The organism is Pseudomonas sp. GW456-12-10-14-LB2 (assembly GCF_002884345.1).
In the GTDB taxonomy this organism is placed as follows: domain Bacteria; phylum Pseudomonadota; class Gammaproteobacteria; order Pseudomonadales; family Pseudomonadaceae; genus Aquipseudomonas; species Aquipseudomonas paraglycinae.
The window spans coordinates 1-52414 of the sequence record NZ_POHV01000015.1; the positions used below are offsets into that span (position 1 = coordinate 1).

The 52414-nt window shown below is 60.0% G+C and carries 63 protein-coding genes and 2 pseudogenes (1 of these 65 cut by a window edge); 33 read left to right on the forward strand and 32 right to left on the reverse strand.

Annotated features, from left to right (window positions below; genetic code table 11):
• Positions 1–190, reverse strand: a pseudogene (locus C1X29_RS12420) (hypothetical protein); the annotation flags it as partial.
• A gap of 183 nt (positions 191–373) precedes the next feature.
• Positions 374–940: a MarR family winged helix-turn-helix transcriptional regulator gene (locus C1X29_RS12425; protein ID WP_102717553.1), complete on the reverse strand. Its 567-nt coding sequence runs from the start codon at positions 938–940 to the stop codon at positions 374–376.
• 116 nt (positions 941–1056) lie between these two features.
• Here C1X29_RS12425 and C1X29_RS12430 point away from each other — a divergent pair, with 116 nt between their 5' ends.
• From C1X29_RS12430 to C1X29_RS12440, 3 genes are read left to right on the forward strand one after another with little or no spacing between them, the layout of a single operon-like run.
• Positions 1057–1797 carry a hypothetical protein gene (locus C1X29_RS12430; protein ID WP_102717554.1) on the forward strand — a complete coding sequence of 247 codons (741 nt, stop codon included), beginning with the start codon at positions 1057–1059 and terminating at the stop codon, positions 1795–1797.
• The gene (locus C1X29_RS12435; protein ID WP_007950496.1) at positions 1797–2054 is read left to right on the forward strand and encodes a DUF2024 family protein; all 258 of its coding nucleotides are present in this window, start codon (positions 1797–1799) and stop codon (positions 2052–2054) included. The genes C1X29_RS12430 and C1X29_RS12435 overlap by 1 nt, the downstream gene beginning before the upstream one ends.
• A gap of 4 nt (positions 2055–2058) precedes the next feature.
• Entirely contained in the window at positions 2059–2337 is a 279-nt protein-coding gene (locus tag C1X29_RS12440; protein WP_102717555.1) for a Rho-binding antiterminator, read from the forward strand.
• Positions 2338–2392: 55 nt separating this feature from the next.
• Here C1X29_RS12440 and C1X29_RS12445 read toward each other — a convergent pair whose 3' ends face one another.
• Positions 2393–3598: an NAD(P)/FAD-dependent oxidoreductase gene (locus tag C1X29_RS12445; RefSeq protein ID WP_102717556.1), complete on the reverse strand. Its 1206-nt coding sequence runs from the start codon at positions 3596–3598 to the stop codon at positions 2393–2395.
• A gap of 337 nt (positions 3599–3935) precedes the next feature.
• On the opposite strand from C1X29_RS12445, the gene C1X29_RS12450 reads away from it, so the two are divergent.
• The gene (locus C1X29_RS12450) at positions 3936–4484 is read left to right on the forward strand and encodes an Rrf2 family transcriptional regulator (protein ID WP_102717557.1); all 549 of its coding nucleotides are present in this window, start codon (positions 3936–3938) and stop codon (positions 4482–4484) included.
• A 63-nt stretch (positions 4485–4547) separates the two neighbouring features.
• Here the strand turns inward: C1X29_RS12450 and C1X29_RS12455 are convergent, their stop codons facing one another.
• The gene (locus C1X29_RS12455) at positions 4548–4883 is read right to left on the reverse strand and encodes a hypothetical protein (RefSeq protein ID WP_041475321.1); all 336 of its coding nucleotides are present in this window, start codon (positions 4881–4883) and stop codon (positions 4548–4550) included.
• A gap of 176 nt (positions 4884–5059) precedes the next feature.
• Between C1X29_RS12455 and C1X29_RS12460 the strand changes: the two genes are divergently transcribed.
• Complete coding sequence (locus C1X29_RS12460; protein WP_007950501.1) at positions 5060–5299, forward strand: hypothetical protein; 240 nt, start codon at positions 5060–5062, stop codon at positions 5297–5299.
• Between the two features lie 59 nt (positions 5300–5358).
• On the opposite strand, the gene C1X29_RS12465 is transcribed toward C1X29_RS12460, so the two are convergent.
• On the reverse strand, positions 5359–5547 hold the full coding sequence (locus tag C1X29_RS12465; RefSeq protein WP_085602946.1) for a DUF2188 domain-containing protein: 189 nt from the start codon (positions 5545–5547) through the stop codon (positions 5359–5361).
• 197 nt (positions 5548–5744) lie between these two features.
• Between C1X29_RS12465 and C1X29_RS12470 the strand changes: the two genes are divergently transcribed.
• The gene (locus C1X29_RS12470; protein ID WP_085602944.1) at positions 5745–6107 is read left to right on the forward strand and encodes an NUDIX hydrolase; all 363 of its coding nucleotides are present in this window, start codon (positions 5745–5747) and stop codon (positions 6105–6107) included.
• Positions 6108–6110: 3 nt separating this feature from the next.
• Here C1X29_RS12470 and C1X29_RS12475 read toward each other — a convergent pair whose 3' ends face one another.
• From C1X29_RS12475 to C1X29_RS12485, 3 genes are all read right to left on the reverse strand, one after another.
• Positions 6111–6353, reverse strand: a complete 243-nt coding sequence (locus C1X29_RS12475; protein WP_011334667.1) for a DUF1652 domain-containing protein — start codon at positions 6351–6353, stop codon at positions 6111–6113.
• 123 nt (positions 6354–6476) lie between these two features.
• Entirely contained in the window at positions 6477–7376 is a 900-nt protein-coding gene (locus C1X29_RS12480; protein ID WP_102717558.1) for a polysaccharide deacetylase family protein, read from the reverse strand.
• 135 nt (positions 7377–7511) lie between these two features.
• The gene (locus C1X29_RS12485) at positions 7512–8459 is read right to left on the reverse strand and encodes an ABC transporter substrate-binding protein (RefSeq protein ID WP_011334669.1); all 948 of its coding nucleotides are present in this window, start codon (positions 8457–8459) and stop codon (positions 7512–7514) included.
• Positions 8460–8751: 292 nt separating this feature from the next.
• On the opposite strand from C1X29_RS12485, the gene C1X29_RS12490 reads away from it, so the two are divergent.
• From C1X29_RS12490 to C1X29_RS12505, 4 genes are all read left to right on the forward strand, one after another.
• Entirely contained in the window at positions 8752–9738 is a 987-nt protein-coding gene (locus tag C1X29_RS12490; RefSeq protein WP_102717559.1) for an aliphatic sulfonate ABC transporter substrate-binding protein, read from the forward strand.
• 61 nt (positions 9739–9799) lie between these two features.
• Positions 9800–10639 carry an ABC transporter permease gene (locus C1X29_RS12495; protein ID WP_011334671.1) on the forward strand — a complete coding sequence of 280 codons (840 nt, stop codon included), beginning with the start codon at positions 9800–9802 and terminating at the stop codon, positions 10637–10639.
• Positions 10640–10692: 53 nt separating this feature from the next.
• Positions 10693–11373: an SOS response-associated peptidase gene (locus C1X29_RS12500; protein WP_102687080.1), complete on the forward strand. Its 681-nt coding sequence runs from the start codon at positions 10693–10695 to the stop codon at positions 11371–11373.
• Positions 11374–11641: 268 nt separating this feature from the next.
• Positions 11642–11914, forward strand: coding sequence for a hypothetical protein (locus C1X29_RS12505; protein WP_085605099.1), 273 nt, complete (start codon positions 11642–11644; stop codon positions 11912–11914).
• A gap of 46 nt (positions 11915–11960) precedes the next feature.
• On the opposite strand, the gene C1X29_RS29415 is transcribed toward C1X29_RS12505, so the two are convergent.
• Genes C1X29_RS29415 through C1X29_RS12515 form a run of 3 tightly spaced genes read right to left on the reverse strand, consistent with a single transcriptional unit; the run spans position 11961 to position 13157 of the window.
• On the reverse strand, positions 11961–12107 hold the full coding sequence (locus C1X29_RS29415) for a hypothetical protein (protein ID WP_165369550.1): 147 nt from the start codon (positions 12105–12107) through the stop codon (positions 11961–11963).
• 40 nt (positions 12108–12147) lie between these two features.
• Positions 12148–12459, reverse strand: coding sequence for an AzlD domain-containing protein (locus C1X29_RS12510; protein ID WP_164872179.1), 312 nt, complete (start codon positions 12457–12459; stop codon positions 12148–12150).
• Positions 12459–13157, reverse strand: a complete 699-nt coding sequence (locus C1X29_RS12515; protein ID WP_102717560.1) for an AzlC family ABC transporter permease — start codon at positions 13155–13157, stop codon at positions 12459–12461. Before C1X29_RS12515 ends, C1X29_RS12510 begins: the two co-directional genes overlap by 1 nt.
• 155 nt (positions 13158–13312) lie before the next feature.
• On the opposite strand from C1X29_RS12515, the gene C1X29_RS12520 reads away from it, so the two are divergent.
• Entirely contained in the window at positions 13313–13699 is a 387-nt protein-coding gene (locus C1X29_RS12520) for a DUF2784 domain-containing protein (protein ID WP_102717561.1), read from the forward strand.
• Here the strand turns inward: C1X29_RS12520 and C1X29_RS12525 are convergent.
• Positions 13696–14217 (reverse strand): DUF3087 domain-containing protein, encoded by a 522-nt coding sequence (locus tag C1X29_RS12525; RefSeq protein ID WP_102717562.1) that lies wholly within the window; start codon positions 14215–14217, stop codon positions 13696–13698. The two genes, C1X29_RS12520 and C1X29_RS12525, sit on opposite strands and share 4 nt — an antisense overlap.
• Positions 14218–14427: 210 nt before the next feature.
• On the opposite strand from C1X29_RS12525, the gene ppnN reads away from it, so the two are divergent.
• The 5 genes from ppnN (at position 14428) to C1X29_RS12550 (ending at position 18471) form a co-directional block, all read left to right on the forward strand.
• Positions 14428–15801: a nucleotide 5'-monophosphate nucleosidase PpnN gene (ppnN, locus tag C1X29_RS12530; protein ID WP_039766997.1), complete on the forward strand. Its 1374-nt coding sequence runs from the start codon at positions 14428–14430 to the stop codon at positions 15799–15801.
• A gap of 61 nt (positions 15802–15862) precedes the next feature.
• Complete coding sequence (locus C1X29_RS12535) at positions 15863–16600, forward strand: response regulator (protein WP_039766999.1); 738 nt, start codon at positions 15863–15865, stop codon at positions 16598–16600.
• Positions 16601–16751: 151 nt separating this feature from the next.
• Positions 16752–17219, forward strand: a complete 468-nt coding sequence (locus C1X29_RS12540; RefSeq protein WP_102717563.1) for a hypothetical protein — start codon at positions 16752–16754, stop codon at positions 17217–17219.
• Positions 17220–17379: 160 nt separating this feature from the next.
• The gene (locus tag C1X29_RS12545; protein WP_085746179.1) at positions 17380–18114 is read left to right on the forward strand and encodes an ABC transporter substrate-binding protein; all 735 of its coding nucleotides are present in this window, start codon (positions 17380–17382) and stop codon (positions 18112–18114) included.
• 108 nt (positions 18115–18222) lie between these two features.
• Positions 18223–18471: a hypothetical protein gene (locus C1X29_RS12550; RefSeq protein ID WP_039767006.1), complete on the forward strand. Its 249-nt coding sequence runs from the start codon at positions 18223–18225 to the stop codon at positions 18469–18471.
• 64 nt (positions 18472–18535) lie between these two features.
• On the opposite strand, the gene C1X29_RS12555 is transcribed toward C1X29_RS12550, so the two are convergent.
• From C1X29_RS12555 to C1X29_RS12565, 3 genes are all read right to left on the reverse strand, one after another.
• Positions 18536–19951, reverse strand: a complete 1416-nt coding sequence (locus tag C1X29_RS12555) for an FAD/NAD(P)-binding protein (RefSeq protein ID WP_102717564.1) — start codon at positions 19949–19951, stop codon at positions 18536–18538.
• 59 nt (positions 19952–20010) lie between these two features.
• Positions 20011–21414, reverse strand: a complete 1404-nt coding sequence (locus tag C1X29_RS12560; protein WP_102717565.1) for an LLM class flavin-dependent oxidoreductase — start codon at positions 21412–21414, stop codon at positions 20011–20013.
• 216 nt (positions 21415–21630) lie between these two features.
• Entirely contained in the window at positions 21631–22194 is a 564-nt protein-coding gene (locus tag C1X29_RS12565; RefSeq protein ID WP_007950529.1) for a helix-turn-helix domain-containing protein, read from the reverse strand.
• A gap of 85 nt (positions 22195–22279) precedes the next feature.
• Here C1X29_RS12565 and C1X29_RS12570 point away from each other — a divergent pair, with 85 nt between their 5' ends.
• The 7 genes from C1X29_RS12570 (at position 22280) to C1X29_RS12600 (ending at position 29363) form a co-directional block, all read left to right on the forward strand.
• Positions 22280–23218: a DMT family transporter gene (locus tag C1X29_RS12570; RefSeq protein ID WP_102717566.1), complete on the forward strand. Its 939-nt coding sequence runs from the start codon at positions 22280–22282 to the stop codon at positions 23216–23218.
• Between the two features lie 105 nt (positions 23219–23323).
• A complete protein-coding gene (locus C1X29_RS12575; RefSeq protein ID WP_102687075.1) occupies positions 23324–26224 on the forward strand; it encodes a monovalent cation/H+ antiporter subunit A in 2901 nt (966 codons plus the stop codon).
• On the forward strand, positions 26224–26568 hold the full coding sequence (locus C1X29_RS12580) for a Na+/H+ antiporter subunit C (RefSeq protein WP_003192163.1): 345 nt from the start codon (positions 26224–26226) through the stop codon (positions 26566–26568). Before C1X29_RS12575 ends, C1X29_RS12580 begins: the two co-directional genes overlap by 1 nt.
• Positions 26565–28244 (forward strand): monovalent cation/H+ antiporter subunit D, encoded by a 1680-nt coding sequence (locus tag C1X29_RS12585; protein ID WP_085602918.1) that lies wholly within the window; start codon positions 26565–26567, stop codon positions 28242–28244. Before C1X29_RS12580 ends, C1X29_RS12585 begins: the two co-directional genes overlap by 4 nt.
• Positions 28241–28729 carry a Na+/H+ antiporter subunit E gene (locus tag C1X29_RS12590; protein WP_102687073.1) on the forward strand — a complete coding sequence of 163 codons (489 nt, stop codon included), beginning with the start codon at positions 28241–28243 and terminating at the stop codon, positions 28727–28729. Before C1X29_RS12585 ends, C1X29_RS12590 begins: the two co-directional genes overlap by 4 nt.
• Positions 28726–29004, forward strand: coding sequence for a K+/H+ antiporter subunit F (locus C1X29_RS12595; protein ID WP_011334688.1), 279 nt, complete (start codon positions 28726–28728; stop codon positions 29002–29004). Before C1X29_RS12590 ends, C1X29_RS12595 begins: the two co-directional genes overlap by 4 nt.
• Positions 29001–29363: a Na+/H+ antiporter subunit G gene (locus C1X29_RS12600; RefSeq protein ID WP_007950534.1), complete on the forward strand. Its 363-nt coding sequence runs from the start codon at positions 29001–29003 to the stop codon at positions 29361–29363. Before C1X29_RS12595 ends, C1X29_RS12600 begins: the two co-directional genes overlap by 4 nt.
• On the opposite strand, the gene C1X29_RS12605 is transcribed toward C1X29_RS12600, so the two are convergent.
• Positions 29360–29800: a DUF3995 domain-containing protein gene (locus C1X29_RS12605; RefSeq protein WP_102717567.1), complete on the reverse strand. Its 441-nt coding sequence runs from the start codon at positions 29798–29800 to the stop codon at positions 29360–29362. The two genes, C1X29_RS12600 and C1X29_RS12605, sit on opposite strands and share 4 nt — an antisense overlap.
• Before the next feature lie 94 nt (positions 29801–29894).
• Here C1X29_RS12605 and C1X29_RS12610 point away from each other — a divergent pair, with 94 nt between their 5' ends.
• Both C1X29_RS12610 and C1X29_RS12615 read left to right on the forward strand, forming a co-directional pair.
• Positions 29895–30281: a DUF2946 domain-containing protein gene (locus C1X29_RS12610; RefSeq protein ID WP_085602912.1), complete on the forward strand. Its 387-nt coding sequence runs from the start codon at positions 29895–29897 to the stop codon at positions 30279–30281.
• Positions 30282–30374: 93 nt separating this feature from the next.
• The gene (locus C1X29_RS12615) at positions 30375–32507 is read left to right on the forward strand and encodes a TonB-dependent siderophore receptor (RefSeq protein WP_102717568.1); all 2133 of its coding nucleotides are present in this window, start codon (positions 30375–30377) and stop codon (positions 32505–32507) included.
• Positions 32508–32621: 114 nt separating this feature from the next.
• Here C1X29_RS12615 and C1X29_RS12620 read toward each other — a convergent pair whose 3' ends face one another.
• The 3 genes from C1X29_RS12620 to C1X29_RS12630 all read right to left on the reverse strand — a co-directional run bounded on the left by C1X29_RS12620 (position 32622) and on the right by C1X29_RS12630 (position 34431).
• Entirely contained in the window at positions 32622–33638 is a 1017-nt protein-coding gene (locus C1X29_RS12620; protein WP_102717569.1) for an ABC transporter substrate-binding protein, read from the reverse strand.
• Positions 33639–33766: 128 nt separating this feature from the next.
• Positions 33767–33964: a hypothetical protein gene (locus C1X29_RS12625; protein WP_102717570.1), complete on the reverse strand. Its 198-nt coding sequence runs from the start codon at positions 33962–33964 to the stop codon at positions 33767–33769.
• On the reverse strand, positions 33961–34431 hold the full coding sequence (locus C1X29_RS12630) for a hypothetical protein (RefSeq protein WP_007950541.1): 471 nt from the start codon (positions 34429–34431) through the stop codon (positions 33961–33963). Before C1X29_RS12630 ends, C1X29_RS12625 begins: the two co-directional genes overlap by 4 nt.
• 408 nt (positions 34432–34839) lie before the next feature.
• Between C1X29_RS12630 and C1X29_RS12635 the strand changes: the two genes are divergently transcribed.
• Positions 34840–35103: a hypothetical protein gene (locus tag C1X29_RS12635; RefSeq protein WP_085746168.1), complete on the forward strand. Its 264-nt coding sequence runs from the start codon at positions 34840–34842 to the stop codon at positions 35101–35103.
• A gap of 39 nt (positions 35104–35142) precedes the next feature.
• Positions 35143–35379, forward strand: a complete 237-nt coding sequence (locus C1X29_RS12640) for a DUF2789 family protein (RefSeq protein ID WP_039767041.1) — start codon at positions 35143–35145, stop codon at positions 35377–35379.
• A 6-nt stretch (positions 35380–35385) separates the two neighbouring features.
• On the opposite strand, the gene C1X29_RS12645 is transcribed toward C1X29_RS12640, so the two are convergent.
• From C1X29_RS12645 to C1X29_RS12655, 3 genes are all read right to left on the reverse strand, one after another.
• On the reverse strand, positions 35386–35589 hold the full coding sequence (locus C1X29_RS12645; RefSeq protein WP_039767042.1) for a hypothetical protein: 204 nt from the start codon (positions 35587–35589) through the stop codon (positions 35386–35388).
• A gap of 113 nt (positions 35590–35702) precedes the next feature.
• A complete protein-coding gene (locus C1X29_RS12650) occupies positions 35703–37307 on the reverse strand; it encodes a methyl-accepting chemotaxis protein (RefSeq protein ID WP_102717571.1) in 1605 nt (534 codons plus the stop codon).
• A gap of 228 nt (positions 37308–37535) precedes the next feature.
• Positions 37536–37940 carry a TraR/DksA C4-type zinc finger protein gene (locus tag C1X29_RS12655; RefSeq protein ID WP_039767046.1) on the reverse strand — a complete coding sequence of 135 codons (405 nt, stop codon included), beginning with the start codon at positions 37938–37940 and terminating at the stop codon, positions 37536–37538.
• A 409-nt stretch (positions 37941–38349) separates the two neighbouring features.
• Here C1X29_RS12655 and C1X29_RS12660 point away from each other — a divergent pair, with 409 nt between their 5' ends.
• From C1X29_RS12660 to C1X29_RS12670, 3 genes are all read left to right on the forward strand, one after another.
• Positions 38350–38955, forward strand: coding sequence for a glutathione S-transferase (locus C1X29_RS12660; RefSeq protein ID WP_102717572.1), 606 nt, complete (start codon positions 38350–38352; stop codon positions 38953–38955).
• Positions 38956–38957: 2 nt separating this feature from the next.
• Complete coding sequence (locus C1X29_RS12665) at positions 38958–40061, forward strand: DNA alkylation repair protein (RefSeq protein ID WP_102717573.1); 1104 nt, start codon at positions 38958–38960, stop codon at positions 40059–40061.
• 110 nt (positions 40062–40171) lie between these two features.
• Complete coding sequence (locus C1X29_RS12670) at positions 40172–40789, forward strand: LysE family translocator (RefSeq protein WP_085746164.1); 618 nt, start codon at positions 40172–40174, stop codon at positions 40787–40789.
• Positions 40790–40884: 95 nt separating this feature from the next.
• Here C1X29_RS12670 and C1X29_RS12675 read toward each other — a convergent pair whose 3' ends face one another.
• Positions 40885–41541, reverse strand: a complete 657-nt coding sequence (locus C1X29_RS12675) for a DUF2931 family protein (protein ID WP_102687066.1) — start codon at positions 41539–41541, stop codon at positions 40885–40887.
• Positions 41541–43082, reverse strand: coding sequence for a DUF2235 domain-containing protein (locus C1X29_RS12680; protein WP_102687065.1), 1542 nt, complete (start codon positions 43080–43082; stop codon positions 41541–41543). The genes C1X29_RS12675 and C1X29_RS12680 overlap by 1 nt, the downstream gene beginning before the upstream one ends.
• 172 nt (positions 43083–43254) lie before the next feature.
• Between C1X29_RS12680 and C1X29_RS12685 the strand changes: the two genes are divergently transcribed.
• A complete protein-coding gene (locus C1X29_RS12685) occupies positions 43255–43611 on the forward strand; it encodes a hypothetical protein (protein WP_102687103.1) in 357 nt (118 codons plus the stop codon).
• A gap of 69 nt (positions 43612–43680) precedes the next feature.
• On the opposite strand, the gene C1X29_RS12690 is transcribed toward C1X29_RS12685, so the two are convergent.
• The 5 genes from C1X29_RS12690 to C1X29_RS12710 form a co-directional block, all read right to left on the reverse strand.
• Complete coding sequence (locus C1X29_RS12690; RefSeq protein ID WP_102717574.1) at positions 43681–44010, reverse strand: antibiotic biosynthesis monooxygenase; 330 nt, start codon at positions 44008–44010, stop codon at positions 43681–43683.
• Positions 44007–45002, reverse strand: a complete 996-nt coding sequence (locus tag C1X29_RS12695) for a zinc-dependent alcohol dehydrogenase family protein (RefSeq protein WP_102717575.1) — start codon at positions 45000–45002, stop codon at positions 44007–44009. The genes C1X29_RS12690 and C1X29_RS12695 overlap by 4 nt, the downstream gene beginning before the upstream one ends.
• A 63-nt stretch (positions 45003–45065) precedes the next feature.
• Positions 45066–45368: a helix-turn-helix transcriptional regulator gene (locus C1X29_RS12700; RefSeq protein WP_007950555.1), complete on the reverse strand. Its 303-nt coding sequence runs from the start codon at positions 45366–45368 to the stop codon at positions 45066–45068.
• 89 nt (positions 45369–45457) lie between these two features.
• Positions 45458–46342 carry a universal stress protein gene (locus C1X29_RS12705; protein WP_102717576.1) on the reverse strand — a complete coding sequence of 295 codons (885 nt, stop codon included), beginning with the start codon at positions 46340–46342 and terminating at the stop codon, positions 45458–45460.
• Positions 46339–47286 carry a universal stress protein gene (locus C1X29_RS12710; protein WP_102687061.1) on the reverse strand — a complete coding sequence of 316 codons (948 nt, stop codon included), beginning with the start codon at positions 47284–47286 and terminating at the stop codon, positions 46339–46341. The genes C1X29_RS12705 and C1X29_RS12710 overlap by 4 nt, the downstream gene beginning before the upstream one ends.
• Positions 47287–47490: 204 nt before the next feature.
• On the opposite strand from C1X29_RS12710, the gene C1X29_RS12715 reads away from it, so the two are divergent.
• Entirely contained in the window at positions 47491–48054 is a 564-nt protein-coding gene (locus C1X29_RS12715) for a GNAT family N-acetyltransferase (RefSeq protein WP_085746153.1), read from the forward strand.
• Between the two features lie 49 nt (positions 48055–48103).
• Here C1X29_RS12715 and C1X29_RS12720 read toward each other — a convergent pair whose 3' ends face one another.
• The 3 genes and pseudogenes from C1X29_RS12720 to C1X29_RS12730 all read right to left on the reverse strand — a co-directional run bounded on the left by C1X29_RS12720 (position 48104) and on the right by C1X29_RS12730 (position 50568).
• Positions 48104–49021, reverse strand: a complete 918-nt coding sequence (locus tag C1X29_RS12720) for a universal stress protein (protein WP_102717577.1) — start codon at positions 49019–49021, stop codon at positions 48104–48106.
• Positions 49022–49109: 88 nt separating this feature from the next.
• Positions 49110–50359: pseudogene (locus tag C1X29_RS12725) on the reverse strand (MgtC/SapB family protein).
• A complete protein-coding gene (locus tag C1X29_RS12730; protein WP_085746271.1) occupies positions 50356–50568 on the reverse strand; it encodes a hypothetical protein in 213 nt (70 codons plus the stop codon). The pseudogene C1X29_RS12725 and the gene C1X29_RS12730 overlap by 4 nt, the downstream one beginning before the upstream one ends.
• Before the next feature lie 392 nt (positions 50569–50960).
• Here C1X29_RS12730 and arcD point away from each other — a divergent pair, with 392 nt between their 5' ends.
• Positions 50961–52414: the 5' portion of an arginine-ornithine antiporter gene (gene arcD, locus C1X29_RS12735; RefSeq protein WP_102717578.1), read on the forward strand. The gene runs 37 nt beyond the window's last position; only the first 1454 of its 1491 coding nucleotides appear in the window; it begins with the start codon at positions 50961–50963; its stop codon lies beyond the right edge, outside the window.

Consider the following 52414-nt stretch of genomic DNA (forward strand, 5'->3'; position numbering starts at 1 on the left):
CCCACACACAAACCGCTCCAACCCCCAACACCATCCCGTGAATCACAAACGTGAAAATCAACGCCTGCACAATCTGCCCGAACGTATCCGGCCGTTTGAACGCCGTCAGGGTGTAGAAAATCCAGGCCGAGACAAACCCCGGGATCAGGTACTGCAACAGCGGAATCACTTCTTTCACCAGATCATCCATGATCGGTCGCTCCTTGAATCAAAAACAATCCTCCAGAAACAGCAATGCCGGCCCGTAATGGGCCGGCATTCAAAGCCTAGTGCACGCTGGAAAGACGCTTGCGATCAAGTGTCACGGGGCATTACGCATCGTAGAGAAAACAGGGAGCCGTGAGGATTAGTCACAGCCGTGGCACAAAGAAGATCAAACAGGGATTTCTTCAGGTAACCGATGCTCGCGACAGATCAGTTCGATTTCCGGCGGGGCCAACGCTTCGCCGGTCAATCCGCAGACGGCGCCGGCAGTCGATGTCTGGTGGAAGCGACAAGTCCGGCAAAGCCCGTAACTGGGTACGTTTTCGCTGCGTTGAATGTTGCGCAGCAACTCCAGCAACAAGCCTTCCAGATCGCCGGCACGCGCGCCCATGCGTTGCGCGGCATTGCTCAGGAATTCCGGCGGCATCACTGCGTCGATCAGTTCGCGCGCAGTGGTCGTCAGTTCCAGATGCACGCTGCGCTTGTCTCGGGCGTCCGGAACCTTGGTCAGAAAACCATGGGTCTCCAGCGCCTTGAGCGACTGCGACACGGTGCCCTTGGTCAGGCCCAGATAATCGGTAACCGCCAGCGGCGTATTCGAATAGCGGTTGCACCGCGCCAGGTACAGCAGCGCGCTGAGTTGAATCGGTTGCAGTTCGGCCAGCAGCGGGTGCTCGCGAAACCACACCCGGGTCAGGCTCGACAATCTTTCCAGCAGGTCAAACAACACGGTCATCGCCTGTTTCAATGGGATCGATAAATAGTATCGTTTAAAAACCTTATTGACAAAAAACAGTGCCACCTTAGGATTGCGGTGTCGATTCGAAACTTAAACGCACATCGAGGCATTCCATGAAAAGCGCATTGGCATTGACCATCAGCACGCTTCTGGCAACACAAGCCTGGGCCCACGGACCTGAAGGCATTCACAGCGAACCCGGTAAAACCGACGCCGCGTTCGATCTGGTCCACACCCGTGTTTTCAAGGACGGCAACACCCTGGTCTTCGAACAATTGGTCGATGGCAAGGCCGGCAGCCGCGTGCCGACCGCCAAGGGTTCATTCGCCGGCGCCGAGGTCTACAGCTACGTCTGGCCCACCAGCCTCGACAGCGGCGCCGTCGGTTTTGAAGCGAACTCAGGCATTCTCGCCCTCGCTCTGACCTCGCATCCGGACTTCGATGACACCCCGCAGTTGGATGAAAACAAGGATGGCAAGAAGGACAACGATGGTGGCCTCTGGCACTCGCACTGGGTGGTTCTGAGCAAGGATGAAAGCTGCGGCCCCGGTGGCCTGAAAGTGCGCGACATCCCCAAGGACGCCAAACCGAAACTGCCCGCGACCTGGCCCGGCGCGCCGATTTACATCGACTCCCCCGGCTACGACCTGAGTGTGAAACAGAACGCCGCGCAGATCCGCGTGCCGCTGGCTGCCGTCGGTTTCCCGCAAAGCTTCAACTATGACGGCGTCACCGCAGCGCTGAAGGTCAATGCCGACCTGCACAACCCGCTGCTGTGTGTCAGCAGCGTCTACGACATCGCCTCGGGCAACCTCTCGCTGCCCGGCACCTGGAAAATGCAGGAGAGCCAATAATGTTCGTCAAAGTATTCGATACCCACGTGCGCACCAAAGATGGCCGCTATCTTCATTTCGACGTGCTGACCGATCGCGAAGCCGAAGCAGCGAAAGCCTACGCTCGGCAGTTCCTGATGGACAACGGCTTGCAGGACGAAGACATTTCCCAGAGCCAGTGTCTGTTCTGCCACAGCGAGCCGGCCAATCCGCAGGTCGCCAAGGCCATCGCCGAAGACGGCTATTTCATCATCACCCTGCAAGGTTTCGAGGAGTAACGCCATGACCCGTTATCAGCCGTTGAACTGTGATCTGCACGACTACCTGGAAATCGCCTGCCTGCGCGGCTATCAGCTGGACATCGAGCTGATCGACGGTCAGCGGCTGATGGCCCGGGCCGTGACCACGCGAACCAGCAGTGACAAAGAAGAATTTCTGGTGATCGAACAACTGGGCGCGCAACAGGAAATTCGCCTCGACCAGTTGCTCGCCATCACACCTCAGGAGACCAACGCCGAGTTCGGTCGGGTGGTACTTACCGGAGAGGTCTGCGGAATCTGAACGAAAAAAATCCCGCCCAGCGTCAACCGGGCGGGATTGTCTGCGACACGTCGTTTTACGCGACCACGGGAATCATCGGATCCGCAGCCGCCAGCGCGCTCGCGCGGTCAGCCGCCGGCGGGTAGATCCACTGGGTGTTGATCTGGGTCTTGAGCGACTTGCCCTCTTCCTTGACCAGTTTCACCTGACGATCCCAGCCTTCGGTGTACACCGCGCCCCAGGCGCCGAGGTCGAGGCAGGTCACGTACTTCGGTTGGCTGTACGGCGTCGGGTCGACACCCAGAATCTGCGCCGCGACGTTGTTGCCGGCGTGACGACCGAGGGAAATCGCGTGCTGGCAGGTCATCAGGGCGAAGTTGCCGACATCGTCGGTGGCCGCGTAAGCCACGTCGCCGGTGGCGAAGATGTCGTCCTGGCCGATGACTTTCAGGTTGGCATCAACGTGCAGACGGCCCTGGCGATCACGCTCGGCAGGAATCTGTTCGGTCAGGGAGCTGGCGCGCACACCGGTGGTCCAGACCACGGTTTTTGCCTCGATGCGCTGGCCGTCCGACAGGGTCACGCCGTTTTCATCGACCGACAGCACCGACACACCCAGTCGCCACTCCACGCCCAACTCTTCGCTAGCTTCAGCAATCGACACGCTGATGGCTTCGCCCATGGAAGCGCCGACTTTCTGCCCACGGTCAACGATGATCACTTGAACCTTGGCATCAGCGCCCAGCACAGCCCGCAGACGCGCCGGCATTTCAGTGGCGGTTTCAATACCGGTGAAACCACCGCCAGCGACGACCACGGTGTTGCGTGCCTGGCTTTCAGGCTGACCGATCAGGGAATCGAGGTGGTTTTCCAGGCGGATGGCGGCTTCGATCTGGTCGACGTCAAACGCGTATTGCGCCACGCCCGGGGTGTCCGGCAGGGCCAGGCCGCTGCCGGAGGCCAGTACCAGTTTGTCGTAGTTGAACACCTGCTGCGCACCGGCTGCGTCGGTGTAGCCCACGGTTTTCGTCTGTACGTCGATGGTGTTCGCCGCGCCCTTGATGAAGTTGACGCCGACCGCGTCGAACAGATCGCCCAGCGGTGCTGCCAGTGTGTGGGCATTCGGCTCGTAGAAACGCGGACGAACGCGCAGCTCGGCCTGCGGCGCCAACACGGTCACGTCGATGTTGTCCCGATTGTGAATGTCGACCAGACGCGTGGCGCTCAACGCCGTCCACATGCCACCGAAACCTGCGCCGATTACCAGAATGTGCTGTTTCATTGTTCTCTCCAGGCACGAAGCCAAGTCACTGAATGAGGTTGAAGGATTCACATCATCGGGAGCGGACTCGGCTGTATTTTTCAAGAACGCGGAAGGCTGCTCACCGGATAACGGCGACTCTATTGGTCGCCTTTAGATCCAACAAGTCAGATTTTGTGATGATTAGCATCGAAAACTTCGATAGCTCAGATTGATCTGAGCCACCCTCTTTAACTCGTTGATTTAGCTGAAAACCAAGAAAAACGGGATCCTCATAGCCAAAAAACCAAAGTGTTCCCGAATTGTTTGCCACGAACAACCCTGATAACATCGGCGACAAATACAGTCGGAGATAGTTATGTCGCTTTACAGTGCGGGGGTCGAGTACGGCATTCACTGCCTGGCCTTTCTGGTGGGCAGCGGCGGTGACAGTCGTGAAGCCAGCGTGCGTGACCTGGCAGAGCTGCAAGGGGTGCCGCTGGATTACCTGGCGAAGATCTTCACCAAACTGGCCAAAGGCAAACTGGTGGAATCCACCGGCGGTGTGCGCGGCGGCTTCACTCTGGCGCGTCCGGCGGACGAAATCACCCTGCTCGACATCGTCAATGCCATCGATGGTCCCAAGAACATTTTCGAATGCCGGGACATTCGCGGACGCTGCGCGCTGTTCGACGGCTCCCCGCCGGACTGGGCACTGGACGGCACCTGCTCGATTCACGCCGCGATGATGACCGCGCAAAAGCGTATGGAAGAAGCCCTCGCCCAACAGACCATCCTCGACATCGCCAGAAAGGTCGGGCGCAAGGCACCGGCAGGGTTCAACAGCCAGGTGGAAGACTGGATGCAGGATCGTCGGGAAAAGAAGACCGGCGGCGCCGGCATTCCGCTCACCGAAATCTCGGACTGAGCCCGATCAGCAGGCAAAAAAAAGCAGAAACCGATCTCCGGTTTCTGCTTTTTTATTTCGCCATTACAGGCAGTCGCGCACCGCTTTGCGCAACGACCCGGACTTCGCCCACGGCGGCCCCTGGTACAGGGAAACGCGGCTGCCGTCCTTGTACTTGACCACATCGAGAATCTCGTCGGCGGTGACGATGCTCGGCGCGGTGATCCGGTAGCCATTTGAAATCGCTGTCTGGGACGTCTTGGCAACGTCCTGCTGCCATAGCGGCAATACACATGCGGCGTAGTCCTTGGGAGTCTTGTCGCTGGTCTTGCTGACATTCGGCTCGCCCGGCACCAGTGACGCAGGCAACGAACAACCGGCCAATGCCGCCATCAGCATCCCTCCGATCAACATCCGCATGGTGATTCCTTCATCTGAAAAAACGCAAATGTACCCTGTAACTGTTCGGACATCCATCGTAGCGCTCTGCCGGTACTCCCCGAAAACCGGGCCATTCAGCTCACCGACAGAAGACCTTGCCCCACACCGGAAAAATGCGGCTACTCTGTTTTACCGAGAATGTTCCGGAGGTGATCATGCGGCTCAATGAATACGAACACGAACTTCAACGTGACCTGCAAAGCGTGGCATCGGACTTGAGATGGTCGGCGGTGGACCTCAAGCGCATCGCCGAGCAACTGCGTCAGTCGGGCAACGAGGCGGACGCCCAGGCAGTACTGCGATCCTGCGAAGTGCTGCAAAGCGATGAAGAACGCCTGCAACTGTATGCCCGGGAAGTGAAAGCCCGCGCCATCAGCCGAACCAAAGTCCACTGAACCTCACTCAGCCCACAGCAAAAAGCCCCGGACAACCGGGGCTTTTTCTTCACAGACCTTCAGTCTGTCTTGCGGCCGCGTGCGCGGCTTTTGTATCCCGGCAGCGCTGCGGCGTACGCCAGCGCTTCCTCGCGACTGGCAAACGAAGCGAGCCGGTCACCCTGCGTGCAGACCCGCCACGGGCCGTTGTTCACACTGAGTACGTCGTAGCCATTCATGTGCATTTTGTTCAGCATCGCCATGCTCATAGGCACCTCCTGTCTGGTAACGAACTTTTCCACCTTACACCCGCAATGCACCGCCGTGCCGACCGAACGTCGCACCGCGGCCGCGTCAAGTCTCCGGCACTTTTGCCGCTTCCAGGCACTCAGAAGCTCTAAACCGGTAGCGGCCCAAATATTGCTAATTCATGACAGATTTATGACAACCGGCAATCGGGTAACACATGAAAGTACGAGCAACCGTCATCTGCGAACAGGATCGACACATTCTCCTGGTGCGCAAACCCAGGTGCCGCTGGACGCTTCCGGGGGGCACCGTCGAACCGGGAGAAACCCGCGCGCAAGCCGCCGTCCGAGAACTCAAGGAGGAAACCGGGCTGGACAGCGATGACATGCTTTATCTGATGGAATTGCAGAACGGCAGCACCCGCCACCACGTCTACGAGGCATCGGTGCTGAACATCGATCAGGTTCGCCCGCTGAATGAAATCGTCGACTGTCTCTGGCACCCGCTGGATGCGGTGCAGAACCTGAACGTCAGTGACGCCACACTGAGCATCGTCCGCGCCTTTCAGCGACGCCTTTGACCCTCAGCCGGCAAATGCCCGGCGACCGGCGCTCATTTCCGTGCGCAATTCACCGATGAAGTTGGAGATGTCACGAATGGTGACCAGATGCTCAGGAGAAACACCATTGAGCAGCAACTCGACACGCCCGCTGTCGGGTTCGTAAACCTTGATCTGCAAGAGTCCCTGCGCCGTTTCGGTGCAATCGCAATACAGCGGCGAGAAGCCGGATTCGACGATGCGGCAAATGTCGGCAATGGCAATCATGGGGGGCACGCCTCACAGGCGCAGGCTCGGGCGACCCGATCAGCATAGATGAGCTTTTGTCGCCTTGCTCTCACCGACACCCGCAAAATTTGCCAACCGCTTCACATCTTCAAGTCGCCGCTCTCAATGGGCGTCATGGTCCCAAATCCAGTTCCAGATCCCCGGCAGATTCACCGGTTTCGACGACTCGCCCACCGTGCGCGCCAGCGCGGCTTTTTCCAGTGCTGCGCGATCCTCATAGAACGGTTTGTCCGCCAGTCGCACGCCGGTGGCGGCGGCGCTGTCGAGCAGAATCTGCAAGTACTCGCGGGTATGGCGGGCGGTGTAGCGGTTGAGATCGTGGAAGGTCACCACCACCGGAATCACCCCGTCCACTGTTGGCAATTCACCGAGGGCTATCCGTTCGCGGACCTCAGACAGCTGACGCAGCATGTTCGCCCGCCGCCGGGGGCTGGCGTTGAAGCCCCAGATCTTGCCGTCGTTGGCGCTCAGATCAGTCAGCAAAACCTGCATGTGGTGCTGCTGATAGGCGGCGAAGGTGCGTTTGTCGTAGTTCCAGAACGGCGGGCGCAATAACGTCGGCGGCGCGCCGGTAATTGCCGCGATGTCCGCCGAGCCGTTGGTCAACGTGGTTTCGAGCTCATCCGGGTCGAGCAATCGATGATTGGTGTGCCAATGGGTGGCGGTGTGAAAGCCCAGAATGTGCCCTTCAGCGTGCTCGCGGCGCATCACCTGCCGGCCGATCTCACTGTTGCCCGCTCGCGGCGCGCGGGTCTGGACGAAAAACACCGCTTTGATCCCCGGCTGCAGCGGGTTGTCCTTGAGGCTGTCGAGCACGGTGTCGGTGGGGTTGAAAAGACTGGAAGCGCTGGGCCCGTCATCGAAGGTCAACAGAAAGCGCACAGGCGCCTGCTCTTTGAGCCGGGCTTCTGTCTGCGCGGTCATTTCAATGGGAGCGGCGATGCACCCGGCCAACCCGACGGCCATCGCCATCGCGCAGAAAAGCTTGAACCACTGTGTCATGTTTTGCCTTGAGCCCCGACCGTTACGGTCATGTTGTCGATTGGCAAAACTCCTTCGCCGCTGCTGCCTCCCTGCGACCCATTGAGATGGGCCGAGGTTGGATAAAGATACACAGGGTTTGGTTCCGGCGCTCGCTCAGCGTGCCAGTGCCTGTTGAAACGAGCTGTCGATGATCCCCGCCGTGGCCAGCGGAGCCGGCAGCGCCTTGACCTTGAACAGGAAGTCGGCGGTGCTTTGCAGATCGGCGGCGGCCTGCTGATCCACCGGGCCGACCGTCATGTGCGCCTGGCGCAACCAGTGCCGCGAAACCTGCTGATCGAGGTTGGCTTTCTTCGCCCACAGGTCGGCGTATTCGTCGGTGTGGCTGTCGACCCAGGCCCGGGCCTGCTTCAGGCGCCCGAGGAAATCGGCGATCGCTTCGCGCTTGCTGTCGATGGACGGCGCAGACGCGGCGATGGCGCTCAAACCCGGCATCAGGTTTTTCGCGGTGAGAATCGGCCGCGCACCGGAGAACACGATCTGCTGGGAAATGTAGGGTTCCCAGACCGGGAACGCATCGATGCTGCCTTGCGGTAGCGCCGCCGCTGCATCGATCGGCATCAGCTTGACGAAGTCGACGTAGTTCTCCGGCAAACCGCCCTGCTCCAGTGCCCGCAAGGTCAATTGCTGACTCCAGGCACCCGGCCAGTAGGCGACTTTTTTGCCCTTCAGGTCCTCGATGGTTTTCACCGGAGAATCCTTGGGCACCAACAGGGCGATGGTGTCCGGGTTCTGTCGCGACACCCCGATCAGTTTCACCGGCGCCTGTTTGGCAGCCAGAAACAGAAACCCCGAATCCCCCAAGAAACCCAGATCCAGGGATCCGGTCTGCAACGCCTCGGCCAACGGCGCGGCAGCCTGGAAGTGTTTCCAGTCGACCGTGTAAGGCGCGTCCTTCAACACGCCGGACGCCTCTATGGACGCGCGGATGTTGTAGTAATTCTGGTCGCCGACGTGCAGGACCAAGGGTTCGGCAGCGTAGGTCAATGGCGTGGCAAACAGTGCGCTGGTCAACGCGGCGCGTAGGAAACGTGAGAGCTTCATGGCGAGTCCTGCAGAGGGATTTTTATAGACCATAACGCTCTTACAAATCAGATTTTAAATTCGATTTTCGCATAAGCTCAGCACCTTCCCGCCGCACTGTTGGCCGAGCAACAGTGGCTCGGAACAGTGTTTTCCCTGCAACACTTCCGACCTGAAAAACCGGCGTCAAACCCCGTAAATACGGGACAACGCGCACATGGCACAGAGCCTGCAATATTCCTTTCATGCAGGAAGCATTCGATAAAAATATCTTTTTGGACATAAGAATCTGTTGCCTTGCCGGAGCGTGCCCATGAAATCCCTCTTACCGTTTTCCCGCGTCAAAACGCTGCTCGCGGCCTGCGCAGTCGCCCTGAGCCTGCACCCTTTCGCCCACGCTGCCGAAGCGCCGCCGGCCGAAGTGCATCTGGATTACGCCTATTACTCGCCGGTCAGCCTGGCGCTCAAACATCTGGGCTACCTGGAAAAAGCCTTGCCCCAGAGCAAAGTCAGCTGGGTGCTGAGCCAGGGCAGCAACCGCTCGCTGGAGTACCTCAACAGCGGCGGCGTGGATTTCGCCTCGTCGGCCAGCCTCGCTGCCGTGCTCAGCCGCGCCAATGGCAGCCCGATCAAATCGGTCTACGTCTACAGCCGCGCCGAATGGACCGCGCTGGTGGTGCGCAAGGACTCGCCGATCCAGTCCGTCGCCGACCTCAAGGGCAAGAAAATCGCCGCTACCAAAGGCACCGATCCGTACCTGTTCACCTTGCGCACCCTGCAACAGGCCGGGCTGAAAAAGGACGATGTGGAACTGGTGCACCTGCAACACCCGGACGGCCGCACCGCGCTGGAGAAAGGCGATGTCGACGCCTGGGCCGGCCTCGATCCGCACATGGCCGCCAGCCAGGTGCAGGCCGGTTCGCGCCTGCTGTACCGCAATCGCGACTTCAACAGCTACGGCGTGGTCAGCGTTACCGAGCAATACGCCAAGCAACACCCGCAAACCATCGACACCGTGATCAAGGCCTATGAGCAGGCCCGCGAGTGGTCGGTGAAGAACCCCGAAGAATTGGCCAAGTTGCTCGCCAGCGAATCCGGCCTGCCGCTGGACGTGGCCAAACTGCAACTGTCGCGCACCGACCTGAGCAGCCCGCAACTGACCACCAGGGACGTGCTGGCCTCGAAAGCCGCCGCGCCGATTCTGGTCTCCGAAGAACTGGTGCGCCGTGGAGTGAATGTCGACCAGGTCATCGATCAGTTGATCGACACCGGTTTCCAGCAAGTCGCCGCCGCCCAGTAACCGATCAGGCTCATGACAAGTCCGCGCCCGTCGCGGATTTGTCGTGAGCGGAGAACCGTCCATGAGCAACGACTTGCCCGCCCGCCTCGCCTTGTCGGCACCACGGCGAAAACTCCCACTGCTGAATCCGCTCTGGCGCCGGCGCCTTAAGGGCCTGGCCCTGCCATTGCTGATCGTGATCGCCTTGGAATTTATCGTACGCATCGGCTGGCTGCCGTCCTACCAGATGCCGGCGCCGAGCGAGATTGCCCTGACCCTTACAGATCTGGCCGAAGGTGCCTTGTGGAAACACATCGGCGCCAGTCTGATTCGCGTGCTGCTGGGGTTTGCCATCGGCGCGAGTCTGGCGCTGGTGTTCGCCGCATGGGTCGGCCTCAGCCGCGAAGCCGAGGCCTATCTGGAACCGACCTTCGCCGCGCTGCGTTCGATTCCCAGCCTGGCCTGGGTGCCGCTGTTGTTGCTGTGGCTGGGGATCGACGAGACCTCGAAAATCGTCCTGATCGCCATCGGCGCGTTCTTCCCGGTTTACGTCAACGTGGTCGCGGCGATTCGCAACATCGACCGCAAACTGGTGGAGGTCGGGCATATCTACGGTTTCAGTCCGCTGCAACTGGTGCGACGGATTCTGTTGCCAGCTGCCCTGCCCGGTCTGTTTACCGGATTGCGCAGCGGCATGAGCCTGTCGTGGATGTTTCTGGTGGCGGCCGAACTGATCGCGGCGACCAAAGGGCTGGGTTACCTGCTCAGTGACGGTCGCGAGACTTCGCGACCGGACATCGTGCTGGCCGCGATCATCGTCCTGGCACTGCTCGGCAAACTCAGCGATGGCCTGCTGGCCATATTGGAACGCCGCTGGCTGGTCTGGCGCGATGCGTTCACCGGCCAGGGCAGCAAGGATTGAACCGTGCAACTAAGCTGAAGCCTTCAGGCAGCTGTTCGCCGGAGGATCGGCCGATGTGCGGAAGACTGTCGCAATACCGTGGCATCCACGATTTCGTCGCGGTGCTGAGCATTCCCGATGCGCTGATCAATCACGTCGGCGACGCACCGCTGGCGCATTACAACGCTGCGCCCACCACGTCACTGGCGATCCTCCATCAGCACCGACAACGGCTATACGCCGACAATCTGCGCTGGGGCTGGCGCCCGCACTGGGCCAAGGATCGCGCTGCGCCAATCAACGCGCGGGTGGAAAAAGTCGCCCACGGGCCGTTCTTTCGAGCGATCTGGCGCCATCGACTGATCGTGCCGGTCGACAACTGGTTCGAGTGGGTCGATGCACCCGACAAGAGCCGACAGCCGTGGCTGATTCGTCGCGCCGACCATCAACCGGTTTTCTGCGCCGCCATCGGCCAGTTTCCGATACCCGGCGAACCTCCACGGGAAGACGACGGCTTCGTCATCATCACCGCCGACAGCGAAGGTGGCTTGCTCGATGTGCATGACCGTCGCCCGATTGTGCTGCACGCCGATCGGGTACAGGAATGGCTCGATCCCGCCACGCCCACCGAGCGCGCCGAGCAGATGCTGCTGTTTGAAGCCGAACCCAGCGAAGCGTTCCAATGGCACAAAGTCGGCAAAGCGGTGGGCAACTCCCGCAATCAGGGGTCTGAATTGATTGAAGCGGTGACGTAAATAAATGCCGATGCGGTGCGTTATCAAGAGCAGGAATTCACGAATTGAATCCTGCGCGTTACACCCGGTGTTTCAAACGCGAAACATTCAACATAAACAGTCGTTTGATTGAACTAACCGCCTGTCTGACATTTCAACCGTCATACATACATTTACAAACACTACGGATAGCATGCGCGCCGCATTTCCTTTTGGCATACCAGTTGACCAAAGAGTCAGCAAAACCAGGAATACCCCACAAACTTAACAAGCCTTGCAGAGAACTAAGTTGCGCGACGATTTTGCAATCAAACAGGTCACAGGCCTGGAGTGTATTCATCTGTCCACGACAGAACGCTTTCAACTCGACTGTTTTATCGGCCACTACATAAAGACTCGAAACCTGCGTGACGTACCCGATATCGACCGCATCCTGCGCGCCACACTCGAAAACTATCCCTGCCACCCGCCGGTGATGGTCAACGAGCTGAATGCCTGGATCGACAAGACCTTGGGTTATCGGGCCTCCCACCCCGATTTCACGCAGCTGGACGATCTTTGATGAAACGAAAAAGCCCCGCAATCGCGGGGCTTTTTCGTTGTGGCGTTCAGGGTTTCAGCGGGCGTTCCTGATCACGGTCGGACAACTCGCGGCTGTCGTCATGCTTCCAGGTCTGCTCCTTGTGTTTCTCCCGCTCGATCTCTTCTTCGCTCGGCTCGTCATCTTTTTCGGGACGTTTCTGCTCGGTTGCCATGTTCACCTCGCTAATGGAATTCATCCATTAAGCGTAGAACTTAAAGCCACCAGCGCAATAGAAAGAAGAACGCCATGCTCAATAGCATGCTAAGCAATGTATTACGCGTGTAGATCACCAGACCGATTGCCACTAGTGAGCTCAGCAGATAAGGGTTATCCCACTGCAGATTCAGTTGTTTGTCCGGCATGAATACAATCGGCCCGCAAATCGCGGTCAACATGCCCGGCACGGCAAACCCGAGAAACTGCCGCGCGTTACTGCTCAAACGCACCGGCAGGCGCGGTTCGAGAAACACGTAACGGTTGAGGAACACCAGAATCCCCATGCCGAAAATCACTGCCCAGACCATCATGTGCGCTCCCGATACAGCTTGTTGCAGATAAACCCGGCAGTCATGCCGGCCAGGCCCGACAGCACCAGCGCCGAACCCCATTGCCAGTAGCTGAACAACACTGAGCAGAACAGCGACACCGCTACGCAGACGATCGTCGGCACATTGCGCACCACCGGGGTGATCAGGGCGATGAAGGTCGCGGCAATCGAGAAGTCCAGCCCCAGATGCTCAAGCCCCGGAATGCTGCTGCCGAGCACGATGCCGGCCAGGGTGAAGAGGTTCCAGGCGATGTAAAACGTCAGACCCACGCCCAAGGCGTACCAGCGGTTGAACTGCTGACGATCATGCTGACTGGTCAGAGCGAACAGTTCATCAGTGAGCAAAAAGCCCAGACCGATACGCCAGCGCCCCGGCAACGGCGAAATCACGTGGCGCATGCTCATTCCATAAAGCAGATGCTGCGAAGTCAGCAGCAGCGTGGTCAGCAGAATCGAGAAAATCCCCGCGCCGCCCTTGAGCATGCCGATCGCCACCAATTGCGCAGCGCCGGCGAACACGATGCTCGACAGGCCCTGCCCTTGCAGCGGCGTGAGGTTGGCTTCAATCGCCATGGAGCCGGCCAACAGCCCCCACGGCGCCGTCGCCAGCGATAACGGCATGATCGCCGCGGCTCCGCGAAGAAAGGCACTGCGCGGCATTAATGAGTCAGACATAACACGCTTCAACCGTGAGACAAGACCCCGGACTCTGCCAGCAAATGCCCGTGGGTGGCTTGAACAATCTTGCGCAGTTGGCGCAAATCCTTCCTTCCGTCAGTCGTTTACCGGCGTAACATGACAACCATTCACACACGCGTCAGGGAGACGACATGCTGTATCGAATAGCCACCGACGGGCTGGTGCTGTTTCATTTGCTGTTCATTCTGTTTGTGCTGTTCGGCGGGCTGCTGGTGCTCAAGTGGCCGCGGCTGATCTGGCTGCATTTGCCGGCGGCGGCCTGGGGCGTGGCGGTCGAGGTGTTGCACCTGACCTGTCCGCTGACCTATTGGGAAAACCTGATGCGCCACGCCGCCGGGCAGACCGAATACGCCGGCGGATTCATCGAACATTACATCTGGCCGATCATCTACCCGGCGGGGCTGACCCCGCAGATTCAGTTGGTGCTGGGCAGCGTGGTGCTGGTGGTCAACCTGCTGGTATACGGGCGCCTGATTCGCCGCTGGAAACTGCGGCGCGCCGCGCGCATTCCGTTTTAACGCGCTTTCAAGGTTTCCAGCCAGGCCGGATCGAGGCGCGTCTGATCGGTATCCAGACCGAGCGCTTCCATCCGCGTCTTGTGTGTTTCGACTTCCCGGTGCAATTGCGCGTGATCGCTGGAGTTACCGTCCAGTTCATGCATCTGGGTCAGCCCCAGGTGATAGAAACGCAGCACCTTCATCGCCACCGGATCACCCTTCTCCACCGCCGCCGTCACCTGATGCATCACATTGGTGACGCTCATCAGGCTGCGCTTGAGCCGCCAGCCGTACACCGCGGGAGCCATCCAGGTCTGGTTCCAGAATCGCCCGCGCAGCAACGCCGCCGTCAGCAGAAATGCGCCAAACACCCCGCCGACATTGAACCGCAGATTATCCCCGCCCGGCTCGCCGAACAGCGCCACCGCCACAGTCGAAAACACCATCGCCAGCACCAGAAACAGCACCGCGATGATCAGCGTGCTGCGCCGGGTCTGCTGGCGATAAGTGATGGCATCGATCGGTTGAATCTCGAACATCGCGACAGGCTTCCATGGCTTGAGTTAAAAAGAGGCTGCGCATTATCGCCTCTGAGGCGGATTTAGCTATGCTGGAGCGCCTTTTCATCTTTTCTACGTCCAACGGGGACATGGCGATACCACGCAGATCGTGCCATCTTCATTCATGGATACACACTATTCGGATGCCATTGGCCATGCTGGCAATGACATCGTTTTAAGGATCACTGCATGACCCAACGACACGTAATCAATGCCTCGGTCAGCCCAAAAGGCAGCCTCGAAACCCTTTCCCAACGTGAAGTTCAGCAACTGAGCCAGGCCGGAACCGGCAGCACCTACACCCTCTTTCGCCAGTGCGCCCTGGCCATCCTCAATACTGGCGCCCATGTCGACAACGCAAAAACCATTCTTGAAGCCTACAAGGACTTCGAAATCCGCATCCACCAGCAGGATCGCGGTGTGCGCCTGGAGCTGTTGAACGCCCCGGCCGACGCCTTCGTCGACGGCGAAATGATCGCCAGCACCCGGGAAATGCTGTTCAGCGCCCTGCGCGATATCGTCTACACCGAAAACGAACTCGATGCCCTGAGCATCGACCTCAGCACCTCCCAAGGCATCAGCGACTACGTCTTCCACCTGCTGCGCAACGCGCGCACCCTGCGTCCGGGCGTCGAGCCGAAAATCGTCGTGTGCTGGGGCGGCCACTCGATCAACACCGAAGAATACAAATACACCAAGAAAGTCGGCCACGAACTGGGCCTGCGCAGCCTCGACATCTGCACCGGCTGCGGCCCGGGCGTGATGAAAGGCCCGATGAAAGGCGCGACCATCGCCCACGCCAAGCAGCGGATTCACGGTGGCCGTTACCTCGGCCTGACCGAGCCGGGCATCATCGCTGCCGAAGCGCCGAACCCGATCGTCAACGAACTGGTGATCCTGCCGGACATCGAAAAACGCCTGGAAGCCTTCGTCCGCGTCGGCCACGGCATCATCATCTTCCCGGGCGGCGCCGGCACCGCCGAAGAGTTCCTGTACCTGCTGGGCATCCTGATGCACCCGGACAACGCCGGCCTGCCGTTCCCGGTGATTTTGACCGGGCCGAAACACGCCGCGCCGTACCTGGAACAACTGGACGCCTTCGTCACCGCCACCCTCGGCGAAGCGGCGAAGAAGCACTACGAAATCATCATCGACAACCCGGCCGAAGTGGCGCGGCAGATGACGGCGGGCCTCAAGGCCGTGAAGCAGTTCCGCCGCGAACGCGCCGACGCGTTCCACTTCAACTGGCTGCTGAAGATCGACGAAGGCTTCCAGCGCCCGTTCGATCCGACCCACGAAAACATGGCCAACCTCAAGCTGCACCGCGATCAGCCGCCCCATGAACTGGCGGCCAACCTGCGCCGCGCGTTCTCCGGGATCGTCGCCGGCAACGTCAAGGACAAGGGCATCCGCCTGATCGAGGAACACGGGCCGTATCAGATCCGTGGCGACGCCGCGATCATGCAGCCCCTCGATCTGCTGCTCAAAGCCTTCGTCGCCCAGCACCGGATGAAACTGCCGGGTGGCGCGGCGTATGTGCCGTGCTATCGCGTGGTGTCCTGACCCGAAGCGACCAGTGCCCGAAGCGCAACGCTTCGGGCACTCCTTATAAAAAGAGCGAACCATGGATCACATCAACCACATCCTGATCGTCGACGATGACCGCGAGATCCGCGAGCTGGTCGGCAATTACCTGACCAAGAACGGCCTGCGCAGCACCGTGGTCGCCGATGGCCGGCAGATGCGCAGTTTTCTGGAAGCCAACACGGTCGACCTGATCGTGCTCGACATCATGCTCCCCGGCGATGACGGGCTGGTGCTGTGCCGCGAACTGCGCGCCGGCAAGCACAAGGCGATCCCGATCCTGATGCTCACCGCCCGCGACGACCAGACCGACCGCATCCTCGGCCTGGAAATGGGTGCCGACGATTACCTGACCAAACCCTTCGCTGCCCGCGAATTGCTGGCGCGGATCAACGCCGTGCTGCGCCGCACGCGAATGCTGCCGCCCAATCTGCTGATCACCGAAACCGGACGCCTGCTCGCGTTCGGCCGCTGGCGCCTGGACACCACCGCCCGCCACCTGCTCGATGAAGACGACACCATGGTCGCCCTAAGCGGCGCCGAATATCGCCTGCTCCGGGTGTTTCTCGATCATCCGCAACGGGTGCTCAGCCGCGACCAGTTGCTGAATTTGACCCAGGGTCGCGACGCGGACCTGTTCGACCGCTCCATCGATTTGCTGGTCAGCCGCCTGCGCCAGCGTCTGCTGGACGACTCCCGCGAGCCGACCTACATCAAGACCGTGCGCAACGAGGGTTATGTTTTCTCCTTCGCCGTGGAGATGCTCGCCGAATCCTGACGGATTTGTATCGCTCTGTATAAATTCGCCGCGCAGATACGTAACCCGCGTTTTCGGGCCGCAACACCACATATCAGCGATACACCCTCGCGTTTGAATGAACCCACCAGAAAGCACTGGTTCACTCATCTCAAACGCAAGGAGAAGCACCATGTTCAAGTCCTCGAAATCCCTGGTACTCGCAATCAGCCTGTTCAGCGGTTTGGCCCTGGCCGACCTGGCGTCCGCCAGCTCCCAGCCGCTGGTTGCCGAATACGGCTCGGAAAACCTGCAGAAGGATCGCGTAGCCGAAGGTGGCGCGGATCGCTTGCAGGAACTGCGCGAACGCGTGGCTGAAGGCGGCGCGGATCGTTTGCAGGAACTGCGTGAGCGCGTCGCCGAGGGCGGTGCGGACCGCTTGCAAGAGCTGCGCGAACGCGTGGCTGAAGGCGGCGCGGATCGTTTGCAGGAACTGCGTGAGCGCGTCGCCGAGGGCGGTGCGGACCGCTTGCAAGAGCTGCGCGAACGCGTCGCCGAAGGGGGTGCCGATCGCTTACAGGAACTGCGCGAACGTTCGGCCCGCAGCGTACTGGTCGCCGAGAACCGTCCCGAGTTCGGCTCCAAGTACCAGCGTTACTGATCGTTTGTACCGCCGTTGTCGATTCCTGCCGGGGGCGCTCTGCCCCCGCAGCGTTCACTACCGATAAGCCTTGTTCTCTGACACAAAAGCCCGCTGTTTCCCCACGACAGCCGCCATGGCTCGTACTAAGCTGCGCGATTGATTTGTTCAGGGACGATCCATGAAACGATTTGCCGCCTGTCTGCTGTCCATGCTGGCCCTGACGGCCACCGCGGCGGATCTGCAACTGCTCACCGACAACCACCCGCCCCTGCATTTCATGCAAGGCAATCAGCTCGCAGGATTCGGTGTGGACGTGGTGCAGGCTCTGGCGACCCAGACCGGCGACCGCATCCATCTGCAACAAGTCCCGCTGCTGCGCGCCCTGCGCATGGCCAGCGACACGCCCGACACCGGCGTATTCACCGTGCTGCGTACCGATGCGCGCGACGATCGCTATCAATGGGTCGGGCCGCTGATCGAAGTCGAAACCGCGCTATACGCCCGCGACAATCTCCAGCCTCCCGTGCACAGCCTGCGTGAAGCCGATCACCTGGGCCGGATCACCGTACCGCGCAAATGGCTGGTCTACAGCTATCTGCAAGGGCAAGACCTGAACAACCTCTACGGCGTGGAAACCCCGGAGCAGATGATGCGACTGTTCAGCCTGGGGCGTACCGATTTCGTGGTCTCCGATACCTGGTCCAAAGCCGCCCTCGCCCGCGAACAAGGCATGGAGCCGGGACGCTTGCAGTACCAGATCCCGTTGATGAAACAGAACACCTACATTGCCTTTTCGCCGCAGACCGATCCGGAACAGGTCGCACGCTGGCAGCAGGCGCTGGATACATTGCGGGCCGACGGTCGTCTGGAGCAACTGCGCCAGCGCTGGCTGAGCAATACCCTACCGCGCTGATCGCGCATCAACACCTTCGATAACAACTATGCGCAAGGGTGTTTTCACATCAAACCCCTCCAGCACTACAGTGGGCCCCATCTTCTCCCCACTCTCTGGAGCAACATCATGAAAGACATCATCGCACTCGGCTTCATTGTTTCTCTGATTGGCGCCACCTCCGCCATCGCCGCCCCACACGCCAGCACCCCGGTTGTCGCGGCGGCGACCGTCGGCCAGTCCGGCACCCTGAACGTCGACACCGTCAGCAACGACGCCGAACACCAAGGCCTCAAACTGCAACAGAACGCCGAACAGACCAAACTGTACGTCGCGGAAAATCGCCCGGAATTCGGTTCCAAATATCAGCGCTACTGAGTGATCGGTTTGAGCTGCCAGAAACAGGAAACCCCGCCGAAGCGGGGTTTCTTGCATTTGGGCATCAGCGAACCAGTCGCGCGGCCAGTGCCTTGGCCTGCAACGCCACATCGGTGACGGCGGTGCTTTCCCACCACATGCCACGCAACGGCGGGCCCATGGCAAACAGGCGGTTCGAGACCCGGCCCTCGACATCCAGCACCGCACCGTCCACCTCTGCCGCGATCCCCAGTGCCAGCGGCCCTGGACGAACCAGACCGCGCGCCAGCAACTGCTGCGGCAAAGGTCGCGCGACCCGGCGCCAGTCGTATTCGATGCCGCTGGAATTGATCAACGCCGCGCCCTGCACTACGCGGGTTTCGGCCTCACCGCGAGGGCGAATGAGGATACTCACGCCGTCGCCCGATGCAGGCTCAAGACCCTTGTAAGACGCCGCATGAATGCGCAATCGCCCTTCCCGGTGCAGACGCTCGACCAGTTCCGCACTCAGCGGCGGCGAACGATGGTGATGACTTTCCCACCACGGCCGCACATGCCGCACGAATTGCCGGCGCTGCACATCGCTGGCCTGACTCCATAACCGGCCGATGTGCGCACGCACGGTGTCAAGCGGCGCCTGCCAGTCGATGCCCTGTGCGATGGCGTCGCGGCAATGCCGGCGCAATTCGCGCAGTAACTGGCGTGGTGTGCGAATGCTGTGATCCTCGGCGAGGAAGTCCACCCACGCGGGCGGTTGCCGACGCACATGGGGCAACAACCCGTGCCGGGAAAACACCTCGATCGGCCCGCGATGCCCGGCCTGCTCCAGCGACACCACGGCATCGACCATGGTCAGGCCGGAGCCGATGATCAGCACCGTCGATTGCGGATCGAGCTGGCGCATGGCCGCGACATCCCACGGATCGAGTGCCGCCGCGTTGAGACCACTGGATTCTTTTTGCGGGGTGCGGGCAGCCGGGAACATCCCGGTCGCCAACACGGCAAAAGCCCCGAGCAATTGCTGACCGTTACTCAAGGTGAGCTGCACGGAATCACTGGAGGCCTGAACATCGACCACTTCGGCGCGCACATGCTCGACCGTAGAACCGTGTTGCGCGCCCACCTGCTGCGCTTCGGCGAGACGCTGTTGCACATACACGCCAAACAGCCCCCGAGGTGGAAACAGTTCGCTGACCGGCACATGTTGCTGATCCGACTCCGGCCAGCCGCCACCGGCGATGTGAGCGGTCAGCCACTGGGTCAGGTCATCGGCATTGTCCGGGTCAACGCTCATCCGCGCCGCGTTGCCGTTAAGCGTGTGGCCCAGTTCCACCGCACTGTACGCTTCGCCCCGGCCCAGCTCGGCCCGGGGCTCGATCACCAGAATCTTTCTGCGCCCCGGCAAACGCAGCAATTGCACCGCCAGCATCGTGCCGCTGAGGCCGCCGCCGACAATCAGGATGTCGGCGTGACGCAGTGCGGTCGTATCGGTTTGAGTCATGCCGTTCTCGCTGCAGAGGGTTTGCTCAAGGCAGTGTCATTCAGACGCCGCGAAGGCGTCTAGACGGACGCGACTTTTTTCTCCTGCCGATGCAGCTCGCCGAGGTTTCGATAGACGCTGCCCGGATGAACCTCCGGCAGTCTCGGCCCTTCGCCAAACAGCTTCTCGCGCAAGGTCCCCGGCGCGTACTCGGTCTTGTAGACCCCGCGCTTCTGCAACTCCGGCACCAGCACTTCCACGGCGTCGATGAAGGTTTCGTGGGTCAGCGCGTAGGCCAGGTTGAAGCCGTCGACGTCGGTTTCGTCGACCCATTCCTGCAACAGGTCCGCCACCGTTTCCGGGCTGCCGACGAACAACGGGCCGAAGCCGCCGATGCCGACCCAGTCGGCCAGTTCGTTGGGGGTCCAGACCTTGTTCGGATCCGCCGTGGAAAACGCCTCGACCGCCGATTGAATCGCGTTGGTGTGCACATGCTTGAGCGGTTCGTCCGGTTTGAAGCGGCTGAAGTCGATGCCGGTCCAGCCGGAAATCAGCGCCATCGCGCCTTCGTAGCTGACCCAGGATTTGTATTCTTCGAATTTGGCTTTGGCCTTGGCGTCGGTTTCGCCGAGGATCACGGTTTGCAGGTTGAAAATCAGGATCTTCGACGGATCACGCCCGGCCTCGGCGGCGCGGCGGCGGATGTCGGCCACGGTTTTCTTCAGCAGCACTTTCGACGGGACAGCGACAAAAACGCATTCGGCATGCTCGGCGGCAAACTGCTTGCCCCGGCTGGAAGCACCCGCCTGATAGAGAACCGGCGTGCGCTGCGGCGACGGTTCGCAAAGGTGAATGCCCGGCACCTGAAAGTGTTTCCCGTGGTGGCGGATCTCGTGAATCTTGCTCGGGTCACTGAAGATCCGCCGTTCGCGATCGCGCAGAATCGCGCCCTCTTCCCAACTTCCTTCCCAGAGTTTGTAGCAGACCTCGAGGTATTCTTCGGCGAAGTCGTAGCGTGCGTCATGTTCGGTCTGGGCTTGCTGGCCGATGTTCTTCGCGCCGCTCTCCAGATAAGAGGTGACGATGTTCCAGCCGGCACGGCCTTTGGTCAGGTGATCGAGGGTCGACAGGCGTCGTGCGAATGGATACGGATGCTCGAAGGACAGCGAAGCGGTCAGACCGAAGCCCAGGTGCTCGGTGACCAGCGCCATCGGTGGGATCAACTGCAACGGATCGTTGACCGGCACCTGCGCCGCCTGCCGGATCGCCGCTTCGCCATTGCCGTTGTACACGTCGTAGATGCCCAGCACATCGGCGATAAACAAACCGTCGAACTTGCCGCGCTCGAGGATTTTCGCCAGATCGGTCCAGTACTCCAGATCCTTGTACTGCCAGGAGCGATCCCGAGGGTGAGCCCACAGGCCCGGCGACTGATGACCGACGCAGTTCATGTCGAAGGCGTTGAGACGGATTTCGCGGGGCATCAGACGGTACTCCCGATGTTCAGGAGGCGTTTAGCGGTTTGATTTGAAGCGATCATGTGAGGCGACTCCGTGGTTTCCGGATGAGGATCCAGAACCCATAGCAGGAGTCATGCCTGAATACATTTTCTTTATTTATCAATAGATTGAGATAACAACCTAAAGCAGTCTGCACGCAGGATGGAGCAAACTGTTTATCCGCTGTCGGCCCTGCAACAGTCAGATCACCACATTTCGCACGAAGCGCGCCGCCACTTCCCCGTCATTGCGATAGGTGTGCGGCTGGTTGCTGGCGAACATGAAAAACTCCCCGGCGGCGATGCGCTGGGGTTGATCGCCGAGCATCAGCGTCAGGCAGCCTTCGAACACGAAAATCTGCTCGCTCCAGCCTTCGGCGTCCGGTTGCGAGGGATAGACCTCACCCGGTTGCAGGCACCATTCCCACTGCTCCACCGCGCGGGTGGCATTGGCCTTGGATAGCAAAACGGCTTTGCTGCCGGGGATGCTGCCGGCCCAGGCAAGTTCGTTGATCCGGCCGGGATCGCGATTGTCCGGGGCCTGGATCAGATCACTGAAGGCCACTTCGAGGGCTTCGGCGACGCGGTCGAGGGTGGTCAGGCTGACATTCTTCTCGCCGGCCTCGATGGCCACCAGCATCCGCCGGCTGACCCCGGACTTTTCCGCGAGGGCCGTCTGGCTCATGTCGGCGGCGTGGCGCAGGCGCCGGACGTTCTGGCTGACGTGTTGCAGGACCGAAGCCCGCTGAACGGAATCTTTGTGCACTATATTGCTCACTGGCTGGAGTTGGGCAGTATACTGCGCAACATTTGGCGCATTGTGCGTCTCCTCCTTAAAAGTGCGCAAGGTCATGACGTCAGCCAATCCCTCCCAATCTTCCCTGCGGTTTTCCCGATTCAGCAAAGCCGAGTGCGTGCTGGTGCTGATCACCATGCTTTGGGGCGGCACCTTTCTGTTGGTGCAGCACGCGATGACCGTCAGCGGTCCGATGTTTTTCGTCGGCCTGCGCTTTGCTGCCGCCGCGGGCATCGTTGCGCTGTTCTCCTGGAAGCACCTGCGTGAGCTGACCCTGTTCGAACTCAAGGCCGGTGCCTTTATCGGCGTGGCGATCCTGCTCGGTTACGGTTTGCAGACTGTCGGTTTGCAGAGCATTCCAAGCAGCCAGTCGGCGTTCATCACCGCGCTGTACGTGCCGTTCGTGCCTCTGCTGCAATGGCTGGTTCTCGGCCGGCGCCCGGGTTTGATGCCGAGCATTGGCATCATGCTGGCGTTTACCGGGCTGATGCTGCTTTCCGGGCCGTCCGGTGCTTCGCTGAATTTCAGCCCCGGTGAAATCGCCACGCTGATCAGCGCCATCGCGATAGCAGCCGAAATCATCCTGATCAGCAACTATGCCGGGCAGGTCGATGTGCGTCGCGTAACCGTTGTGCAACTGGCGACGACTTCGGTGCTGTCGTTTTTGATGGTGGTACCGACCGGCGAGGCAATTCCGGACTTCTCGTGGCTGTTGCTGAGTACGGCTCTGGGCCTGGGCGCGATGAGTGCGGCGATTCAGGTGGCGATGAACTGGGCGCAGAAAAGTGTTTCGCCGACCCGAGCGACCTTGATCTACGCCGGTGAGCCGGTGTGGGCCGGAATCGTCGGGCGCATCGCGGGGGAGCGTTTGCCAGCGATTGCATTGGTGGGTGCGGGGCTGATCGTGGCGGCAGTGATCGTCAGTGAATTGAAGACCAAAGGCAAAGAGACACAAACGGTCACGGAAGAATTGGAGCACGAGACCGAAGGCTAAACGGGGTTTTACGGCTACTTTGTAGGATTCAGAGACATCCTCGCGTTTGGCGATCCGGGAGCTGGCACGTATGATGCTTCACAAACTTCCGCAGATTAGAAGCCTATGTCCCTGATAGTTCTACTGCTTCTGCCTTTTCTGGGCAGCTGTCTGGCAGCCGTGCTGCCGCACAACGCACGTAACGCCGAATCCCTGCTGGCAGGTCTGGTCGCACTGGTCGGGACTGTCTCGGTCGCGCTGCTATACCCGCAGATCGCCCACGGCGGCGTGATCCGCGAAGAATTCACGTGGCTGCCCAGCCTGGGCCTGAACTTCGTCCTGCGCATGGACGGCTTCGCCTGGCTGTTCTCGATGCTGGTGCTGGGCATCGGCACCCTCGTTTCCTTATATGCCCGTTATTACATGTCGCCGGACGATCCGGTGCCGCGTTTCTTTGCGTTCTTTCTGGCGTTCATGGGCGCCATGCTGGGGCTGGTGATCTCCGGCAACCTGATTCAAATCGTGTTCTTCTGGGAGCTGACCAGCCTTTTCTCGTTCCTGTTGATCGGCTACTGGCACCACCGCCACGACGCGCGCCGTGGTGCGTACATGGCGTTGATGGTCACCGGTGCGGGCGGATTATGTCTGCTGGCGGGGGTCATGATCCTCGGCCATGTGGTCGGCAGCTATGACCTGGACAAGGTCCTGGCCGCCGGCGATCTGATTCGCGCACATGCCCTCTACCCCATCCTGCTCCCCCTCATTCTTATCGGCGCCCTCAGCAAAAGCGCCCAGTTCCCCTTCCACTTCTGGCTGCCGCACGCGATGGCGGCGCCCACACCGGTTTCGGCGTACCTCCATTCGGCGACCATGGTCAAGGCAGGGGTTTTCCTGCTGGCCCGGCTGTGGCCGTCGCTGTCCGGCAGCGAAGAATGGTTCTACATCGTCAGCGGCGCCGGTGCCGCCACGCTATTGCTCGGCGCGTACTGCGCGATGTTCCAGAACGATCTCAAAGGACTGCTGGCCTACTCGACCATCAGCCATCTCGGCCTGATCACGCTGCTGCTCGGCCTGAACAGCCCGCTGGCCGCCGTGGCGGCGGTGTTCCACATTCTCAACCACGCGACCTTCAAGGCTTCGCTGTTCATGGCCGCGGGGATCATCGACCACGAAAGCGGCACCCGCGACATCCGCAAACTCAACGGCCTGTTCAAACTGATTCCGTTCACCGCCACCCTGGCGATGGTGGCCAGTGCATCCATGGCCGGGGTGCCGCTGCTCAACGGTTTCCTGTCGAAAGAAATGTTCTTCGCCGAAACCGTGTTCATCAACGCCACGGCGTGGGTCGAAGCCGCGTTGCCTATCGTCGCGACGATTGCCGGCACGTTCAGCGTGGCCTATTCACTGCGCTTCACTGTTGATGTGTTCTTCGGCCCGACCGCCACCGACCTGCCGCACACCCCGCACGAACCGCCACGCTGGATGCGCGCGCCAGTTGAGTTGCTGGTGTTCACCTGTTTGCTGGTAGGGATTTTCCCGGCACAAGTTGTAGGCCCGTTGCTGGCCACTGCCGCCTTGCCGGTGGTGGGTGGCGTGCTGCCGGAATACAGCCTGGCGATCTGGCACGGCCTCAATGCACCGATGATCATGAGCCTGATCGCCATGTCCGGCGGTATCGTGGTCTATCTGCTACTGCGCAACCAGCTCAAGCGCGGCCGCTTCAAGTATCCGCCGCTGGCGGGCCGCCTCAACGGCAAGCGAATGTTCGAGCGCAGTCTGGTGGCGATGATGCGCCTGGCCCGGCGGCTGGAGCGGCGCATCGGCACCAAGCGTCTGCAAACCCAGCTGTTCCTGATGGTGTTGGCGGCAGTGCTGGCCGGCCTGATCCCAATGCTGCACAGCAGCCTGAGCTGGGGCGACCGGCCGAAGATCCCTGGCTCGATCGTGTTCGTGACCCTGTGGCTGCTGGCAATCGCCTGCGCCCTCGGCGCCGCGTGGCAGGCCAAGTATCACCGTCTCGCGGCCCTGACCATGGTCAGCGTCTGCGGGCTAATGACGTGCGTGACCTTCGTCTGGTTCTCGGCGCCGGATCTGGCCCTGACGCAACTGGTGGTCGAAGTGGTGACCACCGTGTTGATCCTGCTCGGCCTGCGCTGGCTGCCACGGCGGATCGAAGAGGTTTCGCCGCTGCCAAGCAGCCTGCGCAAGGCGCGGGTACGGCGTCTGCGCGACTTGCTGCTGTCGATTGCCGTTGGTGGCGGCATGGCGCTGCTGTCCTACGCGATGCTGACCCGGCAGACGCCGAACGACATTTCCTCGTTTTACCTGAGCCGCGCCCTGCCCGAGGGCGGCGGCAGCAACGTGGTCAACGTGATGCTGGTGGATTTCCGTGGTTTCGACACCCTTGGCGAAATCACGGTGCTGGCCGCCGTGGCACTGACCGTGTTCGCCCTGCTGCGTCGCTTCCGCCCGCCGAAAGAAAGCCTGCAACTGCCGGCCCAGCAGCGCCTGCTCGCCCCCGACGTGGTCACCGATCTGGTCAACCCGCGCTCGGCCAGCGACACCGCGCTCGGTTTCATGATGGTGCCGGCGGTGCTGGTGCGTCTGTTGCTGCCGATTGCGCTGGTGGTGTCGTTCTACCTGTTCATGCGCGGGCACAACCAGCCGGGTGGCGGCTTTGTCGCCGGTCTGGTGATGTCGGTGGCGTTCATCCTGCAATACATGGTCGCCGGCACCCAGTGGGTCGAGGCGCAAATGAGCCTGCGCCCACTGCGCTGGATGGGCACCGGCCTGCTGTTCGCCACCGTCACCGGCCTCGGGGCGATGGTGGTGGGTTATCCGTTCCTCACCACCCACACCTGGCATTTCAGCCTGCCGCTGCTGGGTGACATCCATATCGCCAGCGCGCTGTTCTTCGATATCGGCGTCTACGCCGTGGTGGTCGGCTCGACCTTGCTGATCCTCACCGCCCTCGCCCACCAATCGGTCCGGGGCCACAAAACCGCTGCCGCCAAAGGAGCCGTCTGATGGAAGAAGTCATCGCAATCGCCATCGGCGTGCTCGCCGCGTCCGGGGTCTGGCTGATCCTGCGGCCAAGGACATTCCAGGTGGTGATGGGCCTATGCCTGCTCTCTTACGGCGTCAACCTGTTCATCTTCAGCATGGGCAGCCTGTTCATCGGCAAGGAGCCGATCATCAAGGACGGCGTGCCGCAGGATCTGCTCAATTACACCGACCCGCTGCCCCAGGCGCTGGTGCTGACGGCCATCGTCATCAGCTTCGCCATGACCGCTTTGTTTCTGGTGGTGCTGCTGGCCTCACGGGGCCTGACCGGCACCGACCACGTTGACGGAAGGGAGCCCAAGGAATGACGGCGATGACTCACCTGATCGCCGCACCGATCCTGCTGCCGCTGCTGACCGCCGCCATCATGCTGATGCTCGGCGAGAAGCACCGACCACTGAAGGCGAAAATCAACCTGTTCTCCAGCCTCCTCGGCCTCGGCATCTCGGTAATGCTGCTGCAATGGACCCAGACCACCGGCGTTCCCGGTTCGATTGGGGTTTATCTGCCGGGCAACTGGCAGGTGCCGTTCGGCATCGTGCTGGTGGTCGATCGTCTGTCGGCATTGATGCTGGTGCTGACCGGAATCATTGGCGTCAGCGCCCTGCTCTTCGCCATGGCCCGCTGGGACGGCGCGGGGTCGAGCTTCCACGCCTTGTTCCAGATTCAGTTGATGGGACTTTACGGCGCATTCCTGACGGCGGACCTGTTCAACCTGTTCGTATTCTTCGAGGTGCTGCTCGCCGCGTCCTACGGTTTACTGCTCCACGGCTCGGGCCGGGCGCGGGTGTCGTCGGGGCTGCATTACATTTCGATCAACCTGCTGGCCTCGTCGCTGTTTTTGATCGGCGCGGCATTAATCTACGGCGTGACCGGCACGCTGAACATGGCGGATCTGGCCCTGAAGATCCCGCTGGTGCCGGAAGCCGACCGAGGCCTGCTGCACGCTGGCGCAGGGATTCTGGCCGTGGCGTTCCTGGCCAAGGCCGGCATGTGGCCACTGAACTTCTGGCTGGTACCGGCCTACTCGTCGGCCAGCGCGCCGGTGGCGGCGATGTTCGCGATCATGACCAAGGTCGGCGTCTACACCTTGCTGCGTCTGTGGACGCTGCTGTTCTCGGGCCAAGCGGGCGCTTCGGCTTACTTCGGCGGTGACTGGCTGATCTACGGCGGCATGGCGACCATGGCCGGTGCGGGCGTGGCAATCATTGCCGCGCAACGCCTGGAACGCATGGCTAGCCTGAGCATTCTGGTGTCGGCGGGGATCCTGCTGTCGGCCGTGGGTTTTGCCCAACCCAATCTGATCGGCGCCGCGCTGTTCTATCTGGTCAGCTCGACCCTGGCGTTGAGCGCGCTGTTCCTGCTGGCTGAGTTGATCGAACGCTCGCGTACCGCCATCGAAGTGCCGCTGGAAGATGAAAACGAACTGCTGCCGCGTCCGCAGGAGTGGCAGCGTCCGGTCAAGGGCATCAACCTCGACGACGATCAGAAAGCCGTGGTCGGTCAGGTGATCCCGTGGACCATGGCCTTCCTCGGCCTGAGCTTCATTGCCTGCGCGCTGCTGATTATCGGTATGCCGCCGCTGTCCGGTTTCATCGGCAAGCTGAGCCTGATCGGCGCCCTGCTCAACCCGCTGGGCCTCGGCGCCGGCGAACCGATCTCGAATGCCGCATGGGCGTTGCTGGCCCTGCTGATCCTCACCGGACTCGGCTCGCTGATGGCGTTCTCGCGCCTGGGCATCCAGCGCTTCTGGTCGCCCGAAGAGCGCCCGTCGCCCCTGCTGCGCAAACTGGAATGCACGCCGATTTTCCTGCTGCTCGGGCTGAGCATCGCGCTGACCTTCAAGGCTGAACCGCTGTTGCGTTACACCCAGGCAGCGGCCGATGCGCTGAACAATCCGCAGCAATACGTAATGGCAGTGCTCGGCACCCGCGCCGTGCCGAGCCCGGAAGCCAAGGCTGCGCTGCTGGAGGTGCAACCATGAAACGTCTGTTTCCTGCTCCTTGGCTGTCGCTTGCGCTGTGGTTGCTCTGGCTGGTGCTGAACCTGTCGGTCAGCCCGGGCAATCTGCTGCTGGGTGCCGTACTCGGTTTCAGCGCTCCACTGATGATGCGCAAGCTGCGCCCGCAACGGATTCACATCCGCCGCCCGGGCACGATCCTGCGATTGTTTCTGCTGGTCGGGCGCGATGTGATCGTCTCGAACCTGCAGGTGGCCTGGGGTGTACTCAACGCCGGTCGTCGGCCGCTTCGTTCACGCTTCATCAAGGTGCCTCTGGACCTGCGCGATGCCAACGGTCTGGCGGCGCTGTCGATGATCTGTACGGTCGTGCCCGGCACGGTATGGTCGGAGCTGGCGCTGGATCGCAGCATTCTGTTGCTGCACGTGTGGGATCTGGATGACGAAGCGCAATTCATCCAGCACTTCAAGGTCACTTACGAGCGGCCATTGATGGAGATTTTCGAATGAGCCCGCTGCTGTCGAACGCGATTCTGCTGACGCTGTTCCTGTTTTCCCTGGCCATGGTCCTCACGCTGGTGCGCCTGTTCAAAGGCCCGTCGGCGCAAGACCGGGTACTGGCGCTGGATTACCTGTACATCGTCGCCATGCTGATGATGCTGACCCTGGGGATTCGTTATGCCAGTGACACCTACTTCGAAGCGGCGCTGCTGATCGCGCTGTTCGGCTTCGTCGGCTCGTTTGCTTTGGCGAAGTTCCTCCTGCGTGGCGAGGTGATCGAATGAACGCTGAACTGTCTCTCTGGGTGGAAATCCCGGTGGCGATCCTGCTGGTCCTCAGCGGCGTGTTCGCCCTGATCGGCGCGACCGGCCTGCTGCGGATGAAAGATTACTTCCAGCGCATGCACCCGCCGGCGCTGGCCTCGACGTTGGGCGCGTGGTGCGTGGCGCTGGCGTCGATCATCTGTTTTTCGGCGCTCAAGTCCGGGCCGGTGCTCCATGCATGGCTGATCCCGATTCTGCTGTCGATCACCGTACCGGTGACTACCCTGTTGCTGGCGCGAGCGGCGTTGTTCCGCAAGCGTATGGCCGGAGATGACGTGCCGGCCGAGGTCAGCAGCCGGCGCACTGAAACCGGCAGTTAAATCCAGGCAACAGCCAACAGCCCGGCTCCCAATATCAGACACAGCGGCGAGTAAACCCAAGTGTCGAGCCGGGCGAACCGCGACCCCTTCACTTCCTTGAAAAACCCCACCAGCTCCGAATCGCCGATTGCCCGTGCAAACATCAGCAGCGCAATCGCGCTGATCACCCATTGCAGCGCCCAGTCATGCACGGCGGGCAGCCACCACCCCACTCGCATGCACACCAGTGCGGCAATCAGTAGCAGGGCTGCCGCCACCACCAGCGTGATCCAGCCTGACGGCTTGAACGCCGGCCTGAGCGTCAGTCCGCCGTTGTCCACCGGAACCTGCGGCACCACCGCCACGGCCGCCCACTGCCCACCCATCGCCCAATACACATGCATCAGGCTGATCACCGCAAATATCGTCACCAGCCATTGAGCCAACACAAAGGTCATGGTCGAGAATCCTTTAAAGGGATTTGAACAAAACATCCTAGTCGGCATTTTTCCATGTGCACGACCGGTCGGCGGTGCGGTAAAGTGCCGCCCCATGAAATTCACCCGTACCGATCGCTCACTGCTGGCCTGGATGCTCTATTGCTGCGTCCTGTTCAACGTGTTCGCCTGCAGCATCGGTCACGGACAAATGGTCGGCATGCAGCTCAACGGTATCGGCGGCCAGTTCTGCGCCGTCGACCCGAGCACCCAGGCGCCGCTCGCCTCGAATCCCGCCGAAGAAAAACTGCCGACCCTGGCCAAGGCCTTCGGTTGTCCGCTGTGCTCCACAGGCGGCATGGGCCCGGCGTTCAACTCCAGCCTGACCCTCGCGATCCTGCCTGAACAACACAGCCCGCCGCTGCCGGTCATCGTCAGCGCCGACCTCCCTGCCCGCTTCATCTGGCCTTCGGCCAACCCTCGCGCCCCGCCGCTCGCCTGAGTGTCCTTGCCTTTTTGATTTGTCAGCCCACTGCGCCAACGCGCGGCGTTCGCCTGTGCGCTGACTCCTAGACAAGCATTCAGGATTCAATCGATGAAACAACTTACCTTGCTGGCGAGCCTGTGCGGCTGCCTGTCCGTCAACGTCTGGGCGCAATCCACCGTGGATCTGGCGCCAATCACCATTGACAGCGAGTCCGGCGCCGAACCGGGCCTGAGCCTCGACCAGTCCAGTGGCATGGCCTCGCACCTGGGCCTCAGCGTGCGCGACACCCCGGCGTCGGTGGCGATTGCCAACCGCAATGACATCGAACGTCACGGCTCGCAAAACTTCCAGGACGCTGCCAACACCTTGCCGGGTGTGAACGCCAGTGCCCCGCCGGGCTTTGGCGGGTTCGTCTCCTATCGCGGTTTCACCAGCAGCCAGATCACCCAGATGTTCAATGGCGTGAACGTTTCCGGCGGCCTGGCTCGCCCCGTAGATTCATGGATTTATGATCGGGTGGAATTGGTCGGCGGCCCCTCGTCGCTGATCAACGGCGCAGGCTCGGTCGGCGGCTCGCTGAACTACGTGACCAAACTGGCCACGCGCGACGAGCAAGCCATCGAAGGTCGGGTCAGCTACGGCACCTACGACACTACCGAAACCGCATTCGGCCTCAACCACGCGCTGAGCGAACCCGGCGCCGAGGTGCAGCATTACGCGCGTCTCGACGTCAGCCACAATACCAGCAACGGCTACATCGACCGCCAGGAACGCGATGCCTGGAGCGTGGCGTTCTCGCTGCTCAGCGACCTGACGCCGAACCTGTCGCACACCCTGGCCCTGGAATATCAGGACGAACACGAGGACAGCCCGTACTGGGGCACGCCGGTGCTCAACCCCAAGGCCGGCGAGTTGAAAATCGACAAGCACAACCGCTTCAACAACTACAACGTCGAGGACGGCCGATACGAGCAGCGGACAATCTGGGTGCGCTCGATCATCGACTACCGGATCAACGACAGCACCACCCTGCGCAACACCCTCTATCACCTCGACAGCCAGCGTGATTACCGCAACCTGGAAACCTATCAATACAACGCCGACAACAGCGCGGTGAACCGCTCCACTGCCTATCAGGTTCGGCACCAGGGCGAGCAGAACGGCAACCAGTTCGAACTGCGCCACGACAACAGCCTGTTCGGCCTCGACACCACCTGGTCCGGCGGATTCGAGTACAAGGTCAACCAGACCACCAACTCGCCGCTGAACGTCAAAGGCGCCAGCACGGTGAACCCGAACAACTACCGACCGGGGCATTTCTATGACATTCCCGGAACGATGCCGGGTTTCGTCAGCGACAAGACCAACGAAATCACCACCAAAGCGCTGTTTGCCGAAAACCGCCTGGCACTGACTGACAAGCTCTCGCTGCTTACTGGCCTGCGGTACGACGATATCGACCTCGACGTGACCAACCATCGCACGGTGACCGCGAGCAACCCGCGTCATTTGAAGCGCAGCTGGGAGCCGGTCACCGGGCGCATCGGCCTGACATACCAGTTCATTCCGTCAGCCAATGTGTACGTGCAATACAGCACCGCCGCCGAGCAACCCAATGGCACCCAGGACTTCGATGTCTCGACCGGCAAGCAATGGGAAATCGGCAGCAAGTTCGACTACCTGAACGGGCGCGGCTCGGCGACAGTGGCCGCCTACACCATCGAGCGCAAGGACTTCGCGGTGACGGATCCGATGGACCCGACTAGCAGCATTCCGGTCGGCCAACAGACTTCGAAGGGCATCGAGATTGCCAGCTCGCTCAGGATCACCGACAAGCTGCTGGCCGAAGGCAACTTCGCCTGGGTCGATGCGCAATACGATGAGTTCAACGAAAAGAACGCCGCCGGCGTAGTGGTTTCCCGCAAAGGCAACACACCGACCAACGTGCCGGACCGGGTCGGCAATCTGTGGCTGACCTACGATTTCTCGCCGCAATGGCAAGGCGGGGTCGATGCGCGGTATGTGGCGTCGGTGTTCGCCGACAATGCCAACACCATGACCGTGCCGTCGTACACGCTGTTTGGCAGCTTCCTCAGCTACCAGGTGGATTCGCACACCACCGTGACCGGGCGGGTGCGCAACCTGACGAATGAGGTGTATGCCGAGTTCGCCCATGTGTCGCCGGCGTATTACCTCGGCTCACCGCGCACCTTTGAGCTGGCTGTGCAAACCCGCTTCTAAAAGCTTCGCGGGCAAGCCCGCCCCCACAGGAATCGATGTGTTTTCAAAGCTCAGAGCACACCGAAAAACCTGTGGGAGCGGGCTTGCCCGCGATAAGGCCCATCGTTACGGCCTCTATTTCAAATCAGCTGAAACCTTATCTGCCACATCCTTCGGTAACCACGCCTGCCACACATCCGGATGCGCCTTCATGAACGCCACCGCCGCATCCCGGGGCGCCGTGTGTTTCTCGCTCATTTCGGCCAGCGCCTTGTTCAGATCATCAATCGGAAAATCGACCTTGCTGAAAAACTCGGCAATCTGCGGATACTGCTTCTGGAACGGCGTGGACACCCCGATCGACAGCTTAGAGGCCAGTGAACGGGTCGGTTTCGGATTGGGGTTATCGGCGTCGGTCAGGGTTTTCCAGGCCTCGGCATCAAAAGGCGGCTCTTCCAGCTGGATCAGCTTGAACTTACCGAGCAGTGGGGTCGGCGACCAGTAATAGAACAGCACCGGTTCGCCGCGACGGATCGATGAGCTGATTTCCGCATCCAGTGCCGCACCGGAGCCGCTGCGGAAATTGACGAAATCGTCCTGCAAGCCGTAAGCCGTGAGCTTCTGCTTGTTCACCACCTCCGACGTCCAGCCGATCGGGCTGTTGAGGAACCGTCCCTTGCTCGGGGTTTCCGGATCCTTGAACACGTCCTTGTACTTCTTCAGATCGCTGACACTGCGCAGCTCCGGCGCCAATGGCTTGATGCCTTTGGCCGGATCGCCCTTGATCACGTACTCCGGCACCCACCAGCCTTCGGTGGCGCCTTTGACCGTGTCGCCCAGGCTGACGACCTTGCCTTCGGCCTCGGCCTTGACCCATACCGGACTGCGCCCGGCCCACTCTTCGCCGATGACCTGAATGTCATTGTTGGCCAGCGCAGTCTCAAGGGTGATGGTGGTGCCCGGCAAGGTATCGGTCGGCAGGCCGTAACCCTTCTCGACGATGATCCGCAGGACGTCGGTGATCAGGCTGCCGCTTTCCCAGTTCAGGTCGGCAAAGTGGATCGGCGCCTGTGCCGCGCTCACCGCAGGCACCGCCGTCATCAAGCCGAAGGAGGTCAGGCCAGCGGCCAGCAACCGTCGAAATCCGTTCATGCTTTTGCACCTCGTGCTGTTCACAGCAATAGCAGGATGGCCTGACAGAAGACCGCAAGCCTCTGAATACTCAGTCAACTGACTGTAGACGAGGTTCCTGCTTTTTCAGGGGCATGACACGGATGAGGCTACTTTTCAGAAATTTCCTGCAGGTTCTTCAGCTCGCGTCTGACCATGCTGGCGTATTCCGCAGGCTGCAAGGCGTAGATCTGCGAGGCGACCCACCCCAGCCAGGCGGCCTTCATTTCGGCCTTTGCAGTGAACAATCGACGTGCTTCTTCACGGGCGCTGTCGAGGTTCTGCAAATGGAAATCGGCGCGGCTCACTCGCTGGCCTTGAACGTCACCAGTTCGCCCTTGCGCCACTTGGCGGCTTTGGCGGTGACGGCTTTCAGGGTCTTGGTCAAGCCTTCCTGCAGTTGTTCATTGGCCGCGAACACGGTGACCGCGCTGTGGCCTTCCTTGAACACAATGGCATGGCCGTCGGCCGTGGTGACGAACGCGTAGTCGCCCAAGCCGTACACAGTCATTTTGATTTCGCGAAAGCGGATGTCCATCTTGCCGCCTTCACGGCTCGGCAGCACCGACGCGCTGAAATGATCACCGACCTTGAGCTTGAGGCCAGGTTTGTCATCGACCACCAATGCGCTTTCGGTGTCGATCTCGGCAACGTAAATGCCTTCGGCGTTTTGCTCGGTGATGTAAACAAAACGCGATTGAAACTGCTTGACCAGCTTTGCCCGCAAATCACCCAGCACGAACAAAGCATGCATATCGAGGTTACTGACTGCCAAAGAAACATCCCCACACTTGAAAAGAGTGCCGTACGCGAAAAGCGCGCACGGCAGTAAAAGTCGGCCAGGCCGAAGGTGTTGCACAATGACTCGAATATACGCCTGAGCGAGCGAAGTGCTCATTCAACGCGAGTTGCACAAGACTACTGGAATGCCACTCACGAAACCTGCAAAGACGTTCTCCAAATGTTGAAGGAAAACGCGTCACGGTCAGCCAGAGAAAACTGACTACGAACTTTAGGGAAAAAACTCACCAAGAAAATCACTTTTCCGACATATCGCACGCAAAAAATTGCTTTAGATAGTGCCATGCCGTCAACAGGTGTTGGCGATTCTAGAGCAGCGATGCTGTTCACGACTACCCGCAACACCCTGTAAATGCGGGTCAATCCATGAAAAGGACTTCATATGTGCACTATGACGCATTTTGCCGTGACTCACGAACCTGCCTTTGTCCTGAACACTCCAGGCTTTGAGACTGTTCCTACAATCGAGTCTTGCGGTCAGGCACCGTTGTTTCAGGTGATCCCGGCGGGCAATGGCTTTTTCCATATCAGGGAAAAGTCGACGGGGCTTGTCAGAGGTTTCCGCGAGGATCACAACGCCGCCTGCGCCCTCGCCCGTTCACTGGAATCGCGGATCGAACTCCTGGCCGACGAGCACCTCAGATAAAGAGAGTGACCGACCCCGCCATCCTTCAAGGAGTACACCATGGAACTGCCTGCTTACAACCTGACAACCCTGTTCGATCAATTAGGGCTGCCTTCGGAGGAAACGGCGATCGACGACTTCATCGAAGCCCATCCGCTGGACGCCGATACCAAGCTGATCGACGCCGACTTCTGGAGCCCGCAGCAGGCGCAGATGCTCAAGGAGTGGCTACGGGCCGATGGCGAGGAAGCCATCATGGTCGATGAGCTGAATGTGCGCCTGCACCGGGGCAAGTAATCTTGATCAGTGCAGGCTGTCACCGGTTTCAGCGCTCAATTGCGCAAGCCATGCGGCCCTGCACTCTTCCGCTTCATTACGACTCGCGAAAGCGGTGCCGCGGCGTTCACCATTGAGCAGCACCACCCAGCAGACACTTTGTCCCATCGCGCGCAGCCCGGCAGGTACGCCGCTGCCGATCATCACCGCGACATCGACTCTGCATTGCATGTTGACCTCCCAACTTCATTAGCAACCTAACTATGTGGGCATGTTAATGATTTGGATCAAGAGGAAACAGCAACGCCGCTGCACAGATTAATTGCAGTTCCGGCAACAATGCCTCAGCGCGGATTTTCGGGTTTGTAGCCCAGACGCAACCCGCCCCAATGCCGGCCCTTGACCATGATCGGTACCGACAGGTCGTGCATCAACTCGCCGGTATCGCGGGTGTAAGTCTGCAACAGCACCGGTTGCTGATGGCTGCCGCAGCGGATGCCGGTGCGGTCGGCGAACTTGCGTTTGGTGCGATTGTTGACGGTATCGACCTGCACATCCCCGGTCAGCGGCTGGCTGAACGCCTGATTGTGGGTCGGCACGTAACCCTGCTGCGTACAGGCGATGGCGAACACCAGGCCTTCGTGGCGCGGCAGCAACGGTTCCTGAATGGCCGGAAGTACCTGATCGGTGTAGCGGTCGAAACGGGTCTGGAACTTGGCGGGCTGGGTGTCGGGAATCGGCTGATACTGGCGGTCGAACAGGTCTTCAAGGCTGATGCGCCCTTGCTCGACATCGGCCTCGAACCGCGCGGCAATCTGACTGGCTCCTTCGCGGGCGAGGTCGTAGATACGCTGGTGATAGTCGTCCAGACCGACTTCGGCCAGGCGTTCGCTGATGGTTTCTGCCTGCCCTTCCATTTGCACGGCTGCGTCGGCCAAGCGTCGAGTCTGTTGGTCGCTGATCGCCAGATCGCTGCGCATCTGCTCGATGGCGGTGAACAGGCTGTCGAGCTGTTCACGATTGGTTTCCGCGCCTCGGGCGATTTCGCCGACTTGGGTTTCTACGCCGGCAGCCAGTCGCGCGATGTTTTCCAGGTGCTGACCGGTGTGTTCGACTTGCTCGACGCCCGTGTGCAAATCGTCGGAAAGCTGGCGAATCTGCTCCACCACCTGCGCCGTGCGTTGCTGGATGTCGGCGACCATCTCGCCCACTTCGCCGGTGGCTGTCGCGGTACGGGCCGCCAGACCGCGCACTTCATCCGCCACGACCGCAAACCCACGACCGTGCTCGCCGGCCCGGGCCGCTTCGATGGCGGCGTTCAATGCCAGGAGATTGGTCTGACTGGCAATCGACTGAATCACCAGCGTCACGCGCTGGATGTCATCACTGCGCTGGCTCAAGGCTTCGATCAGTTCGCGGCTGGCATTGGCACGCTGGCTGAGTTGATGCATGCGCGTGATCGAGTCCACCAGTTCGGTGCGCCCTGCTGCGCTGCTGTGATGGGCTTCGCTGGCAGCGCCCAAGGCTTCACGGCTGAGCTGCGAAGTGGCCTGCTCAGTGGCGATCATGACTTCGGCGTTGTTGACGATCTGCGCGGCGGCGTCGAGTTGCGATTGCAGCTTGCCGGCCAGCTCTTTGACGGAAAACGCAACGCCGGCGGCTGACAGCGCGTTATGACTGGTTGTGTAGGAAAGGTCGCGAGTCAGCTCGGACATCGCGTTACTGCTGTCGACCGGTTGCGCATCGGGAACCGCCCGGGAACGCAGGCGCGGCAGCCAGACGATCAGCACCGCCAGCGGCATGCCGACGTACAACGGCCATTCGCCCAGGCTCATTCCGGCCAGCAACAGCATCAGAGCGATGCTTTGCAGGGTCGGCGTCAGCCAGCGATTCTTCGGCAAAACAACTGGTGCAGGCAGAGCCGCAACCAGAGATCCATCTCTCGTCATTTTGTTACCCCACGCTTGTTCTCATTGTTGTGACTGCATTAAACGCCACTACAACGCCATTATCCATGGTCCGTTAGTCGTGGGTCTGTGGCAGGTCAATGGAATGGCGGGGAGACTTTCCGGCAGACGAGAAAAAGCAAAGATCGCAGCCTTTTGCAGTTCATGTAGAAACTGCAAAAGGCTGCGATCTTTTCGCGACGACCCGCATTGAAGGGGTCGCCTCAGGAATCAGGCCTGACGCTGGTGCTTGTCGATCTGCTCGTGACGCTCTTGAGCTTCGATGCAGTACTTGGTGGTCGGGCTGATCAGCAGGCGTTTCAGGCCGATCGGCTCGCCGCTGTCGTCGCACCAGCCGAAGCTGTCTTCCTTGATACGCTCAAGGGCCTGCTCGAGTTGCGGCAGCATGCGCTGGTCGCGATCGATCGCGTTTACCAGCCAGGTGCGCTCTTCTTCCACCGATGCGGCGTCCGCCGGGTCAGCCGGGGTGTCCAGGCTTTCGATGGCAATACGGTTCTGCTCAATGCGCTCATGGGTTTCGACTTTCATGTTCTGCAACAGCTCTTGAAAGAAAGCGTGTTGCTCGGCATTCATGTAGTCATCTGCCGGCATGGCCAGCAACTTGTCCTTTGTCATTGATATCTCTATAAAAAACGTGCATTAAGGCGAATTAGGGAGCGTTCCGGCGAACCGCCTGCGGTCATCGGAAAGGCATCGTTTATTGCAAACGCCACCCGGCACTCAATTTACGAAGGGGCGGCAGTCTAAGGCCCGTTTGAGGCCTCAGCAACTGTAAATACCGGGAATTTGTCCGACAAGGCCCGGAAACTGCTCTGACACAAGCTTCACAGCGCTCATCGGAGTGCGTTTATAGCAAGAAATTCAGTCGAGCGGCTGTATATAGAAGACAAACGTCGGACGAGCGGCGCTTTGTCGCAATTCGTTACGGTCGTTGACGGCGACAGCAGCCCTTTCCAAAGACTGACAAATCCCCCCAACCTCGGCTACGTTATGCCCTCCCCGGTTCGACTTGAAGGAACACGTCATGAAACTGATCGGCATGCTGGACTCCCCTTACGTGCGCCGCGTGGCGATCTCTGCCAAATGCCTGGGGGTCGAACTGGAACACGATCCGGTCTCGGTGTTCCGTCACTTCGAACGCTTCCAGCAGATCAACCCGGTGGTCAAGGCGCCAACCCTGGTGCTCGATGACGGCGAAGTGCTGATCGACTCGACCCTGATCCTCGACTACCTCGAAGCCCTGTCCGGCAAAACACTGCTCCCCGCCGAGCTGTCGCAACGGGTCAAAGCCCTGCGCCTGATCGGCCTGGGTCTTGCCGCCTGCGAAAAAGCCGTGCAACTCTACTACGAATGCAACCTGCGCCCGGCCGACATTCAATACCAGCCGTGGGTCGAACGCGTCGAAGGCCAACTCGCCGCCGCCTTCATCGCCCTCGAACACGAACTAGAAAAACACCCGCTGCCCACCGACGGCCCTCTCCAGCAGGACGGCATCACTCTCGCCGTCGCCTGGAGCTTCACCGGCCTCGTCGTCCCCGACCAGATCGACGCTCAACGTTTCCCGCGCATCGCCCAATACACCGCGTACGCCGAAAGCACCCAGGCGTTCATCGACACCCCGATGACCTGACCATGAGCGCCACCGAAACCGCCGCCCCGGCCCTCAAAGAAATCTTCAACGCCGAACGCCTGCAACACATCGCCACAGAAATGAGCGCCGTGTACCCGGCGTTCAAGGCCAAGGCGTTTCTCAAGCACGCCAACGACGGCCTCGCCGACCTCTCCGTCATGCAACGCATGGCCCGCGTCAGCGAAAGCCTGCACCACGTGCTACCGCTGGATTACGCAGATTCCCTCGCTGTCCTGCGCGAACTTGCCCCGCGACTGAACAGCGGCTTCGTCAGCATGTGCCTGCCGCACTACGTCGCGTGCTACGGCGCGCACGCGTTCGACACTTCCATGGAGGCCCTGAAATACTTCACCACCTTCGGCTCCTCTGAATTCGCCATCCGCCACTTCCTTCGCAGCGACCTTGAACGCTCGCTGGAACTGATGCACGACTGGACCCAAGACGAAAACCACCACGTCCGAAGACTCGCCAGCGAAGGCAGCCGCCCTCGCCTGCCGTGGTCGTTTCGGCTGGAACCGGTGCAGGCTGATCCACACTTGGCCGCCGGGATTCTTGACCGATTGAAAGCCGATGAAAGTTTGTACGTGCGCAAGTCCGTGGCGAATCATTTGAATGACGTGACCAAAGAGCATCCGGAGTGGGTGCTGGATACAGTTGAGGGGTGGTCGCTGGAGAACAAACACACGGCGTGGATTGCCAAACATGCGCTACGAAGTTTGATCAAACAGGGGAATTCTCGGGCGCTCACAGTTATCGGTGCGGGGGCGAAGGCTGAGGTTGAGTTGCTGGATGTGAAGGTGGAACCGGCGGTTGTGCGGCTTGGGGAGACGATTACTTTGTCGTTTACCGTTCGATCGTTGGTGCCAGTTGAACAGCGGTTGGTGATTGATTATGCGATTGACTATGTGAAGGCGAATGGCGGGACTTCGGCGAAGGTTTTCAAGTTGAAGACGTTGGAGCTGGCGGGGTATGGGAGTGAGGTTGTGGCGCGGCGACAGGTGATCAAGGATTTCACTACGCGCAAGCACTATGCGGGGGTACATACGGTGCATGTGGTAGTTAATGGGGAGCGGTTGGGGAGTACTGCCGTTGACATCATCACTTAATAAGCGTCAAAAATGGTCTGCTCATCGGATGACAACCGAAAGTAGCAGGTACGTTGGATCTTGAACCGAATGATGACCTCTCCAACTACTGAGCTCGCAAAGGAACGCACATGATCGATGGTCCCGCTGTTTTGACAGTTTTTTTGGTTTACCTGGCCGGTGTCGTTATTCCAGGACCCAATTTCGTTGCGGTAGTCCACAAAGCGGTCGCTGCGTCGCGGCCAGAAGCCTTGGCCTTGGTGGCAGGCATTGTATTGGTCAACTTACTCTGGGCCACCTGTGCAATAGCAGGTATCGGCGTTGTATTTGCTGCGTTTCCTTGGGCGGCGCTGATCGTAAAAGTTCTGGGGGCCGCCTATCTGATGTGGTTTGGACTCCGACTGTTGCTAAATGCCGGAAAGACCGCGCTTGCCCCCAATAATGATGCTGCCGTCGGAAACTTTCGGCAGTCGTTCATTCAGGGAGTCATCACGAACATCGGCAACCCAAAATCCATGGCCTTCTACGCCGCTATTTTCTCAGCGGCAGCCCCCGCCCACGTGTCAACAAGCACGTTTTTGTCGATGCTGGCAGTCGTAGTGGTGGTTTCAATGACTTGGTATGGAATGGTCGCAATCGCTCTTTCGCAACCTGACATCGCGTCAGCGTATCGAAGGAGGAAAAAAGCTATTGATCAATTATGCGGTGGTTTGATTTTGTCTCTGGGGATACGGCAGCTTGTTCAATAAGTCAGGGAGGAATGCGGGCAGATTTAAAAATGGGACGCATCTATTTATCAAAAGAGCCGCCCTATCTTTTCCGACTCGCCCCCGTTTCCCAAGAATTACCAACTGCCATACGGAATGCCGAATTTGTCGATATAACGCTTGGATTTTTCACTGACCGGATAGGCGTAACGTCCTTGGTTCTTACCCTGACTAGGCCCTAACGGCTCAATCTCTGCTTTCGCCCGAGCGACCTTGATCGCCTTATGACACGAGTCTTTAACCCAAGCCTGCACCACCCCGCCGGGCGCCAGCCCCAAGTAAACCGACGCCATAAACCGCGCCTCTCGTTCAGGTGTTTGCGGGCAACGTTTGCTGGTGGATTCCAACATCAATTGCCTGGCATGTTCTGGAATATCCACCCAGGCTTGCCAGGTTTTCTTTTCAACGATTGACTGCCATCGAACATATATCCGAACGGGAAGATCGGCACCCACTACTCGTTTCCCGCTGCCGTCCACTATTGACCAGCCGCGAGCCGACTCGGTGCCGTCCTCTGGCTCGCCACCGGCTGCGGAGCCACCATTGGCCTTGAAGTAGACCTTGCCGGTAACGTCCTGCACAGAACTGTCCTCCACCCAAACCTGCATGTAATCAGGTTCGATGAATGCCAATTCCCACCATTCGGATTTGGGGTCGTTTTTGCCTGATAGCGGGTCAGCAGACTGGCAGCCAGCCATGAACAACGCGCAAAACAGAGTGACGAGTAATTTCATTACCAGAGCGTCCAGTCAGGTACGTGAGGATGTTGTACGCGAATTGAGTCTGCGGTAGGAGCATTGATATAGACCGCGCTCATTCCGCTGCCATCTCTGCGGCCAAGGGGGTGGTTCCAGTTTGCGGACGTGTGAATGTACTTCAGTTTCAACAGCTTTTCTTCTTGCGGAGTAACGCTGTAGTCACCCGCCAAGAACCGATCACACAACGCTTGAAGCTCTGAAGGAACAGCCAATTCCGGTGTATCCGGAATGTCTTTAAAGCGAACGCCCTTCTCTTTCGCCAACTGGTGCATCAAGCGCAGGTACACCCGGGAGAGCATGCCACTCACCGGACGTTTTAGTTGGACGGCGGCGTACACCCGTTTTAGGCGCGGACTGAGCCGATCTTGTAACGCATTAGGCAAGGGCAACGCAGCTGGCGTGACAATCTCCAGCATTTCCGCAGGCCAACCTTTGGCAAGCAACTGATCCTTCACTATCTCTGCATCACGATAAATCGAGGTTGTCACAACATCAGTATTCTGCGACACGTCCAAGCTTTGCATGGGGCTGACGAGTACATTCTCTTGTGCTTCTTCGAGGTAACCACCACCAAGGTCGGAATGAACTCCCGGTAAAACGATTTCCAAATGATCGGGCTTGACGCGACTCAAAGCGAAATTCGCCCGGCATTCATCGCGGGCAGTCAGCTGGACGACATCAGAGAAATAGCGACGATCCAGGTACAACCTGATGCCAGTGGCAACAGGGCTTTTGATATTGCCCAGATTTGACCATCCGGCAATCGAGGGTACGGTGTCGAACAGACCAATGAAGCCCATGTTGATGCTGCTTTTGTATTGATCATTGAAAGTAGAACTAAATCCTCTCGCACTACTGCGCATCACATCCCCAAGAGGGCCCTGCTTTCCGCGTGCAATTTCATTGGCAAAATGCCGAGCGGCAGCAGCTCCACGGCTGAAACCGAACGTATCGAATGTCAGAGAAGTAATTTCGCTCTCAGGATGGCTAGCCAGTACCCCTTCAATACGCAGTTTGATCTCTGAAAACGAAAGCTGAACACGACCTGCAACCCCCGTCTCACCTCGACCAGTGCCGGCCCCAAGCGTGCTGTCCTCCATGCCTGAGCGAGTACCGATCCCCTCGACATACACCATGCGAAAGGCTTGCTTCTGCGAGCCGTCTCCTTCGGCTTTCTGAGGTGCGTAATACAAGTCACTCAGTTTCTGCACATTGCTGGTGTCGTTACCGTAGCTGCTGTCCGGATCTTTCATGAACGGCTTACAACTGGCATCAATATCTTGAGCCGCAATCGGATGATGAGCACCACACAGAAGCCCGGCCGCAGCATTATTGGCATTATTCCCCGTACCATCGAAGAACACTCCGATCCGCAGGGCTATGCCAATTTTTTCACGTGCAGATGCCGGTTCCTTCCCGTGTTTCTCATACTCAGCCCAACGCTGGGCATGAATATCGACGGGGTCGGTTCCTTTGTTGCGATAGTTTTTAGGCGGGTTGGGGATGTAGCCACTCAATCCTTGATTCCTTCTTCTGATCCTTGAAGAACGGGCCGAAGGGTGACAGCGGAAATCGGGGGGCGCAAGGCGTGGCCGCATGCCAGCACCTGGCCCTCTTACTCCTTGCCTGCAATGGTGGCGCCGAGCCACGAATGATATGGTTCAGCCTCAAAACCAGGGACGACACCTCGTGCACAAACAATGTCTGGCAGCAGCAGTAACCTTCGCCATCAGTTTTTCCGCCCTTGCCTCTCCTGTGCCGCAGGAAGAGCTCGAAGAATGCCAACGAATAGAAAACTCGGCCAAACAGGTCATGAAAACCAGGCAGCAAGGCGTGCCCATGGCTTCGGTGATGGAACTGGCCGAAGCGGCAGGTAAGCAGAACGAGTATGTGGGTGAGGTGTTCAAGTCGTTGATTCGCGAGGCGTACGAGATTCCTCAATACTCAAGCGAGAGTTTGCAACAGAAAGCGATCAGCGATTTCCATTCCAATTTCTACAAGGCTTGCATCGTGACGGCGGAAAAGAGAGCAAACGCCAACGGTTGAGCTTAACGAACAAAAAAGGGAGCAGATTCAGGTAGTGAATCTGCTCCCTTTTTCTGAAGGGCTCCTGTTTCAGTTTTCGGGCCAAAGCGCCCCATCACCTTCACCAGCACTAAAAGCTGCCCCCTCAATGTGATAAACCTGCGGCTCCTCCGAAAAATATCCCTCCAGCCCCAACATAAAGACCCTGTGATCCTTTCCCGCCTCAAACTCCGTATGAGCCTCAAGCGACTCCCACCGCACGATCAAATTGAACCGCTCCGGCGTTTCAATCCCCTGCGCAAGCATGTGCCCGCCATACCCATTCGCGCGGCGGAGCAAAGGCGCAACCTCGGCAAATGCACGCCGGAACTGATCAACACGTTCTGCGTGAACAGGCAGCAAAGCGATCTCATAAATCATGACGCATCCCCCACGGAACCCGCCCGAAGCGACGGCTCAACCGCAATCGCAATCTTCCCTTGAAGACCGTTGTTGGGACTTTCCAGCCGAGCATGGGCAAGCGGAATCTCCGCAAGCGAATACACCGCGCCAACATGTGGTCGCAGTTGACCGCGCTCCACCAGGGCACTCAATTCATCGAGCTTGCCGCGGTTCTGGCGGGTGAACACGAAGTGATAGCTCGCGTTCTTGCCCCAGGCTTGGACGAGGTTTTGTGGCCGGGCGATGTCGACGATCGAGACCACGCGGCCAAGTTGTGCGAGGGCGTCGGGGCTGCGCGACAGGGTGTCGCCGCCGATGGTGTCGAATACCACGTCCACTCCGAGGCCATTGGTTTCTCGCAGGATGGCGTCGACGTAGTCGCCCTTTTCGTAGTCGATGATCACATCGGCGCCCATACGGCGGACGAACTCGGCGTTTGCTTCGCGCGCGGTGGTGAACACTTTGGCGCCCATCGCTTTGGCGAGCTGGATGGCGACGTGTCCGACGCCTCCCGCGCCGCCGTGGATCAAGATGCTCTCCCCCACTCTCAGCGCCGCCCTCACGATCAAGGCTTCCCATGCTGTCCCGCCCACCAGGCTCAGGCTGGCCGCTTCGAGATGGCTCAGCGAAGAAGGCTTTTTGCCGATGATGCTGGCGGACGCTACGTGATACTCGGCATAGCTGCCGGGGCCGTCGAAGATTTGCGGCGTGTACCAGACTTCGTCGCCCGGCGCGAAAGCCGTCACGCCGGGGCCAACCGCCTCGACTACGCCGGAGACGTCATGTCCGGTGATGGCTGGCAGTTGCACCAGATCCTGATAGTCGCCGCGTCGGACTTGATAATCCAATGGATTGATCGAGGTGGCGTGTACCCGGACCAGCACTTGCCCCGCTTTCGGCACGGGCTTGGGTACGTCGCAAAGTGTGAACGATTCCGGGTTGCCAAATGATTCAAGCAGCATCGCTTTCATGTTGAATCCTCGTATCGATAATAAGGGATATCGAGATATCTCGATATCATGCGGTAAATTTTTTTACAGCTCTTTCCCTATGACCTCGGCCAAGGCGCTGATGTTGGCTTCATTGCGCTTGTAGTAGGTCCACTGACCGATGCGCCTGACTTCAACCAGGCCCACACGCTGCAGCGTTGCAAGATAACCGGACACCGTTGACTGCGAGAGTCCGATGCCCTCTTGAATACTGCTCACACACACGCCCACCGTGTGAACGTCGCCCTCGTCCTGCGGAGGGAAGTTCTTTACGGGGTCTTTCAAGCCTTTCAGGATTTCAAGCCGTACCGGGTTTGAGAGTGCTTTGAATACTTCGATCAGGTCCATGCGGCGAGAATATCGAGATTGTTCGATATGTCAATACGCTGATTGACCAACGGAAAGCATCTCGCCTGCCGAGAGCCCGGCAACGCTCGTCAAACCGCCAGAACGCAGCAAGGTACCTGGTAAAGAATGTGCTCGGTGGTACTGCCCAACCATTTGCTCAAGCCCCGGTTGCGAACTCTTCCCATCACGATGACATCGACATGCTGTTCGTCGGCGAACTCGCTCAGTACGCTAACTGGCCGGCCTTCAACGAAGTGCCGCTGACTGGAGGCCACACCGAACTGCCCGGCCAGTCGAAGAAACGATTTTTGCAGGTCCTCGCGCAGTGACCGAGTCAGCTCGGCCAAGGGCGATCCTCCCATGTCCGCCAGGTACGCGGCGGAAATATCGCAGGCATAGAGCAAGTGCAACTCGGCGTCGCACTGAATGGCCAAGGCACTGGCCTGCCGGATGATCTGCTCGTTCAACGAGTTGTCGGCGGACTCGATATCCGACACCTCGACCGCCGCCAGCACTTTACGAGGCAATACATAGCCGCTTCCGCCCACCAGATACACAGGGACTGGACAATCGCGCAGCAATTGCCAGTCCAGCGGCGTGTAAAACGCGCGCCTGAGGGTCGACACCTGTTCGATTTCCTTGATCAGCAGATCGGGCCCATACGCTTTGACGTGATCAAGGATGCGCTGCTCCACATCAGCGGCCCAGTCCACTTCGGTGGTCACCTCGATCCGCCTGCCGCGCAGATTGACCGCCCGGGCTTCCAGCGTCTGCCGGTGTTCCTCAAGAAATGCTTCGCGTGCCTGTGACCGGTTGCCTGTTTCCAGCAGCGACAAACCGTCGAGCGAGGGAATCAGCGCCAATATGTGCAAGCGCGCGCCACTGGCCTTGGCCAGCGCCGCGGCATGGTTGATCGCAGCGGACTCGCGCAGGAGCGGATTGATGATCAGCAACAACCGTTGATACTGGCTCATAGAGACCTCTCGTCAGATCCAGGACCTTGCACTTCGGTTCGAACGACCGGCCCTACCGCCAGGATGCTGCCGGGTACCGAATACAGCGCCCGCTCGGTATTGCTACCCATCAACCGGTCAATACCTGCGCGGTGCACCGTGCCCATCACGACCACATCCGCCAGGTATTGCTCGACAAACTCGCTGATGACTGGCACTGGCAACCCCATCACAAAATGGCGTCGCTCGGGCGGGATCCCGTAGCGATCGGCGAGGTTGATGAAAGCCTGGTGCAGGGACTGCCGCAGCTCCTCGACAAAATCCACTCCCCATCCGGCACCGACCAGCGGCGCGTCGCCATTGAAGGCCGGTGACAGGTCATAGGCGTAGAGCAGGTGCATGGGCGCGTCACATTGCGTGGCCAGCGCGTTGGCAGTCTGAATGATGGTGTCATTCAGACCGCTGATCTGGGTCTCGGGATCGAACGGATCCACGGCCGCCACGATCCGATGCGGCAGGCTGTAACGGACCTCGTTGACCAGATGCACGGGCACCGGACATTCGCGCAGCAAATGGCAATCCAGCGGCGTTATGAAAACCCGCTTCAGGAGGGGTTCGAGCATCACATCCTTGATCAGCAAATCAGGTTTGAGGTCTGCGACAGCCCGCAGGATATCCAGCAGCGCGTGGGTGGTGAACACCACGTTCACCGTCACCTTCAGTCCCTGTTCCGAGAGTAGCTCAAGCTGATCGGCTACCCAGCGACGGTGGTGGCGCAGATAGCGCTGATAGCCGACCTCATCGATTTTGTCCTCCCACAGGCGAACCACGGGTGCCGGTTCAGCGAAGACCCGAACGTCCAGCGCCGCCCCGCTCGCCTTGGCCAGCGCCACCGCGCGCAGCATGGCGGGCGTCTGATGCAGGGTCTGGTCGGCGACCAGCAGCAAACGTTGATATTGCCCCATCACACACCTCCGCAAGACAACCGCAGGCTTTGAGACTGAGCCTGCGCGACTGGCGCGCAGTTGATTTACATCAACTTCGGACCATTCAACATCGCCGGTCTCTGACCCAGATCAGATTCCTGCCCATTGAGCGGCGTAGAAAGAAAGCGACTGCAGGGCGCTGTGTCCCGCACCCGTCTTTAAAACCGCAAGGAGGGTCTCCTCATGCTCACCGTCAAAGACCACAACGAACGAGCCGCCAATGCCTATGCCTCGATCGCCGGGCAACACTGGATCGAAGCACTCAGGGACGGTCGCCATGTGCTGATCCGGCCCCTTTCGGAAAAGGATCGGGAACGCGAATATGCGTTCATCAAACGCTTGTCTCCGGAGTCGCGACACATGCGCTTTCTGGCGCAGATCAACGAACCGTCGGGCACGATGCTGGATCAATTGATGGACACCGATAATCGCCTGCGCCTGGCCTACGTCGCGCTGGTGCACGACAACGGCCAATTGATCGAGATCGGCGTAAGCCGCTATGCCGCCACGGGTGAACACGAGTGCGAATGCGCCGTTACCGTCGCCGATGAATGGACGCACCTGGGACTGGGGACACTGTTGATGGAGCACCTGATCTCGGCGGCACGCAAGAATGGAATGCATCGAATGTATTCGGTTGATGCTGCCAGCAATGCCCCGATGCGTGACCTGGCCCGGACGCTGGGGTTTGAACGGCACAATGACCCTGACGATCCCCGCCAGGTCATTCACAGCCTGTACTTGTAGCCTCTGCCGCCGGCGAACGTCCGTACGGGCGATCGCCGGTGCTCCGACGCTAGAGTCCCCTGCCCGGCTTGATCGCCAACACACTGCACGGTGCCCGGTGCAAGAGTTGTTCGGCGGTGGTGCCCAGCAGTTTGGTCAGACCCAGGTGCTGCACCGTACCCGCCACGATCATGTCGACGTTTTGCTCTTCGACGAATCGGCAAATGGCCGGCACCGGCGCACCTTCGATGAAATGACGACACTCCTTCGACACGCCATGACGCTCGGCCATCGCGGCAAACGCCTCATGCTGCGCCGTGCCCAGTGCCTCGTAGATACCGGTGGCCAGTGGCAACGCGCCGACCCCGAAGTCTTGCGCATAGGCGGCGGTCCAATCGTAAACGTGCAACAACTGCAGCCGGGCATTGCACACCTCGGCCAGCTTCGATGCGGCATCGATAATCTGGTCGTTGAACACCAGATCCTGATCTTCGCTGCGCAGCACGTCGATGATCGCCAGAACATGACGGGGGCGAGGGTTCAAGGCGTTGGTCACGAGGTGTACCGGGATCGGGCAATCGCGCAGCAGTTGCCAGTCCAGCGGAGTAAAGAACACCCGTTTCAAGGCCGACTCTTCATGAGCATCCTTGATGATCACCACCAACGGTATCTCATTGATGAATTGCAGAATCTCCGCGTAAGGGTCCTGGACCCAGACCACTTCGCTCGTGACAACGATCCCGTGTCCACACATCCGGGTCGCCTGTTCTTCAAGCCAGTGGCGATGCTTCTCCAGGTAGGCTTCACGGGCCACGGCCACCTGTTCGGGGGCAAACAGCCCGGCCACTGCCAGCGCCTGTAAATAATCGAATGCCACGATATGCAGCGGTCTTTGCAGCGCCTGCGCCAATGCCAAGGCACGATCGAATGCCGGCGTGTGGTACATGGTGGGCGGAGCGATCAGCAGCAGGCGGGGTTCCTGTGACATGGTGCACCTCGGCATTGAGCGATGGCAGGGAATGAGTCTCAGGCTGCCCCTTTTACCGACCACCACTTTGATTTTTGTCAGTGTCCAGTCAAATCGTCGCTCGATCCACCAGCAGACCGGCCCACATCGCGGCGGTCAGCAGAATCTGACCGGGTATGACATACGCGGCGAAGCGTCGTCCGCCACTGATCCAGGCCACCAGGCACTTGCTCAACGCGTTACTGCTGACCGCCAGCAACACGGGTGGCGCAATGGCGCTGTAAGCCAACAGGCCACCCTTGGCGAGGGTGGCGATTGAAGCCGTGGAAGAATGGGCATCGGCGAATCCGCTTAGCACGGCAGTCAGCATCACGCCCGCCTCGCCAAAGTGATCGAGCATCAACGAAGACAAAAACGTCACGCCGGCCATGGTCAACGTGACCGCCAGCGCGAGCTTGAGATTGAACGCCCCGCCGACCTTGATCGGTTGGTTCGCAGCGACCGCAGGCCTGGGGAACAGCAGGCCCAGGCTGAACAGCAGCGTTACGCCAAATCCGGCCAGCAACGGCCCCCACAGGTACGGCAACAGCGCGGTGTCGACCGCGCCGACGATCAGCGCGACCTGCGCCGCGTGGCCAGGTTCGACAGCAGGGCCGCCGCACACAGTACCTTGAGGTGCTCCGGGTCTTTGCGGGCGATATGCCCCATCGCCGCAATCGTCATGGTGCTGGAGGCGAAACCGGACGCGATGGCGCTGACCGCGTAGCCGTAGCGCACACCCAGCGTGCGCATGGCGATATGCCCGATGGCGCCGACGCCCATCAGCAACACGGTCAATGTACAAAGGGTGCGCAGGTTGAGTGCCGAGTAGGGACCGATGAACCGGTCAGGCGTCAGCGGCAACACCACCAATGCTGCGATCAGCAGCACCAACCCATCGCGCATCTCCGCTTCGCTCAACTGGCTGCGGGCGAAGTGATGGAGTTTCTGCCGGTAAGCCAGCAGCCCCGCCATGACCACGCCAATGGCGATTGCCAGTTCCGGCGCTGTGCCGCATAGCGCGCCCAGTACCAGCACCGTGAGCAAGGCCACTTCGCTGGTCAGCCCCGGATCAGTGCTCAGGCTGCGCCAGTAAGCCACGCTGATCAGCAGCGCCAGACAGCCGCCCACAATACCCAACAGCAGTGCGCCGCCCACTTGCATCGCGACGTAACCCAGCAGCGCCGTGATCGCGAACGTGCGCAACCCGGCACAGGCACGGCTGTCGCCGCGCCCTTTATGCCGCTCGCGCTCCAGACCGACCAGCATGCCGATACCCAGCGCTGCGGCGGCCCCCGCCAGACCCAGTGCGTCGTTCATAGCGCGACGGGGTCACCGGCGCGCGTGACCCTGGGTCGTGCAACCGGCGCTGTATCGACAATCGTTGGCCACACATGAGGCGCATCGATCCGTGCCTTGAGCTGATCGACAAAAGATTGCGCAGCGACCTTGCTGTCAAACCTGACCACGAATGCATCCATTCGCACGATCCATTGATCGTCGCTCGGTCCACTGATTTCAATGTTCATCATCACCTCCAATCGCCGAAAGCAATCCGTCATGCAGTCACCGTTACGTCCTTCGAAGCAGTGTCGTGAGCTCGCCATGAATAGGCTGTCGCCGATGCTATTGCGCCTCAGCGTCAGGCTGAACATCGCAGTCATGTACCGGGGTGGGCGCTGAACCAGACTGCGCCGGGCTACGTGTCCGACACTTGATAATGATCAACAATCCACGCCGCAAACGGTCAGGGTAATCCCTGTGTCAGCGCTCACATCGTGGCGGCGCCCAGGCAAAAACACGGTGTTTGTTCTTTCTGATCTAGATCAAACGGCGTCTGAGTGTTCCCGCAGAAATTAGAGTCAGCATTCACGCCAACGCATTCGGTGAGTGCATACCACCTCGTTTCCCGGAGGCTCCCATGGCTACGCACCTGCAAGGCACGCATTCAACTGTTCCTCCCACCGGTCAACCGATGACGGGCCGTTTGCAAAAGGTCGAGAGCAAACGGCTGTCCCTGAGCCTGCTGATTGCGCTGGTGGTCGGCTCGATGATCGGCAGCGGCATTTTCAGCCTGCCGCAGAACATGGCGGCCAGTGCGGGCGCCGGGGCGATTCTGATTGGCTGGTTGATCACCGGTGTCGGCATGCTCTCGCTGGCATTGGTTTACCAGACACTGTCCAACCGTCAACCGGCGCTGGATAACGGCGTATTTGCCTACGCCCGGGCATTGGGCGGCGAATACCTCGGGTTCAATTCGGCCTGGGGCTACTGGATCAGCGCATGGATCGGCAACGTCAGCTACCTGGTGATTCTGTTTGCCGCGTTAAGTTACTTCTTTCCACTGTTCGGCGAAGGCAACAACACGGCGGCGATTGTCGGGGCGTCTGTGGTGTTGTGGTCGCTGCACTGGATGATCCTCAGCGGGATGCGCACGGCAGCACGCGCCAACGCGCTGACTACCGTGGCCAAAATCGTGCCGTTGCTGTTGTTTATCGGCCTGGTGATCGCGGCATTTCAACGTCAAACCTTCAGCGTCGACTTCTGGGGTTCGCCGGCGCTGGGCAGCACCCTTGACCAGGTCAAAAGCACAATGCTGGTGACGGTCTGGGTATTCATCGGCATCGAAGGCGCCAACGTGTTTTCCGCCCGGGCGGCAGAAAGGGCCAATGTCGGACGCGCCACGGTTATTGGTTTTGTCATCACCCTGTTGCTGCTGATTGCTGTGTCTCTGTTGTCGCTGGGCATTCTCAGGCAACCGGATCTGGCAGCCCTGAAAAATCCATCCATGGCCGGTGTGCTTGAAGCTGCGACAGGACCTTGGGGAGCCGTTCTGATCAGCATCGGCTTGATCATCTCGGTGGGCGGAGCCCTGCTCGCCTGGACACTGCTGGCGGCGGAATCGGTATTCACGCCAGCCAGGGAAAACGTCATGCCGGGCGCACTGGCCGAGGAAAACAGCCGTGGCGTGCCGAGTCACGCCCTGTGGATCACCAATGGCTGCATTCAACTGTTTCTGTTGCTGACTTTGTATTCAAGCGCCAGCTACCTGGCACTGATTTCCCTGGCCACATCGATGATTCTGCTGCCGTACCTGTTCAGCGGCCTTTATGCGCTGAAGCTGGCCTGGCAAGGGCAGACCTACGAGGGACATCTGGGCCTGCAAATACGCGACGTGGCCATTGCCCTGATCGCCACCCTGTACTGCGTGTGGCTGCTGTACGCCGCCGGGCCGAAATACATGCTGCTCAGCGCTTTGCTCTATGCCCAAGGCTCATTGATTTACCTGGCCAGCATGAAATCGCGCCAGGGACAACCGCTCAACGGCCCCGAAACGGGACTGCTGATCATCATCTGGACGGCGGCGGCCTTCGC

What these genes read in the sequence shown, in the direction of transcription:
- C1X29_RS12730 (WP_085746271.1), bottom strand. Translation starts at nt 50,568, where the DNA reads ATGAACATTGAAATCAGTGGACCGAGCGACGATCAATGGATCGTGCGA.
- C1X29_RS12585 (WP_085602918.1), top strand. Translation starts at nt 26,565, where the DNA reads ATGACGGCGATGACTCACCTGATCGCCGCACCGATCCTGCTGCCGCTG.
- C1X29_RS12675 (WP_102687066.1), bottom strand. Translation starts at nt 41,541, where the DNA reads ATGAAATTACTCGTCACTCTGTTTTGCGCGTTGTTCATGGCTGGCTGC.
- C1X29_RS12635 (WP_085746168.1), top strand. Translation starts at nt 34,840, where the DNA reads ATGTGCACTATGACGCATTTTGCCGTGACTCACGAACCTGCCTTTGTC.
- C1X29_RS12515 (WP_102717560.1), bottom strand. Translation starts at nt 13,157, where the DNA reads ATGTCTGACTCATTAATGCCGCGCAGTGCCTTTCTTCGCGGAGCCGCG.
- C1X29_RS12595 (WP_011334688.1), top strand. Translation starts at nt 28,726, where the DNA reads ATGAGCCCGCTGCTGTCGAACGCGATTCTGCTGACGCTGTTCCTGTTT.
- C1X29_RS12605 (WP_102717567.1), bottom strand. Translation starts at nt 29,800, where the DNA reads ATGACCTTTGTGTTGGCTCAATGGCTGGTGACGATATTTGCGGTGATC.
- C1X29_RS12700 (WP_007950555.1), bottom strand. Translation starts at nt 45,368, where the DNA reads ATGGACCTGATCGAAGTATTCAAAGCACTCTCAAACCCGGTACGGCTT.
- C1X29_RS12555 (WP_102717564.1), bottom strand. Translation starts at nt 19,951, where the DNA reads ATGACTCAAACCGATACGACCGCACTGCGTCACGCCGACATCCTGATT.
- C1X29_RS12615 (WP_102717568.1), top strand. Translation starts at nt 30,375, where the DNA reads ATGAAACAACTTACCTTGCTGGCGAGCCTGTGCGGCTGCCTGTCCGTC.
- C1X29_RS12655 (WP_039767046.1), bottom strand. Translation starts at nt 37,940, where the DNA reads ATGACAAAGGACAAGTTGCTGGCCATGCCGGCAGATGACTACATGAAT.
- C1X29_RS12485 (WP_011334669.1), bottom strand. Translation starts at nt 8,459, where the DNA reads ATGAAGCTCTCACGTTTCCTACGCGCCGCGTTGACCAGCGCACTGTTT.
- C1X29_RS12550 (WP_039767006.1), top strand. Translation starts at nt 18,223, where the DNA reads ATGAAAGACATCATCGCACTCGGCTTCATTGTTTCTCTGATTGGCGCC.
- C1X29_RS12500 (WP_102687080.1), top strand. Translation starts at nt 10,693, where the DNA reads ATGTGCGGAAGACTGTCGCAATACCGTGGCATCCACGATTTCGTCGCG.
- C1X29_RS12620 (WP_102717569.1), bottom strand. Translation starts at nt 33,638, where the DNA reads ATGAACGGATTTCGACGGTTGCTGGCCGCTGGCCTGACCTCCTTCGGC.
- C1X29_RS12545 (WP_085746179.1), top strand. Translation starts at nt 17,380, where the DNA reads ATGAAACGATTTGCCGCCTGTCTGCTGTCCATGCTGGCCCTGACGGCC.
- C1X29_RS12575 (WP_102687075.1), top strand. Translation starts at nt 23,324, where the DNA reads ATGTCCCTGATAGTTCTACTGCTTCTGCCTTTTCTGGGCAGCTGTCTG.
- C1X29_RS12660 (WP_102717572.1), top strand. Translation starts at nt 38,350, where the DNA reads ATGAAACTGATCGGCATGCTGGACTCCCCTTACGTGCGCCGCGTGGCG.
- C1X29_RS29415 (WP_165369550.1), bottom strand. Translation starts at nt 12,107, where the DNA reads ATGGCAACCGAGCAGAAACGTCCCGAAAAAGATGACGAGCCGAGCGAA.
- C1X29_RS12470 (WP_085602944.1), top strand. Translation starts at nt 5,745, where the DNA reads ATGAAAGTACGAGCAACCGTCATCTGCGAACAGGATCGACACATTCTC.
- C1X29_RS12440 (WP_102717555.1), top strand. Translation starts at nt 2,059, where the DNA reads ATGACCCGTTATCAGCCGTTGAACTGTGATCTGCACGACTACCTGGAA.
- C1X29_RS12670 (WP_085746164.1), top strand. Translation starts at nt 40,172, where the DNA reads ATGATCGATGGTCCCGCTGTTTTGACAGTTTTTTTGGTTTACCTGGCC.
- C1X29_RS12430 (WP_102717554.1), top strand. Translation starts at nt 1,057, where the DNA reads ATGAAAAGCGCATTGGCATTGACCATCAGCACGCTTCTGGCAACACAA.
- C1X29_RS12450 (WP_102717557.1), top strand. Translation starts at nt 3,936, where the DNA reads ATGTCGCTTTACAGTGCGGGGGTCGAGTACGGCATTCACTGCCTGGCC.
- C1X29_RS12690 (WP_102717574.1), bottom strand. Translation starts at nt 44,010, where the DNA reads ATGATTTATGAGATCGCTTTGCTGCCTGTTCACGCAGAACGTGTTGAT.
- C1X29_RS12720 (WP_102717577.1), bottom strand. Translation starts at nt 49,021, where the DNA reads ATGTCACAGGAACCCCGCCTGCTGCTGATCGCTCCGCCCACCATGTAC.
- C1X29_RS12570 (WP_102717566.1), top strand. Translation starts at nt 22,280, where the DNA reads ATGACGTCAGCCAATCCCTCCCAATCTTCCCTGCGGTTTTCCCGATTC.
- C1X29_RS12705 (WP_102717576.1), bottom strand. Translation starts at nt 46,342, where the DNA reads ATGAGCCAGTATCAACGGTTGTTGCTGATCATCAATCCGCTCCTGCGC.
- C1X29_RS12520 (WP_102717561.1), top strand. Translation starts at nt 13,313, where the DNA reads ATGCTGTATCGAATAGCCACCGACGGGCTGGTGCTGTTTCATTTGCTG.
- C1X29_RS12535 (WP_039766999.1), top strand. Translation starts at nt 15,863, where the DNA reads ATGGATCACATCAACCACATCCTGATCGTCGACGATGACCGCGAGATC.
- C1X29_RS12600 (WP_007950534.1), top strand. Translation starts at nt 29,001, where the DNA reads ATGAACGCTGAACTGTCTCTCTGGGTGGAAATCCCGGTGGCGATCCTG.
- C1X29_RS12640 (WP_039767041.1), top strand. Translation starts at nt 35,143, where the DNA reads ATGGAACTGCCTGCTTACAACCTGACAACCCTGTTCGATCAATTAGGG.
- C1X29_RS12540 (WP_102717563.1), top strand. Translation starts at nt 16,752, where the DNA reads ATGTTCAAGTCCTCGAAATCCCTGGTACTCGCAATCAGCCTGTTCAGC.
- C1X29_RS12455 (WP_041475321.1), bottom strand. Translation starts at nt 4,883, where the DNA reads ATGCGGATGTTGATCGGAGGGATGCTGATGGCGGCATTGGCCGGTTGT.
- C1X29_RS12650 (WP_102717571.1), bottom strand. Translation starts at nt 37,307, where the DNA reads ATGACGAGAGATGGATCTCTGGTTGCGGCTCTGCCTGCACCAGTTGTT.
- C1X29_RS12590 (WP_102687073.1), top strand. Translation starts at nt 28,241, where the DNA reads ATGAAACGTCTGTTTCCTGCTCCTTGGCTGTCGCTTGCGCTGTGGTTG.
- C1X29_RS12695 (WP_102717575.1), bottom strand. Translation starts at nt 45,002, where the DNA reads ATGAAAGCGATGCTGCTTGAATCATTTGGCAACCCGGAATCGTTCACA.
- C1X29_RS12715 (WP_085746153.1), top strand. Translation starts at nt 47,491, where the DNA reads ATGCTCACCGTCAAAGACCACAACGAACGAGCCGCCAATGCCTATGCC.
- C1X29_RS12435 (WP_007950496.1), top strand. Translation starts at nt 1,797, where the DNA reads ATGTTCGTCAAAGTATTCGATACCCACGTGCGCACCAAAGATGGCCGC.
- C1X29_RS12665 (WP_102717573.1), top strand. Translation starts at nt 38,958, where the DNA reads ATGAGCGCCACCGAAACCGCCGCCCCGGCCCTCAAAGAAATCTTCAAC.
- C1X29_RS12425 (WP_102717553.1), bottom strand. Translation starts at nt 940, where the DNA reads ATGACCGTGTTGTTTGACCTGCTGGAAAGATTGTCGAGCCTGACCCGG.
- C1X29_RS12465 (WP_085602946.1), bottom strand. Translation starts at nt 5,547, where the DNA reads ATGAGCATGGCGATGCTGAACAAAATGCACATGAATGGCTACGACGTA.
- C1X29_RS12495 (WP_011334671.1), top strand. Translation starts at nt 9,800, where the DNA reads ATGAGCAACGACTTGCCCGCCCGCCTCGCCTTGTCGGCACCACGGCGA.
- C1X29_RS12510 (WP_164872179.1), bottom strand. Translation starts at nt 12,459, where the DNA reads ATGGTCTGGGCAGTGATTTTCGGCATGGGGATTCTGGTGTTCCTCAAC.
- C1X29_RS12610 (WP_085602912.1), top strand. Translation starts at nt 29,895, where the DNA reads ATGAAATTCACCCGTACCGATCGCTCACTGCTGGCCTGGATGCTCTAT.
- ppnN (WP_039766997.1), top strand. Translation starts at nt 14,428, where the DNA reads ATGACCCAACGACACGTAATCAATGCCTCGGTCAGCCCAAAAGGCAGC.
- C1X29_RS12560 (WP_102717565.1), bottom strand. Translation starts at nt 21,414, where the DNA reads ATGCCCCGCGAAATCCGTCTCAACGCCTTCGACATGAACTGCGTCGGT.
- C1X29_RS12645 (WP_039767042.1), bottom strand. Translation starts at nt 35,589, where the DNA reads ATGCAATGCAGAGTCGATGTCGCGGTGATGATCGGCAGCGGCGTACCT.
- C1X29_RS12460 (WP_007950501.1), top strand. Translation starts at nt 5,060, where the DNA reads ATGCGGCTCAATGAATACGAACACGAACTTCAACGTGACCTGCAAAGC.
- C1X29_RS12445 (WP_102717556.1), bottom strand. Translation starts at nt 3,598, where the DNA reads ATGAAACAGCACATTCTGGTAATCGGCGCAGGTTTCGGTGGCATGTGG.
- C1X29_RS12525 (WP_102717562.1), bottom strand. Translation starts at nt 14,217, where the DNA reads ATGTTCGAGATTCAACCGATCGATGCCATCACTTATCGCCAGCAGACC.
- C1X29_RS12475 (WP_011334667.1), bottom strand. Translation starts at nt 6,353, where the DNA reads ATGATTGCCATTGCCGACATTTGCCGCATCGTCGAATCCGGCTTCTCG.
- C1X29_RS12710 (WP_102687061.1), bottom strand. Translation starts at nt 47,286, where the DNA reads ATGGGGCAATATCAACGTTTGCTGCTGGTCGCCGACCAGACCCTGCAT.
- C1X29_RS12480 (WP_102717558.1), bottom strand. Translation starts at nt 7,376, where the DNA reads ATGACACAGTGGTTCAAGCTTTTCTGCGCGATGGCGATGGCCGTCGGG.
- C1X29_RS12580 (WP_003192163.1), top strand. Translation starts at nt 26,224, where the DNA reads ATGGAAGAAGTCATCGCAATCGCCATCGGCGTGCTCGCCGCGTCCGGG.
- C1X29_RS12490 (WP_102717559.1), top strand. Translation starts at nt 8,752, where the DNA reads ATGAAATCCCTCTTACCGTTTTCCCGCGTCAAAACGCTGCTCGCGGCC.